We start from the raw sequence: 56,033 nt of genomic DNA on the forward strand, positions 1-56,033 counted from the left end.
GCAGCCGACCGGCGCAAACCATGGGAGAAGAAGACCAAGCCCGGAGGGACCTCCCGCCGACCCGCGTCCGCCGAGGGTGCCGGCACATCCGCCCCATCCCGCTCACCCGGCCCAGGGGCCAAAACCGAGCCGCTCCGGCCCCGGACGCCCACGCGGCTCCAGAAACCGGCGGCCCACCACCCGCTACGACATCGGCAAGCCCCTCAAACGCCCCGCGACTATCACCGAACGTGACGGAAGAGGTTAAGGAACAAGCTCACGCACCTCGCCCATCCGTGCGCACGTGCGACTCCCCGAGTCACCGACAAACGACGTCGCGGCTCGCGTACATAGCCACCCCGTCCGTGGCGGCGGCGCCCGGGTATTCGTGGAGGAGGTGCCCCAGCCCCATCGGTGCGGTCAGGCGCCGACGGGTCCCTCGTCGCACAACTCGGCCACGAGCCCGCGCGCACGGCCCTCGTCCGTCCCCGGGATGGAGAACACCACCCGGAAGTAGAGCGGGGCGACCACCCGGTCCAGCACCCGCTCCAGCGAGGGCGTGTGCTCGCCCCGCCGTTCGGCCGCTTCCAGGGCGGCACCGAAGCGGGAGCTCACCCGCTCCAGGCACTCCCGCAGCCCGGCCCGGCGGTCGTCGACGTCCGGCGCCACCTCGGCGCGGAAGAAGGCGACGCCGCCGGGCCGGGACAGATCGGCGAGGGTCCACACCGCCGCTCGTTCGAGGTCCGTGCGCAGCTCGCCGAGCAGCTCTGGCGGTGCCTCCTCCTTGCGACGCGCGGCCACGTCGGCCAGCAGCGCCGAGATCGTCCCCCAACGGCGGTAGACCGAGCTGGGGTTGACGCCGGCGCGGCGCGCCACGGCGGAGAGGGTCACCTTGTCGGCGCCGACCTCCTGCACCAGGTCGACAGTTGCGCGGTGCACGGCGGTACGTACGCGGGCGCTCCGGCCGCCGGGCCGACTGTCTTTGCTTTTGGCGGGCATGACCCCACCTTAAAGCAAAGAGTTGTGCTTTAGCGCCCGGACTGCCTAACCTCCTTAAGGCAAAGACCATTGCTTTTAGCGCTTTCCTTGGAGGACCCATGCCCCCGTACGAGGCCGCCCGCCGGCTCGGCGAACAGTTCCACGCCTCCCTCTCCGCCGGTGACTGGGACGGCATCCGCAGCCTGCTCACCGACGACGTCACCTGGACGCTGCCCGGCGACAACGCCGTCTCCGGTACGGTGCACGGCGCCGACGAGGTCGTGGCCCGGGCGAAGAAGATCGCCTCGTACGGCCTCGACTTCGCGCTGCTGCACATCCTGGTCAGCCGCGACAACGTGGCGCTGTCTTTGCACAACACCGCTCAGCGGGCCGACGCCACGCTGGAGGAGTACCTCGCCACCGTCTGCCGGCTGCGCGACGGCAGGATCGCCGCCATCGAGACCTACCTCTCCGACGTACCCGGCATGAACGCGTTCTTCGTCTGAGTGCCGCCGGCCGGCCGCGGCGACGGAAAGAAAATGCCTGTCGCCGCGGCCGGAAGGGCGCACGCTCCTCCCATGGTCGACATGGCGGAGTTCCGGGCGGCGGTCACCGCGTGGGCGGCCGGCGGTTCCGACGGCCCCGCGCGCGAGCCGGCCGCGCGGCTGCCCGTCCGCACGGCCGTCCTGGACGACGTCGCAACGTCCTGTTGGGAGGCCAGAGGTCTGTTGAGTGTCGCGCGGCCGGACTGAGTCGTCGTGCCGGGGACAAGAAGATGTCGTGGGCACCCACCGCGACCGTGCTTGGCTCGAGCGCGCGCCATCACCGAGGCGAGCAGACGCCCGGGGATGAGCGTGCTGCGACAGGTTTCGCCGACCGGCGCCATCCACTCGGCGAGATGCAGGATGGATTCTCGGCTCACCAGGGGACATGGTCGCCGTTCCGATCGAAAAACGCCAGGCCCTTGCTGTCAAGGTGTGTAAGCAAGACGTCTACCAGGAGCGGGGTGCTCTCTTCCACGGAGTAGGGGGCACCGTCGCCGCCGAGCGCCGTGCGGATCCAGCCCGGAGCCATGAGCAGCAGAGAGCGGTCGGCGTCGGTCTTCCGGGTGGCATAGCTGCGCATGAACATGTTCAAGGCTGCTTTGCTGCCGCGGTAGACCTCGCGCAGTCCGCTGGTGTTGTTGGTGATGCTGCCCTGCCCCGAGGACATGACGCCAATCAGGCCAGTGGGCGTCACCAGGTCGTCAAGCGCTTCGATGACGCGCAGGGGGCTGAGCGCGTTGGTCACCATGATGTCGATGAAGTCCTGGGTGGGGACGGCCCCTATGGGGGTCTGTTCGTTGTTGGTGGTGCCCGCGTTGACGAACAGGACGTCGAGTTGCACTCCGGTCAGACGCTCGTGCAGAGGTATGAGTTCCTCGGGCTTGGTGATGTCGAGGTGTTCGACGCGGACGCGTTCGGGGCGGCGGTCGGCCAAATCGTGCAGCGGGGTGCGGGCGCTGCCGCGAACGGTGCCGATGACCGACCATCCGCGCTCGGCGAGTTCGGCCGCCATGGCGCATCCGAGTCCTCGGGATGCTCCGACGACCAGGGCGGTCCGGGTGTACTCCTCAGTGGGGGACTGCGTCATGTCGCACGTTCTCCTTGTTGTGGGGCGGCTTGAGGTGAGGGACGCGGGGCCGGCCTCTGCTGCACTGGTCTTGGGTCAGGGTGCGAGGGGATCGACGCCGAAGAGGGCCGCGGCGTTGGCCGAGCGGACCTTGTGCCGGTCGGTGTCGGTGGCGAAGTGCTCGAAGAACGTGTCGATCTCTGCTCGGGTGGGCTGCTGGAAGGGATAGTCAGTGGAGAAGATCAGCCGGTCGACGGTCGTCACTGTCAGTGCGTGCTGCAGCAGGGCCGGGTTGAGCATCCCCGACATCGTCAGGAAGACGTTGGTGCGGATGTAGTCCGAGACCGACCGCCGGAGGCCGGCAAGGCGGGCGAGACTGTCGGCGCGGTCGAGCCAGAAGGGAAGCAGCTCACCCCAGTGGCCCAGCACGATCTGCAGGTCAGGGTGGCGATCGAAGGTGCCGCGCAGGATGAGACGCAGTGCCGCAGTCGCCGCCTCCACGTGCCAGCCCCAGCCGAATGTGGCCAACCCGAGTTCCGTCATGGGGTCAAAGCCCCGGTAGGCGGCGGCACGCAGCGCGGCAGAGGGGATCTGCGGGTGAATGAAGACCGGCTGACCGAGGCCGGCGGCAGCAGCGAAGAAGTCATCGTAGGCGGAATCGTCGAGGAACCGGTCGCCGGTGCGGCCATAGACCATGGTCCCCACATGGCCTTGCTGTGCGGCGCGTTCCAGCTCGGCGGCGACATGCCGCGGGGAGGGCAGCGGCAAGGTCGACAGAGAGGAGAAGCGCGTCGGGTGGGTACGGACCGCTTCGGCGGCGGTGTCATTGGCGAGGCGGCTGAGCACAACCGCCTCCTCGGCCGGCAGGGCCTGGGTTCCTGGCGGGGTGAGGGCGAGTACGGCCAGGTCGATTCCCTGGGTGTCCATGGTGGCGATCCGGCTGGCGCCCAGGTCTTCGAGTCGCTGGCCGGCGTCACCGCGCTCGTTGAAGAGGAGACTTTCATCTGGACGGGACGCGGCATTGAGCGCGGAGGTCAACTCCGGCAGCATCCAATGTTCTTCGATGGCGACGACGGGCATGGTCAGTACTCCTTCTGCATTCCGCACGCACACGCCTGTGCGCTGACTGAGAAGTCGGGGGAGCTGCCGGCGACAGAGCTTCGGCAGGTCTGACCCTCACATGCACAACGACACAGGAGACCTCCGATCGTGTCGTGCAGCTCCTCAGCGGGAATCACACGGTGCGTTACCTGTCAGATAATAGCTATCGCATGACAGGCAATATACTGCTGATGTGAACGAGAAGCAGAAGGCCCGACTGTTCGAGCTCGCCGACCTGATCCTGGCGGTCGGTCGACATCTTCATGCAGCCAAGGCGGACCCGGCAGAGGCGTGGACGCCGCTCGAAGCGGCGGTCATGCGCTTCATCGACCACAACCCGGGCGTCACGGCGACGCAGGCGGCCGAAGCCACCCGGCTGATCTCCAGCAACTTCAGCCGGGCGCTGCGCAAACTGGAACAGAAAGGCCTGGTGCGCCGCGAAGCCGACTCAGAAGACGCCAGGCGGGTGCGCCTGTATCCGACTCGGAAGGCTGCTGAAAACCTGCGGCATCTCGAGGACGTCTGGAGCAGCCTGCTGGCCGAGGCCCTCCCTGATGCCGCCGAGGCGGATGCGGCGATCGCCACACTCCGACGCGTCGAGTCGCAACTCATCGGCCGGATCCGCAGCGGCACGCGTCCCTAATGACCAAGCCCTGTCACAGCGCACGCGTACTGCGAGAAGGCAGTCGGCTGCTGATGCTCGATGGCACAGTCAGGCCTGATTGCTCAGGGCCTCACATCTCGATCCTGGCACGCCGCGACTTCACGGAAGCCGCCACGCACGCCGGACCCGAACCGGTCCATCACGACGCCCGATGGAAGGGGGCCGATCTTCAGCAACTGTCCCGCTCCGTCCACGAACTCGCCAAGGGCAGTGCGCTGCCGGCCGTCCATCTGCCGAGACCGCAAGAGCCCGGTGTGCCCTCCGCCGCGGGCTACGCGGAATCCCTGCACCGGGCGCTGTTCGGGCTGGAAACGGCGGTGCGTACAGGGACAACCCCGGCCACCGGACTCAGCGCGGAGCTGCACGACCAGCTCGGCACCGTGCCCGCGGATCCGTCCGCCCCGGAGCGGCGCGCCCAGGACGTCTTCACCCGCGTCACCCGAGCCGTGGAGGACCTGACCGCCGCGGTCGACAGGCAGCACATCCACGGCCGGCACCGAGCAGGCTGATCCGGCCCACAGTTCCGGCCCGTCCGTCGGGCCCGTACCTCAGACCTCCGAGCCGTCCTCGACCAGGCGTCGCAGCGACGGCAGCAGAGCGTCGAGATCCTGTCCGGTACGGAACGCGACAACGGTGGTACCGCCACCGGTGCCGTCCCGGGGGGGCAGGGGCCGGGAAGAGGCCGAGCACCTCACGCATCGCGTCGTCCATCTCCGCGACCGGTTCGGAGGACTCGCCCCGCAGCCACCGGCGCAGCACGTGGTTGTGGGCCGCGACAACATTCGCCGCCATGAGTTCGGCCCGCAACGACTCCGACTCCGCCGGGTCGCCCATCCAGTCCGCGATGAATTCCCGAAAGAGCCGCTGATAGCGGGCCACACTGGCGATCTCCCGGTCGCGGAGCGCAGAAACCTTGCTGGTGAGCGCGTACCGCCGCCGCGCGAGATCCACCTCATCGAGGTAATGCAGCAGCACCAGACGAACCGCGTCGGACACGGCGACCAGCGCCGTGCGGTTGCTGGAGGTCGCCAGCCGGTCCCTGATCAGCGCGAGCAAGCGGTCGTCCTCCTCGCCCACCAGCCGAAGTTCATCGACCGCGCGGCAGCCCACGGCATCGACCTCCAGCTCTCCGGCCACACCCACGGCGGCCAGATCTGGCCCTTCCACTACTTGGTCCGCCTCGATCAACCAGCCCTCGCCGGCCTCAGCCACCACGGCACCCGCACCCTCCTCTACACCAGCCGCGGCACCGGCTTCTGGGGCCCACCCTTCCGCGTCTTCGCCCCCAGCGAGATCACCCTGCTCGTACTCCGCTCCCCGCAGCAGTCCCCCTCGTCCCAGTAGTGCTTCGTTGGGTTCTGGTTCTGGCTCCGGTCAGTGGTCGGCCGCAGGTGATGCAGGTTCCTGTCCAGCACCGCAGGAGGTCCTGCAGGGCGTCGAGGGTCTGGTAGAGGGTGGGCCGGTGTGTGGGCTTTTGGGTCCAGGCGCCCAGGCGCCGGAGGGTGAGGAAGGCCTGGGCGGCGGTGACGAGGGTGACGTGGTGGTGCCGGTCGCGCCAGGTGCGGCCTTCGAAGTGGTCCAGGCCCAGGCCGTTGCTGCAGCGCCTGCATGTTCCCGTCCGGCGGCCGATCCGTCATCGGCTGGAGCGACTTGCGCCGCCCGTCCAGCATCAGACCCGCGGATGTTGTTCGGAAGGGTTGGTGACGCGGCTGGCGGGAGTGTGGCCGCCGGTCCCGGCGTGGGGTCGGTGGTAGTTGTACCAGTGAGTGCAGCCAGTCAGGGAAAGCAGCCTGGCGTTCGGCGTCTGAGCGCGTAGGCCCATCCGTAGTTTGTTCGCCCAGTGGCTCTGCCTTGACGCACTGACGCATGTAGAGACCGACCGCACAAAATCTGGGCCTGCCAGAGAATGTTCTGACAGGCCCAGGAAGCAGTAGCGGGGACAGGATTTGAACCTGCGACCTCTGGGTTATGAGCCCAGCGAGCTACCGAGCTGCTCCACCCCGCGTCGGTACTGCAATCCTATGCGGCACGCACCTCCACACCTAATCGGTGAGTCGGCGGCGCCGACCGACCTCATGCAGCGCTCGGAGCCGGGACGAAGCAACCTACCTGCGCGGTCAGGGCGTAATCGCCAAGGTGGCAACCCCGGTCAGCGACTTCACGCCGGTAGTAGCGCAAGCCGTCAGGTCCAACGCGGGGTACACCACTTCGCGCGTGGCGAGGCTGCCCTTCCCCAGGCCTCGGACGACCGGCCCGACGGCGGTGACCGTGGTGGTCCCGTTGGCAGCGTGCGTGACACCGCTGAGAGCGAGCCTGACCGTGCTCGACTCTCCGGTGTTCCACGTATACGTGGTCTCTTTGACGGCGGCCGGATCCACATCCAGGAGACAGCTGGCCTCATGTGTGAAGGATGCTGTCCATGTCCCGCGCCGGACGTGAGTGAGCACCGACGCGCAGTTGTAGTTCTCCTCGGCCTGGGAGGTGGTGGTCTGCGCTGTGAGCTTCATTGGCGGCTCATAGGTGATTTCCTGGCTCCCCGTGCAAAGGAGCGTAGCCGGCTTGGCTTGTGCCGACGGTGCCAGAAGCAGGGCTCCGGTGGCCATGCCGAGCAGTGTTGCGGTCCAGCGCGTGAGCGTGCGCATGAGCACGTCCTTGTCTCCTGTTGGCTGAAGCATCCGGTTCGCCGTGCTCAGCCAACCCAAGCGACGCCGATCGCCCCTATCAACACGGCGCCAGCACGGCTCACGACGAACCAGCCACGCTCAACAGCTCCACCCGTGCACCAGGCGCACCAGTTGCCTGGCAGTGGTCTCATGGGCCTGTCGGCACGTCGCCTCGAAGCGACTGGCTCCCTCTCACTCACACCAGTGAACCGCTGCGCTCAAACCTCCCGCGGCTCAGAGGCACCCGGCTGCGGTACAGCGGCACAAGCGTAGGCAGCGCGGCATCAGGCAGGTCCGAGCACTTGGCGAGCTTCCGTCACATCGAATGCATGGCATGTCGACCATCGCCAGTCCTCCCCTTATCCGCCTCAGCCCCACCGGCACATACGCCGACTGCCGGACTGCGGAACGCGATCCTGCACCCGGCCCCGGCCTCGGCCCCACAGGAGCTCGACGGCTCGCGCCGAAGCCTCGGCCGGACAGCTCGCCGACCATGTCCCGGCTGCACCGCTGGCTCCGGTGTCCAGGCGCTCGCCGAACACGGTGACGGCGTAGTTCGGCAAGTGGAGCGGCGGGGCGCGCACTTCGGCGTACACATCGAGCGGTCGCCGCGGGCTGCGGTGTGCTCGGTCCAAGCGCGTGTGCCGGCGCTGCCCGGCGGTGCCGTTAGGGCCTGTCCTGCGAATCACTGGTTCACCTGCCGTGGGGCAATGTTCCGCCGGACAGACCTCACCGTGGTACGCCCCGACCAGGACGACGAGCACTGGACCGTGCCGAGGCGGGGACGGGTACAGCGCGAGGCCCGTACCACTCCAGTGGTACGGGCCTCAGCAGACCTGCTGGTCAGTGCTTGTTCTGTCCTGCGCAGAAGAGCTTTTCCACGAAAGCCTCCCTGCCTTCCTTGCCGATCACGAACTCCAACGTCTGACCGCCGAGCTTGTTGACGGGGATCGTGTAGACCTCATCCAACTGAATGCACTTGGCCTTCGCCTCGTCGTCGGCGGCCGCCACGCCGGCGCCGCCGAGAACTCCCGTCGCCGCGAGAGTTGTTGCTGCCACGATGCTGCGTACGCGCATGTGCGTTCCTCCAGGTCACAAAAATGATCACTTTAAGAACGCAGCGGCTGACGAGAGGTTACGCACGCCCCAGCCCCACGCCTCGGGGATGAACCGTCGGACCGGGCCTGGTTCAAGCTCTTCTCGATGACCTCGAAGATGTCCGAGTCGGTCTCTCCGCCTGATCCACAAGGCCCCGCCGCGACACCGGAAACCGCAGCTCCACAACGACACGCAGGCGGACTCCGCCGGACGAGCGTGCGACTGGCTGAACGAACGGGCAGGGGTGTCGCGCGCGAAGACGTCACGGCCGGCAGGTCCACTCATCCCTCTCGGTCAGCCGAGTCCGGGGACGGTGGAGACGACCAGGTCGATGAGTTTGATGCCGAGGAAGGGCAGGACGAGCCCGCCGAGCCCGTAGAGCATGAGGTTGCGGCGCAGCAGGTCGTGTGCCGACGCAGGCGCGTAGCGGACACCGCGCAGGGCCAGGGGGATGAGCGCGATGATGATCAGGGCGTTGAAGATGATGGCCGAGGTGATCGCCGAGGTCGGGCTGTGCAGGCCCATGACGTTGAGGGTGTCCAGGCCCGGATAGGCGCCGGCGAACATGGCCGGGATGATCGCGAAGTACTTCGCGACGTCATTGGTGATGGAGAAGGTCGTCAGCGCGCCGCGGGTGATGAGCAACTGCTTGCCGATCTCGACGATCTCGATGAGTTTGGTGGGGTTGGAGTCCAGGTCGACCATGTTGCCGGCTTCCTTGGCGGCCGAGGTGCCGGTGTTCATCGCCACTCCCACGTCCGCCTGGGCGAGGGCCGGGGCGTCGTTGGTGCCGTCGCCGGTCATCGCGACCAGTTTCCCGCCCACCTGCTCCCGCTTGATCAGGGCCATCTTGTCCTCGGGAGTGGCCTCGGCCAGATAGTCGTCGACCCCTGCCTCCCCGGCGATGGCCCTGGCGGTCAGCGCGTTGTCGCCGGTGACCATGACCGTACGGACGCCCATGCGGCGGAGTTCGGCGAAGCGTTCGCGGATGCCGTCCTTGACCACGTCCTTGAGATGGATGATGCCGAGGAGACGCGGCCGCCGGCCGTCGTGCACGCCGACCAGGAGCGGGGTGCCGCCGGACGCGGCGATGGCATCGGCGAACAGCCGGACCTCGGCCGGTACCTGGCCGCCGTACCGCGCCACCCAGTCGGTCACCTGAGCCACCGCGCCCTTGCGGATGCGCAGCACCGCGCCGTTGTGCCGGCGCAGGTCGGCGCCGCTCATCCTCGTCCGCGCGCTGAACTCCACGTACCGGACGTCGCTCAGCTCCCCCGGCATGGGCTGCCGCAGGCCGTACTTGTCTTTCGCCAGGGCGACGACCGAGCGTCCTTCCGGTGTGGTGTCCGCCAGTGAGGAGAGCTGGGCGGCATCGGCGAGTTGCAGTTCGTCGACACCGGGAAGCGGGACGAAAGCGGTGGCCTCGCGATGTCCATGGGTGATGGTGCCGGTCTTGTCCAGCAGCAGGGTGTTCACGTCTCCTGCGGCCTCCACCGCCCGTCCGGACATGGCCAGGACGTTGCGCTGGACGAGGCGGTCCATGCCGGCGATCCCGATGGCCGACAGCAGGGCACCGATGGTGGTGGGGATGAGGGTGACCAGGAGGGCGACCAACACCGTGGTGGACTGCGCCGCGTCCGCGTACTCGGCCATCGGCTGCACGGTGGCGACGACCAGGACGAAGACGGCGGTGAGGGCGGCAAGCAGGATGTTCAGCGCGATCTCGTTGGGCGTCTTCTGCCGCGACGCGCCCTCGACCAGGGCGATCATCCGGTCCAGGAAGGAGTTCCCGGGGCGGGAGGTGATGCGTACGACGATCCGGTCGGACAGTACGGTGGTGCCGCCGGTGACGCCGGAGCGGTCGCCGCCCGACTCCCGGATGACCGGTGCGGATTCTCCGGTGACGGCGGACTCGTCCACGGCCGCGGCCCCGTCGACCACGTCGCCGTCGGCGGGGATCAGCTCGCCCGCTTCGACCAGGACGAAGTCGAAGGGCTGCAGATGGGTGGCGGACACCGCCTCGGTCGTGGCCCGGTCCAGGTCCGTGCCGACCCGCCAGTTGTCTCGCAGCCGCAGGGCGACGGTGTCCGTACGGGCCTTGCGCAGCGTTGCGGCCTGGGATTTGCCGCGGCCCTCGGCGACCGCCTCGGCGAGATTGGCGAAGATCACGGTGAGCCACAGCCAGCAGCTGATCACCCAGGTGAAGACGGCCGGGTGGAGGAGGGCGGAGAGTGTGGTGAGCGCGGCTCCGACGGCCACGACGAACAGTACGGGCTGCTTCACCAGAGCCCGGGGGTGCAGCTTGTGCACCGTGTCGGGAAGGGACCGCAACAGTTGCTTCGGGTCGAAGAAGCCGGCCGGCGCGGCCCGTCGTCGGGCGCCGCGCGCCCGGTGGGTCCGCGGGGCCCTGCCCGACGGACGCGTCGAACCAGCAGGCTCGGTGGGTACGGCCGGATCCGCAGCCGTCGAATCCTGCGGTGCCTGCTGAGGTGCGGCGGGAAGCATGAGGCGTGGCCCTTCTCGGAGTCGGCCGACCACTTCCGTGCTGAGCAGCAGGCCGGGCCGGCAGGGATGTGATGGCCGCCGGGCTGTGCCGGTACCGGGGCGTCGTACCGGCACAGCTGCGGGCGCACGCGGCGGTGTTGAGGGAAGCCCCCGCGTGCCCGCCCTCCGGAGGCGCGTACCCGGTTCGATGACGGGTGCGCCCGGACTGCTTCCGTCACAGGAAGGGACAGGAAGCGACGTGGCGTGCCGTTGGCATCCGCGACCTCCGGCGGCCACGAGGGAATCTAGCGCTCGTGCGAGCGACAAGTGCCCTGGAAAGCACTGTATTTGCGGGTCTCTTACGGCCGGTCGGCCAGCGGCGTCAACACCATGTCAAGACGGACCGTAGAAAGATCAAGGCAACGTCAACGGATGGCACTGAGGCTCGGAAGCGATCGCAGACTGAGCGGCGCGGGGCGGATGACCGCCCGGCCGCGTCCACGAGGGGGACGCGGCCGGGGGCGCCCGAAGCACTGTCCCCGTCGTATCACCTGCGAGGCGTCCCTCGGTGAAGCCGCGGCCGGCCACGCGCCCAGCAGCCACCGGCGGTTGTTCGGACCTGAACGGCCCACGGCCGATTGGATTCGCGACGTATTCGCGGAGCGGCAGGCCATCCGGCGCTACTGCAGCCGCTACTGCAGCCCGGAAGCCTTGAAGACCAGGTGCGCCGTCTCACTGTCGATGCGGCGTGTCAGTCGCGACAGGGCCCCCGCTCCGCACGTCAGCAGCCCGCGTTCGCTGGACGTGCGGGCGCCTTGCTCCAGCAGTCGCCAGATGTCGGGGTTGTGCATCAGCACCCTCGGATCCAGCTCGACCCGGGTGCCGTACAGATCGCGCAGCACGAGCCGCTGGCCCACGCCGGCCGGCCGGCGCACCGACACCAGGCAGTCGGTACGTACTCGGCGCGCACGCAACAGCCCGCCCGCGGCCAGCCAGCCATACCCGGCTGTGACGCGGGGCGGCAGCAGGACGACGAAGAGCAGCACCGCCGACCCGGCCCACAGCGCGGCGCGCAGTGGAGTGAGCCGGCCCGAAGCGCCGTCGAGCACCAGCAGGAGTGCCAGCAGCACAACGGCACACAGCCAGGCATCGCGTCGGTCGCCCGCCCACTGCCGGTCATGAGCGACGGCGACCGGCGACGGCGAGTGCTCGGCGTGCTCGGCGAAGGTGTCGCTGCGGTCTTTCATGCGGCCGAAGGTAGGACTCCCAGGGCCAGAACTGCACGGCCTTGACGGGGCGCTGATGTCCTTCCGACTCAACCTTGACGCCGGATGATCCTTCGGCGTCAGCCCTCAGTCAGCGTATGGCCGCCCGGCGTCAGCATCGCGTCAGGACATGTCGCGCGCCCCGGCGGAACGGGCATAGCCTCATCTGCGTGCCCCGGTGTGCCTCCCCGCCTCCGGGGCCTCTTGCTTCCCGCAGAGCTCTCGGCCCCACCTGAGCCGCCTCCGGGCCGGTGCCGTGTCCCCGCCCCTGCCCGGGGGGGTTTCCCCATCGGACGTGCGCCACTTCACCCGGGAGCCATCCAGCCATCAAGACCACATCAAGGCAGAGCCTCCGGATGCGAAGAACGCGCAAGGAAGGCACGGGAGGAGCCGTAAGCGGCCCCAACCTGATCGGACCTGCGCAAGCAAGGAGCTGACTTGCGCAAGTACGAAGGAGCACTGCGTATGTCTGCTGTCACGACTGGGCATGGGGCCGAGAGCTTTCCCGCAGCCGAGGAGCCGCCCGATACCCAGGACGGCGGTGAGCGCTTCCGGCTCACCACTGTCACGGGCCTGGCCGCACTGTCGCTGGACGCGATGGCGTCGGTGGCGTACGGGCCCGAGGCGATCGTGCTGGTACTGGCCGCGGCCGGCGGATACGGTCTGGGGTTCACCCTCCCGGTGACTCTGGCGATCGCCGCTCTGCTGGCGGTGCTGGTCGCCTCGTACCGGCAGGTGATCGCGGCCTTCCCGGACGGCGGCGGCTCGTACGCCGTCGCCAAGACGCATCTGGGGCGTCGGGCCGGCCTGGTGGCGGCGGCCTCCCTGGTGCTGGACTACGTCCTGAACGTGGCAGTCGCCGTGACAGCCGGAGTCGCCGCGCTCACCTCGGCCTTTCCCTCCCTCTACGGAGACCGGCTGTGGCTGTGCCTGGCCGTTCTCGTGCTGATCACCGGGGTGAATCTGCGCGGCATCGTCGACTCCGCACGTGCCTTCATCCTGCCGACTGCGGTATTCGTTCTCTCGATCTTCGCGGTCATAGCCGTCGGGCTGTTCCGCGACGCGCCCGTGAGCACCGAGGCCGCTGCCGGCCACGCGTCCGTTTTGGCGGACGATGCCACCACCGTCGGCGCGCTGCTCCTGCTGAAGGCATTCGCCTCGGGCTGCTCCGCGCTCACGGGCGTGGAGGCCATCGCCAATGCCGTGCCGTCCTTCCGTGCCCCGCGGGCGAAGCGTGCTCAGCATGCTGAGATCGCCCTCGGCGCGATCCTCGGCGTCATGCTCATCGGCCTCGCCGTACTGATCTCACGGTTCGGGCTGCAGCCGGTCGCGGGCGTGACCGTGCTCGCCCAGCTCGCCGACACCTCGCTCGGGCACACCTGGGCCTTCTACGTCGTCCAGTTCGCGACCATGATCCTGCTGGCGCTCTCCGCCAACACCTCCTTCGGCGGGCTGCCGGTCCTGCTGAAGCTGCTGGCCAGGGACAACTGTCTGCCGCATGTCTTCGCCCTGAAGGCGGACCGCCAGGTCCACCGGCACGGCGTACTCGCCCTCTCCCTCGTCTCGGCCGCGCTGCTGGTCTTCTCCGGCGGTGACACGAACACCCTGGTGCCGCTCTTCGCGATCGGGGTCTTCGTCGGCTTCACCCTCGCGCAGACCGGGATGGTGCGGCACTGGCGGCTGGAACGCGGCCCCCGGTGGCGGAGCAAGGCGGCGCTCAACGGGCTGGGCGCGCTGCTCACCGCTGTGAGCGCGGTCGTCGTGACCGCCACCAAATTCCACGAGGGTGCCTGGCTGATCGCCGTCGCGCTGCCACTGCTGGTCGCGGTGTTCGAGACGGTACGGCGGGCGTACGCGACGATCGGCGAGCGGATGGGACTGGGCCGGGTACCCGAGAGCCCGCACCGGGCCCGCTCCCTGGTGATCGTCCCGGTCTCGGCGCTGTCCCGGCTGACGAGCGAGGCGCTGACCGCGGCCGTGTCGCTGGCCGACGAGGTCAGGGCGGTGACCGTCTGCCACTCCGATCCCGAGGACCGCGCCGCCGGCGAGGCGCTGGAGCGGGACTGGGCCCTCTGGGATCCGGGGGTGCCGCTGGTCCGGCTGCCCTGTGCGCGTCGGAGCCTCGGCCGCCCGATCGCCGAATACATCCGCCGGGTCGCGGCCGACGAGCCGGGCACCCGCGTCACCGTACTCATCCCGGAGGTCGAACCGGCCCGCTTGTGGCAGCGCGTGCTGCAGAACCAGCGGGGCGCGGTGGTCGCCCACGCGGTGCGCCGTGACACGGACGCGGTGATCTGCCGCCTCCGTTTCCGCCTCTCGGCGTGATCTCCCGGCCTTCTCCGCCATCCGCATCGACCCGGACTTCTCCGCCACCCCGACGGTTTCCCTCACGGCGGTTTCCCTCACGACGGCTTCCTGCACGGCGGTTCCCCGCACGATCCGGCGGGCGTGTATGCCGATCGGGCGGCGGGCCCGTCCCGAGGTCGCCGACGTCGACGTCCCCGTCGGCGACCACATGTCCCTCGCACTCTCCGGACACTCTCCGGACGCGTCCTGCCGGCCGAGGACCGGCGCGTCCTCGGGGCCTTCGCGAACGACATCGATGTCCCGCGCTCCGACACTCCGGGACACTCCGGCGGCGACGCAACGGCAAGTCGTGGCCGCACCATTCCGGCTCGACGGACTTCGGCCTGCGATTCGCCGTCTCGCCCCGCCCCCCTGCCGGTCGGCGTCGAGCAGCAGGAATCCCGCCCCCGAACTCGAGCCCCAACGCACCATGCCCTCACCGGTGCCAACGCCACGCACCTGGATGGCGACCGCGTCCGCCCGGCAGCGCACCGCGTAGATTTCGGGGATGGACGTCCGTCAGTTGGAATACTTCCTCGCAGTTGTCGACAACGGCGGGGTGAACCGGGCCGCGGCCGCGCTGCGCGTCGCCCAGCCGTCGCTCTCACAGGCCCTCAGGAAGCTGGAGAAGGACCTGCGGACCGAGCTGTTCCACCGGGTGGGCAGGGGCCTGGTGCTGGCCCCCGCCGGCGAGGCCCTGGTGGGCCCGGCCCGGCAGATCCTGCGGGACGTGGACTCCGCGCGCCAGGCAGTGCGCGAGGTACGGGACGCCGAGCGCGGCCGGATCGACATCGCGGCGCTGTCGGACATCTCCACGGATCCGCTGTCGGTGTGGGTCGCCAACTTCCGGGTGAAGAACCCGAACGTCACCCTGCGCGTCGACGAGCGCGACCACACCTCCGATGTTCTTGAGCTGGTCAGGTCCGGTGCCTGCGAACTCGGCGTGACAATGCTGCCGGTGCCGCACGACGGGCTTGCGGACGAGTTCCTCGTATCGCAGCAGTTCGTGTTGCTCCTCCCGCCCGGCACGGAGTCCGAGCTGCCCGAGACCGTCCCGCTCGGGTCGATGGCGGGCATCCCGCTGGTGATGGGGGAACGCAACACCGCGACCCGGGACTACATCGAGGCCATGCTGCGCGAGAACGGGGTGGAACCGCGGGTGGCGGTCGAGGTGCCGCAGCGGGGGGCCGTGGTGCCCATGGTGCTCGCCGGCGCCGGCGCGGCGATCGTTTCCCTGCGGGTCGCGCTGGAGGCCGGCCAGCGGGGCGCGGTGGTACGCGAGATCGAGCCGCAGCTTCAGCGGCGGATCGGGATGGTGCATCGGTCCGGGAGGCTCACCACGGCGGCCTCGGCGTTCCTGCAGGGGACCAAGGACGATTTGGCGTCCTGGAACCGGTCCTTCGACCGCCGTATGGCGTCGGGGCTGAGCCGGATCGAGGCCGGGAGGCAGGTCATGGCGGCGATGGAGAAGCGCCAGCTCGACAGGTTCAGGGCGCGGTCGCCGATTTCCGCAGATGAGAGCTGGAGCAGCGACACTGACTGATAGGCAATCGCAGTCAATCTGGTCCGAGATTGGTCTTTGACGCTGTCGGTCGCGCCGGAGTTTGATGTGGCGCAGTTCATGACGCGGACAGCCCGTGATCAACTCCCGCTCACCGGAGGCACCGATGCCGGCACAGGTCTCATGCTCGATAGCCCGCGAGGTCGCAACGGTGACCCTCGACAACGCCGAGCGTCGGAACGCCGTCTCGGTCAGACTGCTTCGCGATCTCGAAGACGTCCTCGGGAACCTCGAAGCGGACCGCGGGGTGCGGGTCGTCGTGCTGACCGGGGCCGAGTCGAGTTTCTGCGTCGGCGCGGATCTCGCCGCTCCACCGGAGCTCCGGTCCCTCCAGGGCAAGTCGTTCGAGGAGGACACCGCGCGGTTGCGCGCGGCCAGCCACGTGGCTCAGCGGCTCCACCTCATGCCCCAGGTCACCGTGGCCGCGATCAACGGCGCCTGCGCCGGGGCGGGACTGTCGCTGGCGCTCGCCACCGACATCCGGATCGCCTCCGAGACCGCCGTCTTCAACACCGCATTTCTGAGTGCGGGGCTCCCCGGCGACTTCGGCGGAATCTGGTTCCTCACGCGGCTGCTCGGCGCCGCGCGCGCCCGTGAGCTGTTCTTGATGCCCGGGAAGTTCGATGCACACCGGGCCGCCGCGCTCGGACTGGTGACCGCGGTCTCCCCCGCCGCCGAGTTCGGCGAGCTGACCGATCGCATGACCGCTCGCCTGGCATCCGCCGCTCCGCTCGCGGTCCGGGCCATGAAGCAGAATCTGCTCGCCGCGCAGTCCATGCCGCTGGGCGATTATCTCGGGGGCGAGGTCGACCGCATGGTCCGCTGCTTCCACACCGAGGACGCCCGCGAGGCGGCGGCCGCGTTCCTGGAGCGCCGCGAGCCCGTATTCGCCGGCCGCTGACCCTTAGGCGTTCGTCGGCCACTGTCGCCTTCTCACCGGTCGTCCCCTTCTCACTTCGCCGGTCGCCGCCCCCTTGCTTCGCCTGCCGGTGAATCCCCTCATTCGCCGCGCGCCAGTCGCCGCGCGCCGACACCGTTTGGAAACCACCATGACTCCAACGGCACCCACCTCCTCCCCCGAGACATCGACCTCCAGACCCGCCGTGAACCCGCGGGCCTGGGTCATCACGCTCCTTCTGCTCGCCTTCATGGTGCTCAACTTCGCGGACAAGGCCGTGATCGGCTTCGCGGGCGGGCAGATCATCAAGGATCTGGGCATCACACCCCAGGAGTTCGGCCTGGTCCAGAGCGCCTTCTTCTGGCTGTTCGCCGCCGGAGCGGTGCTGGTCAGCGCCCTCACCAGCAGGATCAACATCCGATGGCTGGTGGCGGCACTCATGGTCATCTGGATCCTGACCATGGTCCCGCTGCTGTGGCAGGTCGGCTTCGCCGCGCTCCTGCTGTGCCGGGTCGTGCTCGGCTTCGCCGAGGGACCGGCGTACGCGCTGGCGACCCACATCGTGCATGCCTGGTTCCCGCCCGATAAGCGCGGGCTCCCGGCAAGCATCGTCACTTCCGGGGCATCGATCGGCCCGCTGATCGCGGCGCCGGTGCTGAGCTGGGTCGTCGCGACGTGGTCTTGGCATGCCGCCTTCGGGGTCCTGATCCTCGCCGGCGTCCTGTGGCTGGCGGCCTGGTTCACCCTGAGCAAGGACGCCCCGGAACGGCGCCCGGCCGAGTCCGTCACCGGCGACCCCGAGACTGCGACGCCGGAGCCGGCGCGGGCGCCACTCCGTGTCCTGCTCACCACCGGCACGGTGGCCGGCATCGGCTTCCTGACCTTCTTCGCCTACTGGTCGACCACGCTCAAGGTCTCCTGGCTGCCGCTCTACCTGAGCCAAGGACTCGGCTACGACCCGATCACCGCGGGCCGGCTCATCACCGTCCCGTACGCGGTCGCCGCGGCGGCGGCCATCGGCGCAGGACTGCTGTCCAACCGCCTCACCGCCCGAGGAGTGTCCAAACGTGTCACGCGCGGCTGGCTGGCCGACGGGCTGGTCGTCGCCTCCGGAGGGTCGATGTACCTGTTCACGACGGTCGACCGGGGGCTGCTCCAGATGGTCTTCGTGACGCTCGCCTTCTCGCTGAACTCGGCAGCCTACGCGGTCGCGTTCACGGCGGTCGGGGACGTGGTCCACCCGAAGCAGCGGGGCACGGTCCTCGGCTGCCTGGTCGCCTTCTACAGCCTGGGCGGTGTCCTCGCACCGCTGCTGCTCGGCCACTTCGTGGGCCGAGCCGCCGATGCGGCCACCGGGTACGGCCAGGGATTCGCCCTGACCGGGCTGCTGATGACGGTCGGTGGAGCGCTCGCGCTGCTCCTGGTACGGCCCGAGCGTGACCTGGCGAAGATCCGCGCACGAGTGGAGGTTGTGTCGTGAACACGCCCTTGGAAGGGGTCCGGGTCGTCGACTTCGGACAGTTCATCGCGGCCCCGGCCGCAACACAGATCCTGGCCGACCTGGGCGCCGATGTCATCAAGGTCGAGCCGGTCGCGGGTGAGGCCGCCCGGGTGATCGGGCTGTACGGCGAGGCGATCCTGCGTACGTACAACCGCGACAAGCGGGGTATCGCCCTCGACCTCAAGGACCCCCGTGGCCAGAAGATCGCGCACCAGCTGATCGAGGACGCCGACATCGTCGTCCAGAATCTGCGCCCCGGCGTGATGGAGCGCTTCGGACTCGGCGCCGCCGCGGTGCGGGCGGCGCACCCCGAGATCGTCTACGCGACGGTGAGCGGCTTCGGCCTGCACGGCCCGTCGCGGAACCGGGCCGGGCTGGACATCGCGGCCCAGGCCGAGAGCGGCATCATGACGGTCACCGGAGAGCCCGACGGCGAACCGCAGCGCGTCGGATTCCCCGTCGTCGACGCGGCAGCGGCGCACGTGCTGGCACAGGCCATCCTTGGCGCCTACGTCCGCAGGCTGCGCTTCGGGACGGGTGACGAGGTGGCGGTCTCGCTCCTGGAGGTCGCCGTCCATCTGCAGGGACCCAACTGGGGCGAATACCTGCTGACCGGGAATGCGCCGGTACGCAACGGCAACGGTCAGCCGACCGTCGCCCCGGCCGCCGACATCATGCCGACCACGGACGGCGCCATCGTGGTCTCCGCCTACTCCGCACCGCACTTCGAGAAGCTCTGCCGCCTGATCGAACGTCCCGATCTGCCGCTGGACGAGAGATTCGCCTCCAACCAGGCGCGAGTCGCCCACCGTGCCGAGCTGCTCGCCGAGTTGCGTGCCGCCTTCGCGGGCCTGACCACCGACGAGGCGATGGACCTGCTCACGCCGAACGGAGTGGTGGCCGGCCGGATCAGCGGCTACGACGAAGTCCGCAAGAACCCGGACGTAGTGGCGAGTGGTCTCTTCGTCGACGTGGCGGGCCCCGACGGTACGCAGCACACCACACTCGGCTCGCCTTGGCATCTGGCCGGCGTGCCCGCCGACCCCGGCAAGGGCGCCCCCGGACTCGGCCAGCACACCGCGGAGCTGCTCGGACAGCTCGGGTACACCGCGCAGGAGATGGCCGGCCTCGCCGCCGACTCCGTCATCCACCTCACCAACTGATCGGAACGGGCCAGGAGTAACCCATGCGCAGAGACATCTACACCGCCGACCACCAGGCATTCCGCGAGACCGTGCGGGACTTCATCGGCAAGGAGATCACGCCGCACGTCGCCGAGTGGGAGGCCGCGGGGATCGTGCCTCCCGAGTTGTTCAAGAAGACCGCCCGGATCGGCATCAACGGGCTCCAGATCCCCGAGGAGTTCGGCGGCGCCGGCATGGAGAGCTTCCGCTTCAACGCCGTCGTCCTGGAGGAGATCGGGTACGCCGCGGCAACGATCGGGGGCCTCCAGGTGCACCTGAGCACGGTGCTGCCGTACTTCCTCGAATTCGCGAACGAGGAGCAGAAGTCGCGCTGGTTCCCCGGCTTCGCGGACGGCTCCCTGGTCAGCTCCATCGCGATGACCGAGCCGGGAACCGGGTCCGACCTGGCCGGCATGGCCACCACGGCCGTGCGCGACGGTGACAGCTACGTCCTCAACGGGGCCAAGACGTTCATCACCGGCGGCATCAACGCCGACCTCGTCATCGTGGTCGCACGCACCTCCGACGGCGGCGACAATCGCCGCAAGGGCCTGTCGCTGCTCGTCGTCGAGTCCGGCATGCCCGGATTCAGCCGCGGCCGGAACCTCGACAAGATGGGGCTCAAGGCACAGGACACCGCGGAGCTGTACTTCGACGACGTCCGCGTGCCGGCCGCCAATCTGCTCGGCACCGAGGGCGATGCCTTCGCCATGCTCACCGCGAACCTGCCACAGGAGCGGCTGACGATCGCGACCGTCGCGCAGGCGACCGCAACGGCGGCGCTGCGGATGGCCATCGGCTACGTCAAGGAGCGAAAGGCATTCGGACAGCGCGTCGCGGACTTCCAGAACACGAAGTTCGTGCTCGCCGAGTGCGCCACCGAGCTCGAAGCCGGCCAGGCAATGGTCGACCGGGCCATCGCCGAACTCGACGCCGGCATACTCACCCCCGCCGATGCCGCGAAGGTCAAGCTGTTCTGCACCGAGATGCAGGCCCGGGTCATCGACAAGTGCCTCCAACTGCACGGCGGATACGGCTTCATGCGCGAGTACCCGATCGCCCGGCTCTACACCGACGCCCGTGTCTCCCGCATCTTCGGCGGCACCAGCGAGGTCATGAAGAGCGTCATCTCCAAGTCCCTGGAGCTCCGATGATCGACGAAGCCGTACGCACCATGAAGTTCGATAACTACCTCGCGCTGATCCGGGATTTCACCGACAACGAACTGATCGCCCGCGAACCTCAGATGGTCCGCGCAGGCGCCGTGCCCGACGACCTGGTCCGCCGCATGGCGGAGGTCGGACTGTTCGGGCTCACCCTGCCGACCCGGTACGGCGGACTCGGCTGGTCGGTCGAGCAACAGGTACGGCTCACAATGGAGTTCACCCGGGCTTCCGCCGTCTACCGGTCGCGCTTCTCCACCACTGTCGGGCTGGTCTCGCAGGCACTGCTGGAGCACGGAACCGAACAGCAGCGCGAGCGGTATCTGCCCGCGATGGCGGCAGGCGAGTGCGTCGCGTCGTTCGCGCTGACCGAGCCCGAAGCGGGCAGCGACGCCTCTGCGTTGTCCACCACCGCCCGCCGTACCGCTGACGGCTACGTCCTCGACGGACACAAGCGCTTCATCACCAACGGGGCCTGGGCGGACATGCTGTTGGTCTTCGCCCGCACCGACCCCGACGACAACGCCCTCTCGGCGTTCTTCGTCGACCGCACCGCCGACGGCGTGAGCGTCCGGCTGCCCGAGCAGATGAATGGCCACGCCGAGGGACCGGTGGCCGAGATCGAGCTCTCCGGCGTCCACGTCGGTCGCGAAGCCCTGCTCGGCGGCGTACCGGGGCAGGGGATGCGCCAGGCGCTGCGCGGGATCAATCACGCCCGTACGCACGTGGCGGCCACCGCGGTCGGGCAGGCGACCCGCATCCTCGCCGAGGCGACCGGCCACGCCGTCTCCCGAAAGCAGTTCGGACACCCGATCGCCGAATTCGGTGCCCTGGAATCGTTGCTGGGGCGCAGCTACGCCGAACTGGAAGCCGGGCGCGCGCTGGTAATCGACTGCGCCCGCGAGTTCGACGCCGGGTCTCCGCCGCGCGAGCGAATCTCGGCAGCCAAGCTGTACTGCACCGAGATGGCCTCCGCGGTCGCGGACCGCGCGGTACAGATCCTCGGCGGCGACGGCATCGTCGGCGACAACCCGGTGCCGCGGATGTGGCGTGACGTGCGGGCCCTGCGCATCTACGAGGGTACGTCGCAGATTCACGAACGGAATCTGGCGCGAGCCCTTCCCACGCTGCTCGATCGGGAACTCTCGGCCATCAAGCAGAACTACTAGCAGAACCAGCGGTGCGAGCTGCCGGCTGCCCTGACATCCATCCGGGCACCACACCCCATGTCACGTTGCACGACGGAAAAGAGCACATCATGAGAGACGCCGTCATCGTCGAAGCCGTGCGGACGCCGATCGGCCGACGAAAGGGGGCCCTCAGCAAGGTCCACCCGGTCAGCCTGTCCGCCTCGGTACTGCGTTCACTTGCCGAGCGCACCGGCATCGACACCGCCATGATCGACGACGTCATCTGGGGCTGCGTCGGTCAGGTCGGCGAGCAGTCGGCCAACATCGGGCGCAACGCCGTACTCGCCGCCGGCTGGCCGGAGGCCGTCCCGGGGACCACGGTGGACCGGCAGTGCGGCTCCAGCCAGCAGTCGATCCACTTCGCGGCGGCCACGGTCATCGCCGGTCACGCCGATGTCGTCGTCGCCGGCGGCGTCGAGTCGATGACCCGGGTCCCGATGGGGTCGGCCAGGGCCAACGGGCCGGGTCTTCCCTTCGGTGAGCTCGTCTCGGAGCGGTACGACGGCTACCAGTTCAACCAGGGCAAGGGCGCCGAGATCCTCGCCGCGCGCTACGACCTCAGCAGGACGTGGCTCGACGAGTACAGCGTGGGCTCACACGAGCGAGCCGCCGCGGCCATCGACAGCGGACGGTTCGTCAAGGAGGTCGCGCCCGTGGTGCTGCCCGACGGAGCGACGTTCGACGTCGACGAGGGCATTCGCCGAGGCACGAACGTCGACAAGCTGGCCGAACTGAAGCCCGCCTTCGCCGAGGACGGCCGCCTCACCGCGGGCAACTCCTCTCAGATCTCGGACGGCTCGGCCGCGGTCCTCATCACCACGAGCGAGCGGGCCAAGGGCCTCGGCCTGACGCCGCTCGCCCTCGGTGCCGACGGCATCAACATGGGCACCCGCTTCCTCTGTACGCAGGAGGCTCCGGTGCACAACGCGGTCAAGGAAGCGATCGTCGCCGGGTCCGAGCTGGACACCAACCTCATCTTCCGGACGCTCAGCAACACCGCTCGGGTGGCCCGCAACCCCGTCAGCGACAAGGTCGTCGAGATCCTCGACGCCGGCGGCACCTTCGAAGACGTCCGTGACCTCGTCGCGGGTGCCCGTGGACGGAAGGTCTACGAGGAGGGGGACCTCGAGGCAGGCATCTGGAGCGTCGGGATGGTGCAGGGCCTCATCCACGACGTTCCCTCCGCCGGTGAACTCGTCGGCCGTATCGTCAACGAGGCGATCGGCGTGCTCAGTTCGAGACTTGCCCTCGCCGCCGGGCCGGACGCCCCTCGCCGGCCGCAGTGACACCCTCACCGCCGATACGGACATCACCACTGACGCGGCCCCACTGCTCGGCGGCTACGGCTGCATCCGCGGCCCCCCTGGAACCCATGATGCGCGACGCCAAGATCACCCAGATCCAGCCCAGAGGGACACCAGCCAGGTCCAGCGCATCGTCATCTCCCGAACCTCCCATGACCCCCGTCCGAGCACTGCGAAGGGACGAAACCCGTGCGTCTGAAGATTGTTGTCTGTGTGAAACACGTGCCGGACGCCGCAGGTGACCGGCAGTTCGCCGAGGACCTGACCGCTGATCGTGAGTCGGTGGACGGCCTGCTCTCGGAGCTGGACGAGTACGCCGTCGAGCAAGCACTGCAGATCGGTGAGGACGCCGATGATGCGGAGATCACCGTTCTGACCGTCGGTCCGGACGACGCGAAGGACGCCGTACGCAAGGCGCTTTCGATGGGCGCGGACAAGGGCATTCACGTGGCGGACGACGATCTCCACGGCACGGACGCACTGGGGACCTCGGCGGTGTTGGCGAAGGCGATCGAGAAGGCCGGTTACGACCTGGTGGTGTGCGGCATGGCGTCGACGGACGGCGCAATGGGTGTGCTGTCGGCGATGCTGGCCGAGCGTCTCGGCGTCCCGCAGGTCACCCTGCTCTCGGAGGTCTCCGTCGCCGACGGCAAGGTCACCGGTCGTCGGGACGGAGATGCGGCGACGGAGGTGCTGGAAGCTGCTCTGCCGGCGGTCGTCTCGGTCACCGATCTGTCGGGGGAGGCCCGCTACCCGTCGTTCAAGGGGATCATGGCGGCGAAGAAGAAGCCGGTCACCTCTTGGGACCTGGAAGATCTGGACATCGAGACGGACGAGGTCGGTCTGGAGGGCGCCTGGACGAAGGTGCAGGAGGCCACGCCGCGTCCGGCCCGCGCAGCCGGGACCGTCGTCAAGGACGAGGGCGAGGGCGGCAAGCGGCTCGCTGATTTCCTCACCGGCCAGAAGTTCATCTGAGCCCGCCCGACCACCCCACCCTTCGTCTTTCGCAGGAGAACGACTCTCATGGCTGAAGTCCTCATCTACGTCGACCACGTGGACGGTGCCGTCCGCAAGCCGACTCTCGAACTGCTGACCCTGGCCCGCCGTATCGGTGACCCGGTTGCCGTCCACCTGGGCACGGGCGCGGAGGAGGCTGCCAAAACCCTCGCCGAGTACGGCGCGGTGAAGGTCCTCGCGGCGGATGTGCCGGAGTTCGCCGACTACCTCGTGGTGCCGAAGGTGGATGCGCTGCAGGCCGCCTACGACCGGATCTCCCCCGCCGCGGTGCTGCTGCCCTCCTCCGCCGAGGGCAAGGAGATCGCCGCCCGCCTGGCGATCCGTATCGGGTCGGGTCTGATCACCGACGCAGTCGACGTCGAGGCCGGTGACGAGGGTCCGGTGGCGACCCAGTCGGTGTTCGCCGCCGCCTACACGACCAAGTCCCGTGTCACCAAGGGCACTCCGGTGCTCGCGGTGAAGCCGAACTCGACCGCTCCCGAGGCCGCCACGGCTGCCGGGACCGTGGAACAGCTGTCCTTCTCCTTCGGTGAGGCGGCGAGGGGTACGAAGGTCATCTCCCGCACGGCACGTGCATCCAGCGGGCGTCCGGAGCTGACCGAGGCGGCGATCGTGGTCTCCGGTGGCCGTGGCGTCAACGGCAAGGAGAACTTCCCCGTCATCGAGGCCCTCGCCGACTCCCTCGGCGCGGCCGTGGGCGCCTCGCGCGCCGCGGTGGACGCGGGCTGGTACCCGCACACCAACCAGGTCGGCCAGACCGGCAAGTCCGTCTCCCCACAGCTCTACATCGCCGCGGGCATCTCCGGCGCGATCCAGCACCGCGCCGGCATGCAGACCTCGAAGACCATCGTGGCCATCAACAAGGACGAAGAGGCCCCCCTCTTCGACCTCGTCGACTACGGCGTCGTCGGCGACCTCTTCAACGTCGTCCCCGCCCTGACCGACGAGATCAAGACTCGCAAGGGCTGACCATCCTCAGCGGGCCGAGAGAGGGCAAGAAGGGACTCCGGTTCAACTGAGTGGTGCACCACGGCCTGCCTCCTTGCCACGAGACGGACGCGACGCCCCGGGATATGCGCATGCCGGCCGTTCAGACGTCGTGGAAGAGGTTGCGGAACGATGGCGAGATCCCCAACGAGAGGCTGATGGGCTGATCCCCGAGGCCAACAGGGGTGCCCTCGTGCACACAGCGCTCGCGCAGGCCCTGCAGCCGTCCGGCGGGCAGAGCACAGAGTCGGTGTACGGCCGCCGTATCGGAGGGTAAAGCGGAGGGGCGGCCGCGGACTGAGTAGTTGCGCAAACGCCCCAACTCAGTCCGCGGCCGCCCCCGGGATATCGGACGCCGGCTTCCAGCTCAGTCGTTCACGCAGGTGTTGCCGAAGGCCGGGTTGAGAAGGCCGATGACGTTGATGGTGTTGCCGCACGCGTTGACCGGCACGTGAACCGGGACCTGGATGGTGTTGCCGGAGATGACGCCGGGCGAGTTCAGTGCGGCGCCTTGAGCTCCGGAGTCGGCGGTGGCGGCGGCTGCTCCGCCGAGGACCGCTGCAGCGGCGAGGGCCGTGGCGGCGAGTGCAGTGCGTACGCGCATCGTGTGCTCCATTCGAGTGCGGAAGGTCGCCTGATGACTCCCCGCTGCGTTGATCAGAAGAAACGCCATACTCCGGAAGATCGGCCCAAACCATCCGATCAGGTCCTACTGGAGTGCGGCACCGCGAGGCGCACGACCCCGAACCCACCGCGCCGGATCAGCGCCCCCTGCCATGCGGCGTAGCCGATGAGACCGCCGGCGGTCATCCCGACCCACGAGGGCCGTCGCCTCCCGAAGTCCTCGGAGTCCGGGGTGCGCTGGACGATGCCTGCGTACGTTCTTCGTGAACGGACCGGGAGGGCCAGGGCCGGTGGCGCCATCGTGCTGATCGTCTTCCTGTGGATCGGCTACTTCTTCCTCGAAGGCGTCGACTTCGGCATCGGCGTCCTGACCAAGACCCTGGCGAGCGCATGGCGGGCACCCACGGGCGGGCGCCGGCGCAGGGGCGCCGGCCCGAGCAGCGGGTCCTGATCAACACCATCGGCCCGGTCCGGGACGGCAACGAGGTCTGTCGGCTGTCAGCGCCTTCCCCGACTGGTATGCCACCCTCCTCAGCGGGTTCTACCTGCCGTTCCTGCTCATCCTGGTCTGCCCTCAAGACGGTCGGCAGTATCCGGGAACGGGCCCGGCAGCAGGCCCGTTGTGCCGGGCTCGGGCGCGCTGCCCCTGGCACTGGCCTTCCTCGGCCGGACCCAGGCCAAACACGGCAACGGCCGGAGCCGGTGGCCACTTGGATTGCCTGTCTCCCGCTGGGCGCCGCTCTGGTGCTGAACACGCGCACACGGGAGGGCCGTGGGTGGGCGCCGCCCTTCAGGCGATGAGTCCCTCCGACGCCGCTCAGCGCTGCAGGTGTCGGCCGGTCTCCGAAGCGCTGCGTTCCAGCAGGTTCGGGTGCCGGGCCTCAGCCAGCCCCGGCAGGTGTTCTTGCTTGCCGGCTCCGGGCCCCCACCAGGTGTAACGGCCGGCCAGATGTATGACCGACGGGACGAGGACGGACCGCACGACGGTGGCGTCGAGTACGAGGGCGGCGGCGAGGGAGAACCCGAAGAGTTTGACCACGGTCAGTGGGGAGACGGCAAGCAGGGCGACGGTGAAGGTGAGCACGCCGGCCGCCAGGGTGATGAGCCTGCCGGTATGTTTCAGTCCTTCGCTCACCGCATGGTCGGGGTCCCCGGTCTTCCGGTACACCTCCCTCACCCGGGCGAGCAGGAACATCTCGTAGTCCATGCTGAGGGCGAACGCGAGGAACAGGACCAGGAGCGGGGTGGACATCTCCATCCGGCCGGTGGTGTTGAACGATCCCAGCAACCATTGCAGTTGTCCGTGCTGGAAGACAGCCACCATGATCCCGGCCACGGCGGTGAGGCTCAGGAAGGAGACGACGACGGTCTTCAACGGCACGAGCACACTCCTGGTGTAGGCGAACACCAGGAGCATCATGGACAAGGTGAGTACGGCCACGGCAGCCGGCAGACCGGTCCAGAGCGTCCGGAGGGTGTCGGTGAACACAGCTGACGGACCGCCGACCAGTCGGCCGGAGACCGGCGCGCGGACGGCCCGCACCTCACGCACCAGTTTCCGGGCGTCAGCGGAGTAGGGGCTGAAGCCTGGTTCGGGCAGCACCTCCAGCCAGGTGCCCGCAGACGTCGTGTACCGCATCCCGCGTCCGGCGGTGTGTCTCTCCCGGCCTACGTGTCTCTCCCGGCTTCCCGTCCGGTGAATTCCCACGGCGGAGCGCACCGCCCGCACGCCCTGGATCCCGGACAGGGCCCGTGCGTATCCGGTGACTTCCGCGGACCGCTGCCGCGGGTCGAGGCCGGGCAGCGCCACGGTGACCGTGGGCACGGCGCCCGCGAAGTCGTCACGTACGCGGTCCGCGGCCAGATGAGCAGGCGACGTGGGAGCCAGTGCCTGGTCGTCCGCCAGCTGGAATGAAGCGTGCCGGGCGGGCAGGGCCAGCAGCAGGATCAGCAGCAGGGCACCCGTACCCCAAAGGCCCGGACGGCGACGGATCGCCGCGGCCAGGCGCGCCCACATCGCACCGTGGGCGCGGGCGGGCCGGCGGTGCGATGTGGCGACCAGCCGGTCGCCGAGGACGCTCAGCAGCGCCGGCAGAACCAGCAGGCACGCTGCTGCCGCCAGTAGCGCGACACAGGAGCAGGCGATGGCCATGGACCGCAGAAAGTACAGCGGAAAGCACAGCAGCGCGGTCGCGCAGAGAGCGACGGTTACTGCCGAGAAGTACACGGTGTGCCCAGCAGTGGCAGCGGCCAGCCGGATCGCCTGCGGTCCGTCGTGACCGTTGCGGCGCTCTTCCTGGTAGCGGGTGACGTAGAACAAGCTGTAGTCGAGGGCGAGTCCGAAGCCCAGTGCGGTGGTGAAGTTGACGGACAGCAGGGAGATCTGGGTGACATGGGTCAGCAGACTGAGCACGCCCAGGGTGCCGAGGACGGCGACGAGCCCGACGGCCAGCGGCAGCAGGCCACCGATGAATGATCCGAACACGGCGGCCAGGAGCAGCAGGACAACGGGAGCGGTGATGAGTTCGGATCGCCGGGCGTCCCGTCGCACCTGTTCCATGGTCTCTGCTCCGGCGACAGCGGGCCCCGAGACCGCCAGCTCCAGGCTGCCGTAGTGGTTTCCGAGGTCGCGCACCAGAGTGCCGGCCGTCCGGACCCGCTCGTTCTCATCGCCCCACAGGGTGATGAGGACAAGCGCCGCGGTGCCGTCCTGGGAGCGCAGGGCCGGATCGTGCGTCGTCCACCAAGAGGTGACCGCGCGTACGGCCGGCTGCCGGTCCAGGTGTGCCGTCAGTGCCGTCCCGTCGGCCACGGAGGCCGTCCCCCCGAGGGCCGTGCCGGGGGCCGCGACGATGAGCAACTGGGGTGGCCCTGCCGGGGCGTGCGAGGCGATCCATCGGTCCGCGAGCGCGGACTCGCGGTGCGGGGACGTGGTCCCGTCCAGGTCGAGCCGGTCGGCCATGCTGGTTGCCGCCCACGCGGCCCACACCGTCAGCAGGGCCGCTACGGAGAGGACCAGACGGCGACGGCGGACTGCCCAGTCCGCCGCCCGGGCGGTCCACAGCGGACCGGGCGTACCACTGGTCGACACCGGTCGGCGAGGAATCGGAGCAGTCGTCGACATCAGCCCGCTGAGCTTGGGGAAATCAGTCTCTTGTCCGACGGGAAGACCCTGATCATGGAGTTCACCAGGTGGTCGGCCGCGTCTCTGCCGGGGGCGTCACTCAGGTTGGACAGCAGGCGGACCATGAAGCTCATGACGCGAGGTGACTTCACCGCGTTCTGGGTGACCAATGTGGTGAACGAGGGCCGGGCCATCAGGTCGGAGAAAACCCTTCCGAGCCGGTAATAGCGGCCCAGTCGGTCCGCGATTTCGCGCGGGTAGCCCGCCAGCACCCGGTCGCGGGAGGCAGCGTCGGGGCGGGTCAGTGCCTGGGCGACGAATTCGGCGGCCAGCTCCGCCGATTCCATGGCATAGGCGATGCCCTCCCCGTTGCAGGGGTTGATCATCCCGCCGGCGTCGCCGATGAGCAGCAGCCCCCGGCTCAGGTGCGGCAACCGGTTGAACCCCATGGGCAGTGCGGCGCTCCGCGTCGGGCCGTCGATGTTGTCCGGTCCTGCCAGTCCCCACTCCTGTGGTGTCCGCTCCAGCCAGGGGTCGAGCATCGCCCGCATATCGGTGGTACCGGTGCGCGAATCGTTGAGTACGCCCAGCCCTACATTGACCCGGCCGTCGCCCATGGGGAAGATCCAGCTGTATCCGGGCAGGATCCGGCCGTCCGATCTGCGCAGGTCCAGCCAGGACTCCAAGTAGGGGTCCAGGTGCTTTGCCTCGCTGCGGTAGTAGCGGCGGACAGCCGTACCCACCGGGCGCCTTTCCACGCGGGTGACGCCCATGGCCAACCCGAGCCGGCCGGCCACACCGTCGGCCGCGATCACGACGGGTGCGTGGAACTCGACCGGGCGCGGCTCCGGTTCGGCCTGCGCCGCGACTCCGATGATCCGCCCGGTCCGGTCGGTCAGCGGGCCGATGGCCTTGGTCCGGGTGTGCAGCCGGGCGCCCGCCTCCGCGGCGCGTTCGGCGAGGATCTGGTCGAAGTCGTGCCGGGTGCGGGTGAGTCCGTAGCCGGGGAAGCGCTGTCCTTCCGGCCAGTCGATTTCCAGTGTTCGGCCCCGGGACACGAACCGCAGTCCCCGGTTGCGGGTCCAGCCCGGCGCCGTGGTGTCGATGCCCATACGGACCAGATGGCGCACCGCGCGGGGGGTCAGGCCGTCCCCGCAGACCTTCTCGCGGGGGAAGGCCGACTTCTCGATCACGGCCACCTCAACGCCCTGCCGGGCCAAGTGGTAGGCGGCAGTGGCCCCCGCCGGTCCCGCACCGACGATCAGTACTTGGGCGTCGGTGCGGGCGGGTGGGGGCACGCCCGCGTCCTCTCCTGGCGACCGTCGGGCACTGGTCATAGGAGGCTCTCCTTTGCGGTACCGGCAGGCGCCGGGGCGAAGGCGCGGTGCAGGGCGACGATGCCGCCGGAGAGGTCACGCCAGGCCACCCGGGTCCAGCCCGCCTCAAGGAGGGTGGCGGCGAGGGATTCCTGGTCGTGCCAGGCGCGGATGGTGTCCGAGAGATAGGTGTAGGCGTCGGGGTTGCTGGACACCTTGTGGGCGATCCAGGGGAGCCCCCGCATCAGATAACGCAGGTACACGGCACGGAAGGGGCGCCACGTGGGATGGCTGAACTCGCACACCACCAGCCGCCCGCCGGGCCTGGTCACCCGGGCCATCTCCGTCAGGGCCGCCATCGGATCCACGATGTTGCGGAGGCCGAACATGATGGTCACCGCGTCGAAGGAGTCGTCCTCGAAGGGCAGGGCCAGTGCGTCGGCGACGCGGATGTCGACCGGCCGGGCGGCGCCGCGTGCGACCATGCCGGGCGAACGGTCGACACCGATCACCGTCGCACCGGAACGGGCCAGTTCGACGGTGGAGACGCCGGTACCGCAGGCCACGTCGAGACAGCGCTCACCGGGCCGCAGGGCCAGGGCGGTGCGCGCCGTCGCTCGCCACGTCCGGTCGCGGCCGGCGGAGAGCAAGGAGTTGGTGCGGTCGTACCGGGCGGCCGCCTCGTCGAACATGCGGGTGACGTCGTCCGGGTCCTTCTCCAGGGTCGCACGGCTCATCGCCGCTCCTTGATCGGGGCCTGCAGTACGGAGGGCTCAGAGATTTCCGCGGCGTTCCTGTTCACGCTCCACCGCCTCGAAGAGCGCTTTGAAATTCCCCTTGCCGAACCCCTGGCAGCCATGCCGCTCGATGAGCTCGATGAAGAAGGTCGGCCGATCGAACAACGGCCGAGTGAAGATCTGGAGCAGGTAACCGTCGTCGTCGCGGTCGACCAGGATCCCGCGGTCGCGGAGTTCTTCGATATCCACTCGCACGCTCCCGATGCGGGAGCGGAGTTCCGGGTCGTCGTAGTAGGTGTCCGGCGTCGGCAGGAAGTCCACTCCGGCCTCGCGCAGCGCATCGGTTGCGCTCACGATGTCGGGCGTTTCGAGGGCGATGTGCTGCACGCCCGGGCCGCGGTGATAGGAGAGGTACTCATCGATTTGCGAGCGCTTCATTCCGGGCGCCGGTTCATTCAGCGGCAGTTTGACTTTTCGGGTGCCGTCCGCGACCACTTTGCTCATCAGTGCCGAGTACTTGGTGGCGATGTCGTCGCCGATGAACTCGGCCATCATGGTGAAGCCCAGCGCTCGCCGGTAGAACTCCACCCATTCATCCATGCGGCCGAGCTCCACGCAGCCGACAGTATGGTCGACCCGATGGAACAGCCGACGTCCGAGGGGTGTGGGGCAGCCCCTGGGAGGTGGGCCGAATCCGGGCAGGAAGGCGCCCTCGTAGCGGTCGCGCTCGACGAGGGTGTGGCGGAGCGCGCCATACGTCGCGATGGCGGCCGTCCGTACGCTGCCGAATTCATCGGCGTCCTCCGTCGGCTCCTCGATCAGCTTCGCCCCGGCCGCCAGGGCGAACTCCAGCCCCTGGTCGAGATTGACGACGCGCAAGGCCACGTCACTGACGCCGTCACCGTGCTCGGCGGCCCACCGGACGGCGGGGCTGTCGGCTGCCACGCCGCCGGTGACCAGGAAACGGACGTCCCCGGAGGTGAGCAGATACTCGACGAGCCCGTTACCGGACGTCTCGTGGCCACGGAAGGCGGTGGCCTCCATCCCGAAGACGTTCACATAGAAGTGAGCGGCCTGCCGGGCGTTCCCTGTGCACAGCCGGATGTGATCGATGCCGACAATGTCCCAGGGGCGCGTTTCTCCACCGGTCGCCTGCCCCCGATACCCGGCCGCCGGCTCTGGAATTGCGCTGCTTTCAACCTTCATCCGTATTCCCTACGTTCAAGCGCAGAAGTGGCTCAGAGGTACGCCCGGAGATGTTGAGGTGAAGCTGTCCGACAACGAACGTAGAAGCCGCGGTGTTCACCAGCAAGGGAAGCGTCACCCACACAAGTGACCTTTTCCCTCTTACGAGCTAACCGGCCCCTATGGATCTTCCCCCTTGGCAATTCTTCAGAGAACGAGGCACTGCTCCGCAGGTTGCTGAAGCGACCGCCCTCCCCCGGGGACAGCCCGCCTCATCAACTTCATTCAAGGGGAACACATTGCCGCTCTCCGCTACCGTGCGTCCGAACGGAATCGCCGGGTCCCGCGACACAGTCCCACCCCTCGACATGGACCGTCTCTCCCTCATCCTGTTCGGCGCTGCGGCGTTCCAGTACCTGAATGCCGCCTGTGAGCTCGGCCTGTTGGAGCTTCTCCACGAACACGGGCCGCTCCCGGCCGAGGAGATCCGCGAACGTCTCGGGCTGGCCGAACGGGCCACGGACATCCTGCTGTTGGGCTGCACGGCCCTGGGGCTCACGGTCAAAGAAGGCGCGCGCTACCGGCGGGCGGAGCTGGTCGACGCCCTGGACCGGGAGGGCGCCTGGCAGAAGATCAAGGACACCGTCGCCTTCGAACAGCACATCGTGTACCAAGGCCAAGCCGACTTCACCGAGTCGCTGCGCACCAACACGAACGCGGGGCTGCGCCGCATCGTGGGGGACCACCCGGATCTCTACCACCGGTTCAGCGCTCACCCGTCGTTGGAAGCGGTCTTCTACCGCTACATGCGCTCCTGGTCCGAGCTGGCCAACGCTCACCTCGTCGAGGCGCTGGACCTGAGTCGGGCCGAGCGGCTGCTCGACTGCGGCGGCGGGGACGCGGTGAACAGCATCCTGCTCGCCGGGGCCAACCCCCAACTGCGGGCCACAGTAATGGAGATCCCCGCCTCCGCCCCGCTGACCGAGGCCAGGATCGCCGAGGCCGCGCTCGGCGACCGCGTCACGGTCACCCCCTGCGACATGTTCTCCGAGGACTTCCCGGGCGATATGGACGTCGTGCTCTTCGCACACCAACTGGTGATCTGGAAGCCGGAGGAGAACACCGCTCTGCTGCGCAAGGCCCATGCCGCGCTGCGTCCCGGTGGCCGCGTGGTCATCTTCAATTCCATGTCGCACGACAACGGGGACGGTCCGCTGGTCGCCGCCCTGGACAGCGTGTATTTCGCCGCCCTGCCGGCCGAGGGAGGCATGATCTACCCCTGGCGGCTCCACGAGAAGTGCCTCAGCGACGCGGGATTCGGCCCGGCCCAGCGGATCCCGGTACCCGGCTGGACTCCACACGGCATCATCGTGGCAGCGAAGGAAGGCTGATGCGCCTGGTGTCGGTGGCCTCCGCGTTCACGCCCCACGGCGCGGTTGCCGCCCTTCTCCGGCTCGCCCGGATCAAGTTCCTCTTCCAGAGCATGATGGTCACCGGCTTCGGGGTGACCATCGCCGTCCACACCACCGGAGATGTCTCGCTCCGCTGGTACGCCCTGACGCTCGCGTTCGCCTGGGCCACCCACCTGATGACGCACTTCTGCAACGACTACTTCGACCTGGAGGCGGACCGCGCGAATCAGTCGCCCACCGCCTGGACCGGCGGCAGCAGGGTCCTGGTGGAGGGGCTGCTCAGCCCGACAGTCGGCCTGTCCGCAGCTTTCGTCGCGCTGTTCACCGGCTTCGCCGTGATCACCGTGATGCCCGATCCGGCGAGCCGCACACTGGCCCTGGCACTGACCACGCTCGCCTGGTTCTACACGGCACCGCCGCTGCGTCTGAACTACCACGCACTGGGCGAGGTGACCTGTGCGACCGTGCTGTACGGCATGGGGCCGCTTCTCGCCGCCCGCCTGCAGGGCGGCGGGCAGCCGCCACTGCTGTGGTGGTGCGTCGCCCTCGTGTGCGCCCTGCAGGTGCTGCGCTGTCTGATCATGAACCTCGCAGACATCGACGGAGACCGGCGGGCCGGCAAGGCCACCCTGGCCACGGTGCTGGGCCCGCGTCGGCTGCGCGGTTGCTACACCCTGGGCCAATGCGCGGTGTACGCATCCGTGGCGGCACTGGCGTGGACAGGCGTACTGCCCCCGGCAGTGGCCGCGGTCCAGCTCGTTGCCGCACCGGCGGGCGGCTTTGTGATCCGCAGCCTGTTCACGGACGCCATGCGGGACCCGCGCAGGGCGAACCTGGTCACCTTCTGGGCCTCGGTGCAGCTGCCGCTGACCACGTGCACGACCATGCTCGCGCTGCTCGCCGACATGGCCCTGGCAGACCGCCCCATCCCTCCGGCCTGGTACGCCGTGGCTGCGGGGACGGCGGCCGCCTTCGTGTGGTGGCTGGCGCGTACCGCCATCACCACAGCGCGCCGCAGCACACCTCACGTACCGGGGGCGCTGCCCCTGCGCCACACCTAGGAGGCCAGGACCGCCATGGCGGCCCCTTCAACGCGCCGTATGCCCGCCGAGCCGGAGATCTGCGGCCTCGCGTGCGGGCGCACGGCGCCGGCACTACGGGCGGCGATCGGCCGTCTCCCACCGAGCCTCGCGAAGATGAGTGCCTACCACTTCGGATGGACCGACACGGAGCCGGGGCCGGCCGACGAGCAACCTGCCATGAGTGGCAAGACGATTCGCGCCGCACTGGCCGTTCTCGCGGCGGAAGCGCTCGGCGCTCCCTTCCGGTGCGCCGCGCCCGCTGCTGTCGCCGTGGAGCTGGTGCACAACTTCACCCTGATCCACGACGACATCCTCGACGGCGATGACACCCGCCGCCACCGGCCCACGCTGTGGCGCCGCTTCGGGACCGGACCTGCCCTGCTGACCGGCGACGCGCTGCACATCCTGGCCATGGACACACTGCTTCGCACCGGTGGTCCACGCGGCGCGGCCGCGGCCGCTCTGCTCAATCGCGCGCTCGTCGCCACGATGCGCGGTCAGACCATGGACCTGGGCTTCACCGAGCGGCCGTGGGCCGGGGAGGGAGCGGTCACCGTCCGCGAGTACCGGGCAGCCGCAGCCGGCAAGACCGGTGCGCTGCTGGCCTGCGCAGCGGCCCTCGGTGGGCTACTGGCGGGCGGACCGCCGCGGGACATCGCCCGATTCGCAGCGTTCGGGCGGCGCCTGGGCATCGCCTTCCAGTGTGCCGACGATGTCCTCGGCCTGTGGGGCGAGCCGGGGCGAACAGGGAAGCCGGTCGGCGGCGATCTGCTCATGGCCCGCAAGACGCTGCCACTGGTCGCAGCCCTCGGCACCGACAGCCCCGATGCCGGACGCCTGGCGGCTTTGCTGCAGCGCCCGGCAGGCGTCGGCCCCGGCGGACTCGCTCAGGCCCTTGCGCTGACCGAGACGGCCGGTGGCCGGCAGGCGGCCGGGCTTGAGGCGCGTCGGCAGATGAGAACCGCACTGCGAACGCTGTCCGCCATCCCGATGCCCCCTCATGTGTGGCAGAAATTCCGCGAGTTGTCGGCCTTCATCACCGAACGGGAGCACTGATGGCGCGCTGCGGCTGGTGGCGACGTACGGGAGCGGACCTGCCCTGGGGTGACCCGCTGCGCTCGCACCAGGCCTTGATGGAGGGCAATCTCTGGCGGTTCACCGACCCACGGCACGGCAGGGTGCTCCTGGTCGCCTCCGGAGTCAACCACCACCCGGAACGGCCCTGGGGGGTGGTCGTACTCGCCACGAGTCCGGGCGGCCTGGTGCGTACGGTGAGTGCCGACGGCGCTTGGGACGCCCCTGACGGGCACCGGCTCCGGGTACCGGGCGCGTTGTCCTTCGCGGACGGCGGGCTCCAGGTGGAGGCGGGGGACAGTCGGGTGACGGCAGTGATTCCGACTGAGCCCGCCCGGCGCACCGTCGTCCCGGGCGCGAGCGTGTTCTCTCTGGTGCCGGGGCTCAACCACTACTGGCACCCGTATCTGCTCAGTGGGCGGGCCGAGGGAATGGCCAGTGTGAACGGCCAGGACTGGGACCTGACGGGCTGTGAGGTCTACGCCGAGAAGTCCTGGGGCCGCGGCTTCCCCGCGCTCTGGTGGTGGGGGCAGGCACATGGCTTTGACCGCCCCGGCGTCGCGGTCGCGTTCGCCGGCGGGCTACTGGGACGCGGACGGCTGAGCAGCCGGGTCAGCGGTCTGGTGGTCGAGCTGGATGGCCGACGGCTCAGCATGTTCCCGCCCCGCGCGGTCGTCAGAGGCGGCGTGGAGAAGGGGGTCTGGCGTATCACGGCCGCTGACCCTCACTACCGGGTCGCGCTGGAGGGGCGCCTCGCAGACTCTCCAGGGCTGCGGCTTCCTGTCCCCTCCCTCACCCCGCACCGCTTCGGCCACTCGGTCCAGCACCTGGCAGGCACACTCCGGCTGAACGTGGTGCATCGGGGGAAGCGCGCCTTCACGGGAACCTCGTCGCTGGCGAGCCTGGAGACAGGGCCCGCCCCGGTGCATCCCGCAAGCGTCGGCTCCGCGGACCGATGACGCGCAAGGCCCCACTTCCAGCAGCGCGGAAGCCTGCCGGGCGATCCCTCGCGTCGCCCCGGCAAAATCCCTGAGCCACCGGCTGGTGTCTCCGAGCGCTGGAACGTGACGGGGCATCGTGTCGAGGGCAAAGCCCCTGTGAAAGTCGTCTCCGCAGGTCGGGACCTCCATCGCGGCCTAAACCGCAGGGCGGCGAAGTCAGCTGGGAACTGAACCACCGCGACCGGACCCGATCACCGAGTCCGAGGCCCGTCAGCGCGCGGGGCGGAGGCCGAGGTGAGGTTCCAAGGCGAGGTAGAAGCCCGCCTGCGCGTGCTGTGCGGTGGTGGGCAGGGGGAGCATGTGGCTGGTTCCGTGGCCGCCGAGTCCGCGGGTGGGACGGCCGTCCAAGGGCTGTCGCAGTTTCTCGTGGAGGATGTCGACGGCGTCCTCCCGGACGTCGCGCAGGTCCTCCACGCCGGTCACGATGTTGAGGAAGGACTCGTGGAGACGCAGCCCGGTCTGGTCGCGGTGGCTGAGGCTCTGGGCCTTGCGGAAGTAGGCGTCCCGCCCGTCGTGGATGCGGTAGAAGGCGCTGACCAGAATAAGGAGCCGTTCATAGGCGTGCCGGTATGCCGTCCGGTAGAAGCGCTGAGCCGCGGCCTCGTCCACTTCGCCGCGCAATACGCTGCCGATGGCTGCGGCGCACAGCAGGCCGCTGTACATCCCCAGGTGGACACCGGTGGACAGCAGTGGGTCGAGGAAGCAGGCAGCATCCCCGACCAGGTAGTACCCGTCACCGCAGAACTCCCGGCTCACATAGGAGTAGTCGCTTTCGACCTTGAGCGGCGACGCCAGGCGGCCGCGGGCGAGCATGCGTCCCAACAGCGGGCAGTCGCCGAGCGCCGCGTGGTAGACGGCGTCGATCGTCTTCAGCCGCTCCTTGGCCCGCTGGAAGGAGCGTTTGTCGGTGACCAGGCCGACGCTGAGCGTGCCGTCGTGCAGCGGGATGGCCCAGAACCAACCGTGTTCGGGCAGTGAGAAGACCCCGATGGCCCCCTCCGGAGCCTGCTCCAAAGGGTCCGTCCCGCGCCAGTAGCCCCAAGTGGCAACGTTTCGGAACGCATCGTGGAACGTTCTGGTGCGCAACTGCCGCGCGCTGAGAATCCCGGCTCGCCCCGAGGCGTCGACGAACTGGTCGAAGGCGATCTCCCCGCGGCGCCCGTCTCTCCCGGCCCAGGCTGCTGCGGTCGCCCGGCCGGCGGGCAGCGCGACCTCCTTCACACTGGTCTCTTCCCGCACATCCACGCCTTGCTCACGAGCGTGCCGTAGCAGCAGATGGTCGAACTGTGCGCGGATGACCTGGAAGCTGTAAGTGGCCGGCCGGCCCGGTTCGTCGAATCCCAACGACCATTCCTGGCCGCTCCAGCCGTAGAAGGCCCCGGTCTTGCGGACGAATCCGTGGCGTTCGACCACGTGCCGGGCGTCCATGAGGTCCAGGATCGGCAGCAGGGAGGGCAGGAGGGACTCGCCGATGTGGTACCTGGGGAAGCGGTCGCGCTCCATGAGCGCCACCTCGAAGCCTTGCCGTGCCAGCAGTGTTGCCGCGGTCGTCCCCGCCGGGCCGCCGCCCGCGATCAGGACCTGGGTGTGGTTCTCGGTCCGGTTCTGCTCTGGCATGTTTCGCTCCGGATGTCGGCCGAGTTGTCGTCGTCGCCGGTACCGTCGGGCGCTCTCCTGCCGCGCCATTCACTCTCTGTGACAATATGGTCACCATGTCAAGTAAAGGGCAGCAGGCCGGGGCGAGTAAAGGGCGCTCGGAACCGGGCCGGAAGGGCTCCGCGCCTGCCGATGCGAGCGGACCGGGACGCGCCGGGCGGGGTGGCGGGCGGCTGACGGTGGGGGCCGAGGAGGAGTACCTGCTGGTCGATCCGGTTTCCCGGGCGTTGAGTCCGGCGGCGGAGAAGGTGGTGGCCGAGGCAGGCAGTGAGCTCGGCGATCGCGTCACCACGGAGGTCACCCGCTATCAGGTCGAGGTACGCACCGATCCCCACACCCGCCTAGCCGACTTCGCCGACCAGGTCCGGTCGATGCGAAGGACGGTGGCCCGAGCCGCCGCACGCCACGGGCTGAGCGTCATCTCCACCGGTACGCCGGTCCTGGCCCACCCGATGCCGCCGCCACTGACCGAGGGGCGGCGCTACGCGAAGAGCGCCGCGAGGTTCGGTGCCCTGGATGACGAGCAGAGCGTCTGTGCCAGCCACTTCCATGTCGGTGTGCCCGACGTGGAGACGGCGCTGCACGTCAGCAATCATCTGCGGCCCTGGCTTCCCGCCCTGATCGCGCTGGCCGCCAATTCGCCGTACTGGCACGGGCGCGACACCGGCCATGCGAGCTGGCGAACGGTGACCTGGGCCCGCTGGCCGGCCGCCGGCCCTCCGCCGTACTTCGCATCCCTCGCCCACTTCGAGGACCTGATCGCCGACCTGACCGCGACCGGCGCCGTCATGGACCGCGGCGGGCTGTACTGGGACATCAGGCCCTCGCATCACCTGCCCACGCTGGAGGTCAGGGTCGCCGACGCCGTTTGCACCGCGCAGGACACCCTCGTCCTCGCCGCTGTCGTCAGGGCGCTGGTGGCGACGGCCCTGGCCGATATCGAGGCGGGGACGCCGCCCTTCCGGCCGCAACCGGAAATGCTGCGTTCGGCATGCTGGCGCGCCGCACACGACGGGCTGGCCGGCAGCGGCGTCGACCTGCACACCAGGCGCCTCGTCCCCGCCGCCCTTCTCATCGAGCACCTGCTGACGCGGCTGGCACCGGCATTGCAACGCCACGGCGACCTGGACTCGGTCCGTACCGGCTGGGCACGTCTGCGGGCCGACGGCAACGGGTCGGACCGCCAACGCGCCGCGTACCGCACCCGCCGCAGCCTCACCGACGTGATCGACCATCTGGTCAACGCGCAGCAGCAGTGACACCGGCCGTCGCGGGGTCGTGAAGCACTCGGGAATCGCGGAAGAGGTCGTGAAGCACTCGATCGCGGAAGCCGAATTCTGGCCTGCGCCTCGATCGTCGCCCGGTCCTTGTCAACCCATCGGCGGCTCCAAGGCCCTGCGTCACCGCGAGGACGACCGGCTCACCAAGCGGTCAGCAGCAGGTGGTTCACGAGCAACGCGAGCAGGGCCTGGGCCGTGAGCCATGCGCGCGGCTTGGTGAGGAAGGCGCAGGCCGGCAGCAGCCACATGACGAACGGCAGCCAGATGCGTTCCGTCTCCGCCTTGCTCATGCCGGACAGGTCCGCGGCGAGGAGAGCGAGCAGGGCGACGGACACGAGCAGGGCGAGACGTGCCTCGGCGGAGGGTCCGCCGGCCGTTCCCGGCGGGGTGAGGAGGCGGTCGCGCTGCCGGACGAGCGTGCCGGCGGCGCGCCGCAGCCCTGCCACCGTCGCGAGGCCCACGAGGAACACCGTGCAGGCGAGGTTGGCCCACACCCAATAGCCGTACGGCCGGATGCCGCCCGCTCCTTGGTAGTAGCGCTCGACCAGCAGGTGGTACGCCTCCCACCAGTTGAAGCCGGCGAGTGTGAACGCCGCCGGCACGACGGCGAGGCCGAGCAGCAGGTAGGGCAGCACCCGGAGCGTCGTGGTGAGGTTCCGCTGCCGTCCGATCAGCAGCACACCGGCCACGACCAGCGCGAACAGCGTGAGCCCGTACGAGAGGTAGCAGGTCAGGCCGAGCAGCAGCCCCGCGCCGAAGGCGGCGGTCCGCCACCGGCGCGTGGCCTGGCGCGTCACCGCGAGCGCCGACAGGGCGACGGTCCAGGCGGCGACGGCGGCGAAGTACCCGTCGGCCGACGCCCCCATCCACACCGCGGCCGACGTCAGCGCCAGGAACGGTGCAGCCCGCCGCGCCAGGCCCTCCCCGGCCAGTGCCCGCACGGTCACGAGCACGGCCACGCACGCCGTGGCGCCGACGGTGATGCACCAGGCGCCGGCCCACCCGCCGCCGCCCAGGCCGATCCGGTCGAGGAGGACGAAGGTGAGCGGCGCGGCCGGTGGGTGCCCGGCGATGTGTGCGGGCCAGTGGTCGGGTGAGTGCAGCAGGATGTGGTGGGTGAAGTCCCGCAGGGTGCTGGGGATGTCGTGGAAGCGGTCGATGACCTGGAGGTATTCGTACTTGGTCGTCAGTCGCCGGGCGATGCCGCGGTGCCAGCCGTCGACGAGCGCGAGGGACCACGTCCAGGCCGTGGCGGTGCCCCAGGCGGTGAGGAGCAGGGCACGCCAGGGCAGGCGGGCGGCCAGTGCGGGGCCGTACGCCACGACGGCGACGGCCACGACGAGTGCGGCCGGAGTGCCCGGGCCCAGGTGCGGCAGCCAGTTGGAGTACAGCGGAGGCCACCCGACGCGGAGGGTGCCGTAGGTGCGCTCGATGGCGATGCCGGCCAGCGCGGCAGCGACGACGAACAGCACCGCGGCCACGGCGGCGTACAGGTCGCGGAGGAGATCGCGGTTCACACGGGAACGTTAGGCCGGATGGCAGCCGCCGAGGCCCTGACAGGCGCGGACGTCAGCGTTTCGTCATCGGTTGCGGGGCCTGTCGCGGGTTCTCCGGCCGTACGGTCGGCGCATGGCACGATCCACCTCCTTCGCGCCTCACTGGCGCAGTCCGCTGCGCGGTCCCTGGTTCACCTCGGTGCTCGGTGTGGTGCTGCTCGCCGGGATCACGGTGCTGTTCGTGACCGGGCTCCTGTCGTACGCGGCGTACAACCCGGACCTGTCGCCGGTGAACGACAAGACCCCGGACAAGGGCCTGCTCGGCTTCTACCTCTTCTCCTGGCCGACCGGCCCGCACTGGCTGTACCGGCTCACCCAGGGTGTCCACGTCACGCTCGGCATCACGCTCGTTCCCGTCCTGCTGGCGAAGCTGTGGTCGGTCGTGCCCAGGCTGTTCCAGCTGCCACCCGCACGGTCGGTCGCCCACGCGCTGGAGCGCATCTCCCTGCTCCTGCTGGTCGGGGGCGCGCTGTTCGAGTTCACGACGGGCGTGCTCAATGTCCAGCTGGACTACCTGTTCCCCGGCTCCTTCTACCCGCTGCACTTCTACGGTGCGTGGGTGTTCTTCGCCGCGTTCGTCGCACACGCCGTGCTGAAGATGCCCGCGGCCGTACGGAACCTGCGAGGTCTCCGCGCGGACGAGGGGCCGCCCCGGGAGCGCGCCGGGCAGCTGACGTCCCCGCGTCCCGATCCCCCCACCGTCTCGCGCCGGGGCGCGTTGTGGCTGGTCGGGGGAGGTTCATTGCTCCTGTTCGGTACCACGGCGGGGCGCAGCTTCGACGGTCCGCTGCGGCAGACCGCCGTGCTCGCGCCGCACGGCGGAGCGGAGCCGGGCGAGGGCCCCGGCGGCTTCCAGATCAACAAGACGGCCGCGTACGCGGGGGTCGGCGCCCGGGAGACGAGCGGGGAGGCGTGGCGGCTGGTCGTCACGGGGCGTACCGGGACCGTCCGGCTGAGCCGGGCCGAGCTGCTGGCCCTGGATCTGCACAGCTCGGCGCTGCCCATCGCCTGTGTGGAGGGCTGGTCGACCGCCGACCAGTGGTGGCGGGGGGTACGGCTGCGGGATGTCGCACGGCTCGTCGGGTACGAGGCGGACGCGGCGCCGGACGTACTGGTGGAGTCGCTTCAGCTGCACGGCGCCTTCCGCCGGGCCGCGCTGCGCGCCAACCAGGTGCGCGACCCGCGCTCGCTGCTCGCCCTGGAGGTCAACGGCGAGCCCCTCACCCTGGACCACGGTTACCCGGCGCGGGTGATCGTGCCCGCCGCGCCCGGAGTGCTGAACACCAAGTGGGTGGCCCGGATGACGTTCGGAGAACTGTGATGAGAAACGGCCTGGACCTCGGACGCCTGCCGCGGCGGCTCCGGGGCGGCGGACGCCCGCGGATCCGGCTCGGCAGTCCGCTCCAACTGCTGCTCCTGGCCTGTTCGTTCGCGCTCGCCGGGTACGCGGGGGTGCGGCTGCTCGCGGACGACTGGTTCCAGGTGGCGCTGTGGTTCGCCGGCGCGGCCCTGGTGCACGACCTGGTACTGCTGCCGCTGTACGTCGCCGCGGACCACGCGGTCGTACGCGTGCTGGGCGCGCTCGGACACCGGCAGGGCACCATGTACGTACGGGTACCGGCCGCCTTCTCGGCGCTGCTGCTGCTCGTGTGGTTCCCACTGATCAGCGGGCAGGTGGCGGAACGCTACCGGTCGGCCGCCGGGCTGCCGGGCGACGGCTTCCTGGCGCGCTGGTTGCTGGTGTCGGCCGTACTGTTCGGTGGCTCGGCGTTGCTGCTGGTGCTACGGCTGCGCAGCGCGACGAAAGCACGCCCACCGGCCGCCCACTGATCGACGGTACGCCAGCCGTGCGTGCTGGCGTACCGGAGCAGCGCCGGGGTGCCGAGGCGGGCCCAGGGGAACGGGACACCCGCGGTGCCCCGGCCCCCGCCGGCGCCGGTGAGGTCGGCGGTGCGCACGATGCGGACGCTGGCGAGCTCGTCCACGTCCACCGGAACCGTTTCGGCGATCAGCAGGCCGCCCGGGAGGAGAAGCCGGGCCAGCCGTCCGAGCAGGGCCTGCGGGTCGCCTCCGATGCCGAGGTTTCCGTCGAGCAGCAGGGCGGTGCCCCACCGGCCCTCGCCGGGCAGCGGTTCGAAGACGGAGCGCCGCAGCGCCTGCCCACCGCGCCGGGTGGTGTGTGCGACGGCGGCGTCGCTGACATCGATGCCGAGCGCCGCGCGCCCCGAGGCGGCGAGCTCCACGACGAGCCTCCCCGGCCCGCACCCCACATCGAGTACGGCACCCTCGCAGCGGGCCAGGACCCCCCGGTCGACGGCGTCGGCGCGCGCGCACCACCGCTCCACCTCCAACGGCAGCAGCCAGCCGTCGGTACGGCGGAGGAAGAGCGGACCGTGGCCGGCGCGCAGGGCGTCGGCGTAGGGGTCGGCCGACCAGGGGGCCACGGTGGGGCGCCCGGCGGTGTGCTGCGCTATCGCTTCGTGTGCGGTGTTCATCAGCCGGCGACCGCCTGGAGCCGGGCCAGTTCCGCGGCGAAGCGGCCGTGTGGCGCCGACGCCGCGACCGTCTGCGCGTCGGCCGCCGTGTCGACGTCGCGCAGCAACGGCAGATCGCGGACGCGCAGCCCGGCGGCGACGAGCCGCTCGCGCTGCACGGCGCCGGTGTCCGGCGTCGACATGGGGACGCCACGCAGGAGACCGGGATCGGGGGACGCCAGGCCCAGTGCCCAGAAGCCGCCGTCCTCGGCCGCACCGAAGCAAGCGTCGTAACCGGCGAAGTCGACGGTCAGCAGGTCCGGTGTCACCTGCGGTGTGTCCATGCCGATGAGCAGGGCCGGTCCGTCGCAGCCCGCGAAGGCTGCGGCCAGCCGCTGGTCGAGGCCGCCCGCGCACTGCGGTACGAGGTCGAAGCCGGGCGGCAGCCAGGGCCCTGGACTCCCGTCGAGCACCAGCACGCGGCGCTCGGCGGGTGCCGCGGCCACGGTACACAGCGTGTCCGCAAGCGCCGCCTCGGCGAGCGCCGCCGCCTCAGCGGGCGTGAACGGCGGCGTCAGCCGCGTCTTCACACGTCCCGGCCGGGGCTCCTTGGCAATGACGAGCAGGGTGGTCATCGAGTGGTGCCTCCTTGCACGGATGCCGCGGTCGTCACCGGCACGGCCGGTGCTTCGGCGAGGACGCGACGCATGTCACGGACGGCCTGCCAGGTGCCGCGCCAGGTGCCGGTGACCTTCGATTCGCCACTGCGCGGCAGGTACGGCACGTCGTGCTCGGCGACGCGCCAGCCGGTGTCGGCGGCGCGGACCACCATCTGGAGCGGGTAGCCGCTGCGCCGGTCGGTGAGGCCGAGGGCGAGGAGCTGCGCACGACGGGCGGCGCGCAGCGGCCCCAGGTCGTGCAGGCGGAGCCCGGTACGGCGGCGCAGCATGCGCGCGAGCGCGAGGTTTCCGGCCCGCGCGTGCAGGGGCCAGGCGCCCCGGCCCTGCGGCCTTCGCCGGCCCAGCACCAGGTCGGCTTCGCCCGCCTGCACCTCCTGGACGAAGGGGACGAGCAACGCCGGGTCGAGCGAGGCGTCGCAGTCGCAGAAGCACACGATGTCGGCGGTGGCGGCGGTCAGCCCGGCGTGGCAGGCGGCACCGAATCCGCGCCGCGGTTCGTCGACGACGGTGGCGCCGAGTTCCCGGGCGAGCTCCGCCGATCCGTCGGTGGAGCCGTTGTCCACGACGAGGGCCCGCCAGCCGGGCGGGATACGGTCGAGCACCCAGGGCAGGGCCTCGGCCTCGTTCAGGCAGGGCAGGACGACATCGACGTCCGGCCGGGTGGGAGAGATCTTCACGGCTTTCACCCTACGAGCGCGAATAGTGCATATCGGGCTCCGGCTCCTTACGAAACGCGGACATCGAGGGTGACGGACACCTGGCGGCCAGCAGCGACGGCACACGGGTGCGAGGCTGTCCGTATGGAACAGCTGCCGTACGCGACGCCGGCCGGGCCGACAGGCGAGGGGCCCGGGGACACCCGCGTCCTCGTCGTCGACGACGACCCCACGGTCGCCGAGGTCGTCGTCGGCTATCTCGACCGGGCCGGGTACGTCGTGGACCGCGCCGAGGACGGGCCCACCGCGCTCACCCGTGCCGCGACGCACTGGCCGGACCTGGTGGTACTGGACCTGATGCTGCCCGGCATGGACGGGCTGGAGGTGTGCCGCCGGATGCGCGGACGCGGCCCGGTGCCGGTCATCATGCTCACCGCACGCGGCGATGAGGACGACCGCATCATGGGGCTGGAGGTGGGCGCCGACGACTACGTCACCAAACCGTTCAGCCCGCGGGAACTGGTGCTGCGGGTGGAGTCGATCCTGCGCCGTACGCGGCCCCGTACCGAAACACACTCCCGCGCGGAAACGCGTCCCCTGAGCGCGGCCGGGCTCACCCTCGACCCCGCCGCGCACCGCGCCACCAAGAACGGCACCGGCATCGCCCTCACCCTCCGCGAGTTCGACCTGCTCTCGTTCTTCCTTCGCAACCCCGGCCGCGCCTGCAGCCGCGAGGACCTGATGCGGGACGTGTGGGGCTGGGAATTCGGCGACCTGTCGACCGTCACCGTCCACGTCCGCCGGCTGCGCGGCAAGATCGAGGACGACCCGGCCCGGCCCCGGCTGATCCAGACCGTGTGGGGCGTGGGTTACCGCTTCGATCCGGGGGCCGGGGCCCCGGACAGTGAGACCCCGGACGGTGGGACCCCAGACGGTGGGCCCCCGGGCGATGGCGATGCCCGCGACGGTGGCGATGCCCGCTGGAGCGGCGACGCGGCCACGGACGCGGACGCGGACGGCGAGGAGTAACCGTGCACGACACCCTTCTCATCGCCCTGTTCGCCTTCCTCGGCGCCGGCGCGGCCGGACTCCTGGGTGCGGGGGCGCTGTGGCTGCTGCGCCGCCGCTCGCTCACCGCCTCGCTCACCGTGGTGGCCGCGGTGACCGTGACCGCGATGCTCGCCGGGACTCTCGCGGTCGCGTGGGCGATGTTCCTGTCCCCGCACGACCTGACCGTCGTCACCACGGTCGTCGCGATGGCCACCGTGGTGTCGCTGGCCACCGCGCTGCTGCTGGGCCGCTGGGTCGTCGCCCGCAGCCGGGACCTCCAGCTCGCCGCCCGCTCCTTCGGGGACGGCGGTGACTTCGCGGCTCCCACCGGCCCGGTGACCGCCGAACTGGCCGCCCTGAGCGAGGAGTTGGCCAACACCAGCGCCAAGCTCGCCGAATCCCGCGACCGTGAGCGCGCCCTGGAGACCTCGCGGCGCGAACTCGTCGCCTGGATCTCGCACGACCTGCGTACCCCGCTCGCGGGCCTGCGCGCCATGACCGAGGCGCTGGAGGACGGGGTGGCCGCCGACCCGGACCGCTACCTGCGGCAGATCCGCGCCGAGGTCGAGCGCCTCAACGACATGGTGAGCGACCTCTTCGAACTCTCCCGCATTCACGCGGGCTCCCTCACCCTCTCCCTCTCCCGCGTCTCCCTGTACGACCTCGTCGGCGACGCCCTCGCCGGAGCCGACCCGCTCGCCCGTGAACACGGGGTGAAGCTCGTCGGCGACCGGGTCGAACCGGTACCCGTCGAGGTGGACGGCAAGGAGATGAGCCGTGTGCTGGGGAACCTCCTCCTCAACGCGATCCGGCGCACCCCAGCCGACGGCACGGTCGCGATCGCCACCGAACGGTGCGCCGACGGCGTGACCGTGTCGGTCACCGACGGCTGCGGCGGCATTCCCGAGGAGGACCTGCCCCGGGTCTTCGACACCGGCTGGCGCGGCACTCACGCGCGTACCCCGCCCGCCGGCGCGGGCCTCGGCCTCGCCATCGTCCGCGGCATCGTCGAGGCCCACCGGGGCCGTGCGGCCGTGTCCAACATCTCCGGCGGCTGCCGCTTCGAGGTGACGCTGCCCGCGGCCGACGCCTGAGCCGTTCGACTCCTGGATTCGACTCCTGGAGGGGGGCCGCTGAACGGCCGGGGCCTTCTCGGCGGGCAGGGCCGTCTCCGCGCGGGGCCTATTCCGCCAACGGTGCGGCGCTCAGCCCTCCCGCAGTTCGGCCCGCGCGAACTCCCGCATGCCCTCCGCGAATCCCACCTGAGCCTTCCAGCCCAGTGCGGTCCGCAGCCGGGACGAGTCCGCCGTGATGTGGCGGACGTCCCCCAGGCGGTACTCTCCCGTGACCACCGGCTCGGGGCCGCGACACGCAGCGGCCAGCTCCCGGGCCATCTCGCCGACCGTGTGCGGCTCGCCGCTGCCGGTGTTGTACGCCGTGAGGGCGCCCACGGGGGCATCGGTCTCCATCGCCGCCACGTTGGCCGCCGCCACATCCCGCACGTGCACGAAATCCCGTCGCTGGCGGCCGTCCTCGAAGACCCGCGGTGCCTCACCACGGGCCAGCGCCGAGCGGAAGAAGGAGGCCACGCCCGCGTACGGGGTGTCGCGGGGCATCCGGGGGCCGTACACGTTGTGGTACCGCAACGACACCGCCGTCCCGTCCGTGGCACGGGCCCATGCGGCGGCCAGGTGCTCCTGGGCGAGTTTGGTCGTCGCGTACACGTTGCGGGGATCGACCGGGGCGTCCTCTCCCACCAGTTCGGAGTTCAGCTCCGCGCCGCACGCCGGGCACGTGGGCTCGAACCGTCCGGCGGCCAGATCGGCGGCCGCCCGCGGCCCCGGCCGCACCGCCCCGTGCCGGGCGCAGGAGTACCGCCCTTCTCCGTACACCACCATCGACCCCGCCAGCACGAGCCGCCGCACGCCCGCGTCCGCCATGGCGGTGAGCAGGACGGCGGTGCCGAGGTCATTGCGCGAGACGTACTCACCGGCGTCCGCGAAGCCGTTGCCGAGTCCGACCATCGCCGCCTGATGGCACACGGCGTCGACCCCGCGCAGCGCACGCGCGACCGCTTCCCGGTCCCGCACGTCCGCGCCCGGGTCCTCGCGCACGTCGAACACGACGGGCTCGTGTCCGTGCGCCATCAGCGCATCGACGACATGAGACCCGATGAACCCGGCACCGCCGGTGACCAGTACTCGCATACCGCCACGCTAGGCCGAGTCCCCTGCCGCGGTGCAGGGCCACGCCCGCCCCGTCATCGATCCGTAAGACCATGCACCGGCCCGCACGCGGGGCGGTGTGGCACCTCGAATCATTGCGGGCCCCTCCTTGCGGGCTATTTTGGGCCGGTGGACCTGAAACACCTCACCGGATTCGTCGCCGTCGCCGAAGAGCTGCACTTCGGGCGGGCCGCCGAGCGTCTGCACATCGCGCAGTCACCGCTAAGCCAGCAGATCAAATTCCTCGAACGCGACCTTGGGGTCAAACTGTTCGACCGCACCACTCGCAGCGTGCGGCTCACCCCGGCGGGCCAGGCCCTCGTGGAACCGGCCAGGCGACTGCTCGCGGACGCCTCCGCCGTGCGCCGTACCGTCCGCGCCACCCATCTGGGCGAGGCCGGCCGGGTCACGGTCGGCTTCGCCGGGGCCAGCAGCTACTCGGCGCTGCCCCTGCTCACGCGCGCGGTCACCTCGCAACTCCCCGGTATCGAGTTGGTCCTGGAAGGGCAGACGTACTCCGGCGAGGCGCTGCGCCGGGTCGCCGACGGCAGCCTCGACATCGGATTCGTCGCGCTGCCGGTGCGACGCGGCATCACCGCACGCGTCGTACGCATGGAGCGCCTCGTGCTCGCCCTGCCGGACAGTCATCCGCTCGCCGACCGCACCGAGGTGCACGTGAGCGAACTCGCCAACGAGCCCATCGTCACGTTTCCGCGCTCGCGGGAGTCGGCGGTGCGCGAGGCGATGGTGCAGGCATGCCACGACGCCGGGTTCGTACCCCGGATCACGCAGGAGGCCCCGGACTCGTACAACATGCTCGCTCTCGTCGGCGCGGGCGTCGGGGCAGCCGTCGTCGTCGAGTCGGCCTGCAGTATTCACTTGGAGCATGTGGTGTTCCGGCCACTCGTCGGGGACAACGTGCCGGTGTTGCCGATCGCCCTGGGGTGGCGCACCGGCAACTCCTCGGCAGCGTTGCAGGCGGTGCTGCGTGTGGCGGAGGAGGTACTGCCGACGCCGCCGTCCGCGCCGTACACGGACACGGACACCGACACGGGAACGATTAAGGACAGGTGATCACAGGCGATTGTGCGCGATCGCGTTTCAATCAACCCCATTATTGGTCTTGGACAGCACCTAATATCGCGAGGCAGAGTGATCCATGTCTCGCGAAGGGGCGAGGGTCGATCACCGTAGTCGCCCTGCCTTCCGTAGCGGGATCTGCCGCTACGAGAGGACGCTCGTCATGCAGCACGAGGTGCAAGCCCGCGACGCCCGCCGCGCCGGTGTCACCGCCTTCGTCGGCACCACCATCGAGTGGTTCGACTTCTACATCTACGGATCCGCCTCCGCGCTGGTTCTCGGCAAGGTCTTCTTCGCCGGTGCCTCGCCGGCCGTCGGTACCCTCGCCGCCTTCGCCACCTTCTGGGTCGGCTTTCTCGCCCGCCCCCTCGGCGGCCTGATCTTCGGGCACCTCGGCGACACGTACGGCCGGAAGAAAGCCCTGGTCACGACGCTCACCATGATGGGCGGCGCCACCTTCTGCGTGGGCCTGCTGCCCGGCTACGACCAGATCGGCACCGCCGCCCCCGTCCTGCTCATCCTGCTGCGCATGATCCAGGGCGTTGCGATGGGCGGTGAATGGGGCGGTGCCGTGCTCATCGCCACCGAGTACGCCCCGCCCGGCCGAAAGCTGCTCTACGGCGCCTTCGCACAGCAGGGCTCCCCGGTCGGGAACCTCCTCGCCACAGTCGCCTTCCTGGGCATTGCCCAACTCCCGGACAGCGCCTTCGAGTCGTGGGGGTGGCGCGTACCGTTCCTGTTCTCTGCCGTGCTCGTCGCCGTCGGTCTCTTCATCCGGCTCAAGCTCGCCGAGACGCCCGAGATGCAGGAGGCCCTCGCCCGCAACAAGCCGGTCAAGCTGCCCATCAAGGACGTGCTCACCCGGTTCCCACTGCTCGTCTTCCTCGGCGTCATCGCCGGTACGGCCGGCGTGGCCATCACCTATGTGAAGACGACCTTCGCGCTGTCCTGGGCCACAGCGGACCTCGACTTCGACCGGTCCTCCTTTCTCACCGTCATCTCCATCGCCCTCGTCGTGCAGGTGATCGTGCAGCCGTTCGGTGCCGTCCTCGCGAGCAAGTGGCCGGTGCGGAAAGCCGTGTTGTGGATGCTGCTGCCCGAGTTCGTCGTGCTGCCGCTGATGTTCGTACTCATCGGCACCGGCAACTTCTGGCTCACCGTCCTCGGCATGGGGCTCGCCACCTTCCCGCACGCCATGTACTACGCGGCGCTCGCCGGCATCCTCGCCCGTGTCTTCCCCGTCGAGGTCCGCTACACCGGGATGTCGCTGTCGTACCAACTGTGCACGACGCTGTTCGCGGGGACCGCCCCCATCGTCTCGCAGTACCTGCTCACCGCCTTCGACTCGATCTGGCCGGTCGTCGCCCTCGGCCTCGGCTACACCGCGCTCACCCTCGCCGGTGTCCTGCCGTTGCTCGCCCGTACCGGCGACGCCGCCCCCGCCTCGGGGCGCAACTCCCGTACCGCACAGCCCGCTTGATCAGCCCCCTTGGTCACCCCGCTTGTCAGTCCGCTTGATGAGGAGCATCTGTGTCCGCCATGAACTACGCAGACCGCGACCCCGCCCTGCGTCCGCTGCTCGACCGTGTCCTGGCCGCCGATGACCGTGCCCGCGTCGAACCGCTGCTGGCCGAGCTGGGAGAGCTGGCCGCCGGCGAACTCGACCGGCAGGCCGCCCTCGCCGACGCCAACCCGCCCCGGTTGGTCCAGTACGCCCCCGACGGCACACGCATCGACGAAATCACCTTCCACCCCGCTCACGACAAGGCAGCCGCGATCGCCTACGAGCGCTTCGGGCTCGCGGCGATGTCGCACCGCCCCGGCGTCCTCGGCTGGCCCACGAAGGTCCCGCACACCGTCAAGTACGCCCTGTCCTACCTCTACGTGCAGTCCGAGTTCGGCATGGCCTGCCCGCTGTCCATGACCGACTCGGCCGCTCGAATCCTGCGCCTGTTCGACGCCGAGCGGTATGCCGACGAGATCGCCGCCCTGTCGTCCACCGACCCCGCGCTGCGGAAGACCGGCGCGATGTTCATGACGGAGAAGCAGGGTGGCACCGACGTGGGCCGCACCGAGACCGTCGCCACCGACCACTGCACGCACTGGACGCTGACCGGCAAGAAGTGGTTCGCGTCCAACCCGAGCGCCGATGTGATCCTCACCCTCGCCCGCGTCCCCGGCCAGGGCGAGGGCACCCGCGGCCTCGGCATGTTCCTCGTACCGCGGCTGCGCCCCGACGGCACCCGCAACGCCCTCCGCATCGACCGTCTCAAGGACAAGCTGGGCTCGCGTTCCATCGCCAGCGGCGAGGTGACCCTCGACGGCGCGTACGCGACCCCGGTCGGCGAACTCACCCGCGGATTCCGGCAGATGGCGGAGATGCTCAACGTCTCCCGGCTGTCCAACGCCATGCGCGCCACCGCCCTGATGCGCCGCGCCGTGCGCGAGTCCATCGACCACACCCGCGACCGGCAGGTCTTCGGCAAGCCGCTCTTCGACCAACCGCTGATGCGGGCCACCTTGCTGCCGACGATCCTCGACACGGAAGCCGCCCTGCACCTCGTCCTGGAGGCCGCCGCCCGGCTCACCGCCACCGACGCCGGGGACGAGGGCGCCCGCGCGCTGGTCCGCGTCCTGACCCCCCTCGCCAAGTACACCGTGTGCAAGCGGGCCCGCAGCGTCACCGGCGAGGCCATGGAAATCCGCGGCGGCAACGGCTACATCGAGGACTGGGTCAATCCCCGCCTCGTGCGCGACGCGCACCTCGGTTCCATCTGGGAGGGCTCCTCCAACGTCATCGCACTCGACGTACTGCGCTGCATGCGCCGCGAGAACGCCCACACCGCCCTCGCCGACACCTACGGCGACCGCCCCGCCACACGGGACCGCTGGGAGCGCCTGCGCGAGAAGGGCGACAGCCTCCTCCACCTCCCGCTGGACGAACAGGAAATGCTCATCGGCCGGTACGCCGACGAGCTGACCCGTGCCGTCATGGAGACCCTCCTCCACGACCAGGCCGACCACGAGACACGCACCACCGATGACGGCCGCGCCCTCCTCGTCGCCCGCGCCTACAGCGCCCTGCTCGACGACCCGGCCGCGCTGCCCCGCCCCGCCCTGGACCACTTCGCCGCGCTGGCGGACGGCGGGCCCGTCCCGCTCACCGAGCTGAAGGATGCCGCCCATGCATGAGCACCCCGCTCCGCTCGCGGGCATGAAGGTCGTCGACCTCTCCAAGATCCTCGCGGGCCCCTACGTCACCATGTCGCTGGCCGACCTCGGCGCGGACGTCATCAAGGTCGAGCACCCCGACGGTGGCGACCCCACCCGGTCCTGGGGCCCGCCCTTCAACGGACCCGACGCCACGTACTACCTGGCCGCCAACCGCAACAAACGCTCGGTGACCCTCGACCTCAAGTCGGCGGCCGGCCAGGAGGCCGTACACCGGATGCTCGCCGACGCCGACGTGCTGGTGGAGAACTTCCGCCCTGGCAGTTCGCTGGCCCGCCTCTTCGACCACCGGGCACTCAGCGCGCAGTACCCGCGCCTCGTCATCCTGCACATCTCCGCCTTCGGTGACACCGGACCGCTGCGCGACGAACCCGGATACGACATGGTGGCGCAGGCCTCGGCCGGCCTGATGTCCCTCACCGGTGAGCCGGACGGCCCGCCGGTGAAGGCGGGCTACGCGATGGGCGACCTCGGTGCCGCCCTCTTCGGTCTCATCGGCGTCACCTCGGCGCTCGTGGAGCGCGAGCGCACCGGCGCGGGCCAGTACGTCACGACATCCCTGTACGAGTCCCAGCTCGCCCTGCACATCAACTGGGCCACCGGATACTTCGCGACCGGTGAGCGCCCCGCCCGCCTCGGCTCGGGCCATCCCAGCCTCGTCCCCTACCAGGCGTACCCGGCCGCCGACGGCCACTTCGTGATCGCGGTCGGCAACGACACTCTCTTCCGCCGGCTGGTCGACGCGCTCGGGCACCCGGAGTGGGCGGACGACGCGCGCTTCGCCACCAACCGCGACCGTGTGGCACACCGCACGGCCCTCAACGCCAAGCTGGAGCCGGTCCTCGTCGACAAACCGGTCGCCCACTGGTGCGGCCTCCTCAAACCGCTGGGCGTCCCCGTCGCGCCCATCCGCACCCTCGACGAGGTGTACGACTGCCCGCAGACCGCCGCTCTGGACATGGTGCAAAAGGTCGACCACCCGGACGTGGGCCCTCTGGAACAGGTCGCATTCCCCGTCAGCTTCCGCGGCACCCGCCCGCCGGTACGCACCGCCCCACCCCTCCTCGGCCAGCACAGCCACGACATCCTCACCGAACTCGGCTACGGCGAGGAACACATCGCCCGCCTCCTCGGCACATCCACGCACCCCGAGCAGCCCGACCGGCCCGAGCGGCCCGAGCAACCGCACCGGTCCTAACGATCCTGAGGGCACCAGGCCGTCGCCCCCTGCCGCGCGGATCAGTGGTTGAGCGTGGAGAGCGCCTGGGTGTACTGCTCGTCGGTGACGGGCTCCAGCCAGGTGGTGCCGTCGCCGGCACCGTCGCCGACGACCATGGCGAGGTGGGCCATGAGCGTGGTGTCGGTGGCGCCGTGCCAGTGTTCCTCGCCGGCCGGGCACTGCACGATCTCGCCTGCGCTCACGCGTACGACCTCGCCGTCGCGAGTGCCGACCAGGCCGATGCCGTCGGTGATGTAGAGAGTCTGGCCGTTGGCGTGCCGGTGCCAGTTGGTGCGGGCGCCCGGGGTGAAGCGGACCAGGGCGGCGGCCAGGCGGGCGGGCTCGGCCGGGGCCTCGATCATGTTGAGGTAGACGTCGCCGGTGAACCGCTCGGCCGGCGCCTTGGCCGTGGGGGTCGAGGTGATGTGCTCCATGGTGGTCTCCTTGTCACGCGGAGGTGCTGGGGGTGGTACTGGGGGGAACTGGCGGCTGGGGATGTCCGCTACTCGCCGGCTATTGGGCGACGTAGCCGCCGTCGACGGGGAGTGCGACGCCGATGACGAAGCCGGCGCCGGGGCTGCACAGCCACAGGACCGCCTGGGCGATTTCCTCTGCGGTCCCGAGGCGGTTGATGGGCTGATTGGCTTCGGCCTCGGCGCGGTCGAGCTCCCCTTTGGCGATCATGTCGCTGACCATGGGGGTGTCGATGGTGCCGGGGCACACCGCGTTGATGCGGATGCCGCGCGGGGCGTATTCGAGTGCCGCACTGCCGGTCAGGCCGATCACACCGTGCTTGGCGGCGTGGTACGAGGCACGGCCGGGAATGCCGACCAGGCCGCCGAGGGAGGAGCAGTTGACGATGGCGCCACTCCCCCGGTCCCGCATGTGCCGCAGTTCGTGCTTCATGCTGGCCCAAATACCGCGCAGGTTAACGGCGTTGACCTTGTCGAAGACAGAAGCCTCCTCGTCGGCGGCGTCGGACGGCGGGATCTGGATTCCGGCGTTGTTGTAGGCCATGTCCAGGCGGCCGAAGACCTCCACCGTGCGGTCGACGGCCGCGGCGATCTGCTCCTCGTCGGTGACCTCACAGGCGAGGGCGAGCGCTTGATGCCCCTCGTCGGTGAGCTGCTTCGCTGCCGCGCCCACCGCGTCCTCGTCGATGTCGGTGAGGGTCACGGCGGCACCTGCATGTGCGAAGGCACGGGCGGTGGCGAGACCCATCCCGGAGCCGGCGCCGGTGACGAAGGCAACCTGGCCGGTGAAGTCGTACGTCGGGTTCATGCGGTCTTTCTCCCAACAAGAGCGGTGCGAGCGGTCGACAAGAGCGGTGCGAGCGGTACGGGATTCAGTGCTGAGCCGGTGCCGGTACGGCTTCGTCGCCCCGGGTGTGAGCCGCGGTGGTGCGCTGGGCAACGACTCGCGTTGCGTGGGACGTGCCGAGTGCGGCGAGGGCGACGAGCGGCAGCAGGGTGAGAGCGGCGGAGACGGCGCCGACGAGCGCGGGCCCCGTCAGCCCCAGGGACCCCGACCCCGGACCCGGCCCCGCAAGACGGCCATACAGGCATACGGGCATACGGGCATACGGGCACATGGATTCACGGCCTGAGCAGCGCCTTGATCGCGCGGCGCTCGTCCATCGCCCGGTAGCCCTCGGCGACCTCTTCCAGTGGCAGGGTGAGGTCGAAGACCTTGCCCGGGTCGATCCGGCCGGACAGGACGCGGTCGATGAGGTCGGGCAGGTAGCGGCGTACGGGGGCGGGGCCGCCGCGCAGGCCGACGTGGGCGAAGAACAGCTCCTGGCCGTCGACCGTCACCTCGTGGGGGACGCCGACGAACCCGACGTTGCCGCCGGGCCGCGCCGACTGCAGCGCCTGCTGCATGGCCTGCGCGGTGCCGACGCACTCCAGCACCGCGTCCGCTCCGATGCCGCCGGTGAGGTCCTTGACGCGGGCGACGCCGACCTCGCCGCGCTCTGTGACGATGTCGGTGGCGCCGAAGTCCAGGGCAAGCTTCTGACGGGATGCATGGCGGCTCATCGCGATGATCCGCTCCGCGCCCAGTTCCTTGGCCGCGATCACACCGCACAGACCGACCGCACCGTCACCGACGACCACGGCGGTGGAGCCGGGCTTGACCTCCGCTGCCAGGGCGGCGTACCAGCCCGTACCCATCACGTCGGAGACCGCGAGCAGGCCCGGCAGGTACTCGTCGGCCGGGTGTCCGTCGGTGGCGACGAGGGAGCCCTGGGCGTTGGGGATGCGGACGTAGTCGGCCTGGCAGGTGCTCATGAACTCACGGTTCAGACAGCTGGACTGCCAGCCGTTGCGGCAGTTCGCGCAGGTGTTGTCCGAGGTGGCGAAGGAGCCGACCACGAACT

At 70.0% G+C, this 56,033-nt stretch carries 49 protein-coding genes, 1 tRNA gene and 5 pseudogenes (1 of these 55 running past the window's edge); 28 read left to right on the forward strand and 27 right to left on the reverse strand.

Annotation, left to right across the window (positions count from 1 at the left end):
• Window positions 1-399: 399 nt before the first annotated feature.
• A complete protein-coding gene (locus tag ACZ6WH_RS34505; protein ID WP_469733485.1) occupies window positions 400-978 on the reverse strand; it encodes a TetR/AcrR family transcriptional regulator in 579 nt (192 codons plus the stop codon).
• A gap of 98 nt (window positions 979-1,076) precedes the next feature.
• On the opposite strand from ACZ6WH_RS34505, the gene ACZ6WH_RS34510 reads away from it, so the two are divergent.
• Entirely contained in the window at window positions 1,077-1,463 is a 387-nt protein-coding gene (locus ACZ6WH_RS34510) for a nuclear transport factor 2 family protein (protein ID WP_469733487.1), read from the forward strand.
• A 72-nt stretch (window positions 1,464-1,535) separates the two neighbouring features.
• A complete protein-coding gene (locus tag ACZ6WH_RS34515) occupies window positions 1,536-1,709 on the forward strand; it encodes a hypothetical protein (RefSeq protein ID WP_469733489.1) in 174 nt (57 codons plus the stop codon).
• Window positions 1,710-1,875: 166 nt separating this feature from the next.
• On the opposite strand, the gene ACZ6WH_RS34520 is transcribed toward ACZ6WH_RS34515, so the two are convergent.
• Window positions 1,876-2,589: an SDR family NAD(P)-dependent oxidoreductase gene (locus tag ACZ6WH_RS34520; protein WP_469733491.1), complete on the reverse strand. Its 714-nt coding sequence runs from the start codon at window positions 2,587-2,589 to the stop codon at window positions 1,876-1,878.
• Window positions 2,590-2,664: 75 nt separating this feature from the next.
• Entirely contained in the window at window positions 2,665-3,648 is a 984-nt protein-coding gene (locus tag ACZ6WH_RS34525; protein ID WP_469733493.1) for an amidohydrolase family protein, read from the reverse strand.
• A gap of 214 nt (window positions 3,649-3,862) precedes the next feature.
• On the opposite strand from ACZ6WH_RS34525, the gene ACZ6WH_RS34530 reads away from it, so the two are divergent.
• Window positions 3,863-4,312, forward strand: a complete 450-nt coding sequence (locus ACZ6WH_RS34530; RefSeq protein ID WP_469733495.1) for a MarR family winged helix-turn-helix transcriptional regulator — start codon at window positions 3,863-3,865, stop codon at window positions 4,310-4,312.
• 275 nt (window positions 4,313-4,587) lie between these two features.
• Window positions 4,588-4,842 carry a hypothetical protein gene (locus ACZ6WH_RS34535; RefSeq protein WP_469733497.1) on the forward strand — a complete coding sequence of 85 codons (255 nt, stop codon included), beginning with the start codon at window positions 4,588-4,590 and terminating at the stop codon, window positions 4,840-4,842.
• On the opposite strand, the gene ACZ6WH_RS34540 is transcribed toward ACZ6WH_RS34535, so the two are convergent.
• On the reverse strand, window positions 4,769-5,500 hold the full coding sequence (locus ACZ6WH_RS34540) for an acyl-CoA-like ligand-binding transcription factor (protein ID WP_469733787.1): 732 nt from the start codon (window positions 5,498-5,500) through the stop codon (window positions 4,769-4,771). The genes ACZ6WH_RS34535 and ACZ6WH_RS34540 overlap by 74 nt on opposite strands.
• Here ACZ6WH_RS34540 and ACZ6WH_RS34545 point away from each other — a divergent pair.
• Window positions 5,393-5,677: pseudogene (locus ACZ6WH_RS34545) on the forward strand (metallophosphoesterase); the annotation flags it as partial. The gene ACZ6WH_RS34540 and the pseudogene ACZ6WH_RS34545 overlap by 108 nt on opposite strands.
• Window positions 5,678-5,707: 30 nt before the next feature.
• On the opposite strand, the pseudogene ACZ6WH_RS34550 reads toward ACZ6WH_RS34545, so the two are convergent.
• From ACZ6WH_RS34550 to ACZ6WH_RS34585, 8 genes and pseudogenes are all read right to left on the reverse strand, one after another.
• A pseudogene (locus ACZ6WH_RS34550) lies at window positions 5,708-5,939 on the reverse strand (hypothetical protein); the annotation flags it as partial.
• 63 nt (window positions 5,940-6,002) lie between these two features.
• Window positions 6,003-6,150 (reverse strand): annotated as a pseudogene (locus ACZ6WH_RS34555) (IS481 family transposase); the annotation flags it as partial.
• 114 nt (window positions 6,151-6,264) lie between these two features.
• Window positions 6,265-6,338, reverse strand: a tRNA-Met gene (locus ACZ6WH_RS34560).
• 112 nt (window positions 6,339-6,450) lie between these two features.
• Entirely contained in the window at window positions 6,451-6,975 is a 525-nt protein-coding gene (locus tag ACZ6WH_RS34565; RefSeq protein WP_469733499.1) for a hypothetical protein, read from the reverse strand.
• Between the two features lie 542 nt (window positions 6,976-7,517).
• A pseudogene (locus tag ACZ6WH_RS34570) lies at window positions 7,518-7,618 on the reverse strand (GNAT family N-acetyltransferase); the annotation flags it as partial.
• Between the two features lie 221 nt (window positions 7,619-7,839).
• On the reverse strand, window positions 7,840-8,073 hold the full coding sequence (locus ACZ6WH_RS34575) for a hypothetical protein (RefSeq protein WP_469733501.1): 234 nt from the start codon (window positions 8,071-8,073) through the stop codon (window positions 7,840-7,842).
• 315 nt (window positions 8,074-8,388) lie between these two features.
• Window positions 8,389-10,599: a potassium-transporting ATPase subunit KdpB gene (kdpB, locus tag ACZ6WH_RS34580; RefSeq protein WP_469733503.1), complete on the reverse strand. Its 2,211-nt coding sequence runs from the start codon at window positions 10,597-10,599 to the stop codon at window positions 8,389-8,391.
• A 671-nt stretch (window positions 10,600-11,270) separates the two neighbouring features.
• The gene (locus ACZ6WH_RS34585) at window positions 11,271-11,825 is read right to left on the reverse strand and encodes a hypothetical protein (protein ID WP_469733505.1); all 555 of its coding nucleotides are present in this window, start codon (window positions 11,823-11,825) and stop codon (window positions 11,271-11,273) included.
• A 483-nt stretch (window positions 11,826-12,308) separates the two neighbouring features.
• Here ACZ6WH_RS34585 and ACZ6WH_RS34590 point away from each other — a divergent pair, with 483 nt between their 5' ends.
• From ACZ6WH_RS34590 to ACZ6WH_RS34635, 10 genes are all read left to right on the forward strand, one after another.
• Entirely contained in the window at window positions 12,309-14,168 is a 1,860-nt protein-coding gene (locus tag ACZ6WH_RS34590) for an APC family permease (RefSeq protein ID WP_469733507.1), read from the forward strand.
• Window positions 14,169-14,697: 529 nt separating this feature from the next.
• Window positions 14,698-15,732 carry a LysR family transcriptional regulator gene (locus ACZ6WH_RS34595; protein ID WP_469733509.1) on the forward strand — a complete coding sequence of 345 codons (1,035 nt, stop codon included), beginning with the start codon at window positions 14,698-14,700 and terminating at the stop codon, window positions 15,730-15,732.
• A gap of 124 nt (window positions 15,733-15,856) precedes the next feature.
• Window positions 15,857-16,651 carry an enoyl-CoA hydratase/isomerase family protein gene (locus tag ACZ6WH_RS34600; RefSeq protein ID WP_469733511.1) on the forward strand — a complete coding sequence of 265 codons (795 nt, stop codon included), beginning with the start codon at window positions 15,857-15,859 and terminating at the stop codon, window positions 16,649-16,651.
• Window positions 16,652-16,799: 148 nt separating this feature from the next.
• A complete protein-coding gene (locus ACZ6WH_RS34605; RefSeq protein WP_469733513.1) occupies window positions 16,800-18,128 on the forward strand; it encodes an MFS transporter in 1,329 nt (442 codons plus the stop codon).
• Window positions 18,125-19,312: a CaiB/BaiF CoA transferase family protein gene (locus ACZ6WH_RS34610; RefSeq protein WP_469733515.1), complete on the forward strand. Its 1,188-nt coding sequence runs from the start codon at window positions 18,125-18,127 to the stop codon at window positions 19,310-19,312. The genes ACZ6WH_RS34605 and ACZ6WH_RS34610 overlap by 4 nt, the downstream gene beginning before the upstream one ends.
• Before the next feature lie 23 nt (window positions 19,313-19,335).
• Window positions 19,336-20,487: an acyl-CoA dehydrogenase family protein gene (locus ACZ6WH_RS34615; protein WP_469733517.1), complete on the forward strand. Its 1,152-nt coding sequence runs from the start codon at window positions 19,336-19,338 to the stop codon at window positions 20,485-20,487.
• A complete protein-coding gene (locus ACZ6WH_RS34620; protein ID WP_469733519.1) occupies window positions 20,484-21,665 on the forward strand; it encodes an acyl-CoA dehydrogenase family protein in 1,182 nt (393 codons plus the stop codon). The genes ACZ6WH_RS34615 and ACZ6WH_RS34620 overlap by 4 nt, the downstream gene beginning before the upstream one ends.
• An 89-nt stretch (window positions 21,666-21,754) precedes the next feature.
• Window positions 21,755-22,972: an acetyl-CoA C-acyltransferase gene (locus tag ACZ6WH_RS34625; protein WP_469733521.1), complete on the forward strand. Its 1,218-nt coding sequence runs from the start codon at window positions 21,755-21,757 to the stop codon at window positions 22,970-22,972.
• Window positions 22,973-23,179: 207 nt separating this feature from the next.
• The gene (locus ACZ6WH_RS34630) at window positions 23,180-23,965 is read left to right on the forward strand and encodes an electron transfer flavoprotein subunit beta/FixA family protein (RefSeq protein ID WP_469733523.1); all 786 of its coding nucleotides are present in this window, start codon (window positions 23,180-23,182) and stop codon (window positions 23,963-23,965) included.
• Between the two features lie 48 nt (window positions 23,966-24,013).
• Window positions 24,014-24,976: an electron transfer flavoprotein subunit alpha/FixB family protein gene (locus tag ACZ6WH_RS34635; protein ID WP_469733525.1), complete on the forward strand. Its 963-nt coding sequence runs from the start codon at window positions 24,014-24,016 to the stop codon at window positions 24,974-24,976.
• Between the two features lie 385 nt (window positions 24,977-25,361).
• Here the strand turns inward: ACZ6WH_RS34635 and ACZ6WH_RS34640 are convergent, their stop codons facing one another.
• Together ACZ6WH_RS34640 and ACZ6WH_RS34645 are read right to left on the reverse strand one after the other, a co-directional pair.
• The gene (locus ACZ6WH_RS34640; RefSeq protein ID WP_469733527.1) at window positions 25,362-25,598 is read right to left on the reverse strand and encodes a chaplin; all 237 of its coding nucleotides are present in this window, start codon (window positions 25,596-25,598) and stop codon (window positions 25,362-25,364) included.
• 98 nt (window positions 25,599-25,696) lie between these two features.
• The gene (locus tag ACZ6WH_RS34645; RefSeq protein WP_469733790.1) at window positions 25,697-25,918 is read right to left on the reverse strand and encodes a hypothetical protein; all 222 of its coding nucleotides are present in this window, start codon (window positions 25,916-25,918) and stop codon (window positions 25,697-25,699) included.
• On the opposite strand from ACZ6WH_RS34645, the pseudogene ACZ6WH_RS34650 reads away from it, so the two are divergent.
• A pseudogene (locus tag ACZ6WH_RS34650) lies at window positions 25,863-26,190 on the forward strand (cytochrome d ubiquinol oxidase subunit II); the annotation flags it as partial. The gene ACZ6WH_RS34645 and the pseudogene ACZ6WH_RS34650 overlap by 56 nt on opposite strands.
• 245 nt (window positions 26,191-26,435) lie before the next feature.
• On the opposite strand, the gene ACZ6WH_RS34655 reads toward ACZ6WH_RS34650, so the two are convergent.
• From ACZ6WH_RS34655 to hppD, 4 genes are read right to left on the reverse strand one after another with little or no spacing between them, the layout of a single operon-like run.
• A complete protein-coding gene (locus tag ACZ6WH_RS34655) occupies window positions 26,436-28,709 on the reverse strand; it encodes an MMPL family transporter (protein ID WP_469733529.1) in 2,274 nt (757 codons plus the stop codon).
• Window positions 28,710-28,741: 32 nt separating this feature from the next.
• Window positions 28,742-30,079 carry a geranylgeranyl reductase family protein gene (locus ACZ6WH_RS34660; RefSeq protein ID WP_469733531.1) on the reverse strand — a complete coding sequence of 446 codons (1,338 nt, stop codon included), beginning with the start codon at window positions 30,077-30,079 and terminating at the stop codon, window positions 28,742-28,744.
• A complete protein-coding gene (locus ACZ6WH_RS34665; RefSeq protein ID WP_469733533.1) occupies window positions 30,076-30,795 on the reverse strand; it encodes a demethylmenaquinone methyltransferase in 720 nt (239 codons plus the stop codon). The genes ACZ6WH_RS34660 and ACZ6WH_RS34665 overlap by 4 nt, the downstream gene beginning before the upstream one ends.
• A 36-nt stretch (window positions 30,796-30,831) precedes the next feature.
• Window positions 30,832-32,001, reverse strand: a complete 1,170-nt coding sequence (gene hppD / locus ACZ6WH_RS34670) for a 4-hydroxyphenylpyruvate dioxygenase (RefSeq protein ID WP_469733535.1) — start codon at window positions 31,999-32,001, stop codon at window positions 30,832-30,834.
• 347 nt (window positions 32,002-32,348) lie between these two features.
• Between hppD and ACZ6WH_RS34675 the strand changes: the two genes are divergently transcribed.
• From ACZ6WH_RS34675 to ACZ6WH_RS34690, 4 genes are read left to right on the forward strand one after another with little or no spacing between them, the layout of a single operon-like run.
• Complete coding sequence (locus tag ACZ6WH_RS34675) at window positions 32,349-33,371, forward strand: methyltransferase (RefSeq protein WP_469733537.1); 1,023 nt, start codon at window positions 32,349-32,351, stop codon at window positions 33,369-33,371.
• On the forward strand, window positions 33,371-34,453 hold the full coding sequence (locus ACZ6WH_RS34680) for a prenyltransferase (RefSeq protein ID WP_469733539.1): 1,083 nt from the start codon (window positions 33,371-33,373) through the stop codon (window positions 34,451-34,453). Before ACZ6WH_RS34675 ends, ACZ6WH_RS34680 begins: the two co-directional genes overlap by 1 nt.
• Before the next feature lie 39 nt (window positions 34,454-34,492).
• The gene (locus ACZ6WH_RS34685) at window positions 34,493-35,530 is read left to right on the forward strand and encodes a polyprenyl synthetase family protein (RefSeq protein ID WP_469733541.1); all 1,038 of its coding nucleotides are present in this window, start codon (window positions 34,493-34,495) and stop codon (window positions 35,528-35,530) included.
• On the forward strand, window positions 35,530-36,507 hold the full coding sequence (locus ACZ6WH_RS34690) for a tocopherol cyclase family protein (RefSeq protein WP_469733543.1): 978 nt from the start codon (window positions 35,530-35,532) through the stop codon (window positions 36,505-36,507). Before ACZ6WH_RS34685 ends, ACZ6WH_RS34690 begins: the two co-directional genes overlap by 1 nt.
• A 252-nt stretch (window positions 36,508-36,759) precedes the next feature.
• On the opposite strand, the gene ACZ6WH_RS34695 is transcribed toward ACZ6WH_RS34690, so the two are convergent.
• A complete protein-coding gene (locus ACZ6WH_RS34695) occupies window positions 36,760-38,166 on the reverse strand; it encodes an NAD(P)/FAD-dependent oxidoreductase (protein WP_469733545.1) in 1,407 nt (468 codons plus the stop codon).
• A gap of 218 nt (window positions 38,167-38,384) precedes the next feature.
• Between ACZ6WH_RS34695 and ACZ6WH_RS34700 the strand changes: the two genes are divergently transcribed.
• Entirely contained in the window at window positions 38,385-39,464 is a 1,080-nt protein-coding gene (locus ACZ6WH_RS34700; protein ID WP_469733547.1) for a carboxylate-amine ligase, read from the forward strand.
• Between the two features lie 161 nt (window positions 39,465-39,625).
• Here the strand turns inward: ACZ6WH_RS34700 and ACZ6WH_RS34705 are convergent, their stop codons facing one another.
• A complete protein-coding gene (locus tag ACZ6WH_RS34705; RefSeq protein ID WP_469733549.1) occupies window positions 39,626-41,002 on the reverse strand; it encodes a hypothetical protein in 1,377 nt (458 codons plus the stop codon).
• A gap of 112 nt (window positions 41,003-41,114) precedes the next feature.
• Between ACZ6WH_RS34705 and ACZ6WH_RS34710 the strand changes: the two genes are divergently transcribed.
• Complete coding sequence (locus ACZ6WH_RS34710) at window positions 41,115-42,362, forward strand: molybdopterin-dependent oxidoreductase (RefSeq protein WP_469733551.1); 1,248 nt, start codon at window positions 41,115-41,117, stop codon at window positions 42,360-42,362.
• A 364-nt stretch (window positions 42,363-42,726) separates the two neighbouring features.
• Here the strand turns inward: ACZ6WH_RS34710 and ACZ6WH_RS34715 are convergent, their stop codons facing one another.
• Genes ACZ6WH_RS34715 through ACZ6WH_RS34725 form a run of 3 tightly spaced genes read right to left on the reverse strand, consistent with a single transcriptional unit; the run spans window position 42,727 to window position 44,881 of the window.
• Complete coding sequence (locus tag ACZ6WH_RS34715; protein ID WP_469733553.1) at window positions 42,727-43,536, reverse strand: methyltransferase domain-containing protein; 810 nt, start codon at window positions 43,534-43,536, stop codon at window positions 42,727-42,729.
• Window positions 43,536-44,150, reverse strand: coding sequence for a TIGR04282 family arsenosugar biosynthesis glycosyltransferase (locus ACZ6WH_RS34720; protein WP_469733555.1), 615 nt, complete (start codon window positions 44,148-44,150; stop codon window positions 43,536-43,538). Before ACZ6WH_RS34720 ends, ACZ6WH_RS34715 begins: the two co-directional genes overlap by 1 nt.
• Complete coding sequence (locus ACZ6WH_RS34725) at window positions 44,147-44,881, reverse strand: glycosyltransferase family 2 protein (protein WP_469733557.1); 735 nt, start codon at window positions 44,879-44,881, stop codon at window positions 44,147-44,149. Before ACZ6WH_RS34725 ends, ACZ6WH_RS34720 begins: the two co-directional genes overlap by 4 nt.
• Before the next feature lie 114 nt (window positions 44,882-44,995).
• Here ACZ6WH_RS34725 and ACZ6WH_RS34730 point away from each other — a divergent pair, with 114 nt between their 5' ends.
• Together ACZ6WH_RS34730 and ACZ6WH_RS34735 are read left to right on the forward strand one after the other, a co-directional pair.
• Window positions 44,996-45,880 carry a response regulator transcription factor gene (locus ACZ6WH_RS34730; RefSeq protein WP_469733559.1) on the forward strand — a complete coding sequence of 295 codons (885 nt, stop codon included), beginning with the start codon at window positions 44,996-44,998 and terminating at the stop codon, window positions 45,878-45,880.
• A 2-nt stretch (window positions 45,881-45,882) separates the two neighbouring features.
• Window positions 45,883-46,995, forward strand: a complete 1,113-nt coding sequence (locus tag ACZ6WH_RS34735) for a sensor histidine kinase (RefSeq protein WP_469733561.1) — start codon at window positions 45,883-45,885, stop codon at window positions 46,993-46,995.
• Between the two features lie 111 nt (window positions 46,996-47,106).
• Here ACZ6WH_RS34735 and ACZ6WH_RS34740 read toward each other — a convergent pair whose 3' ends face one another.
• Window positions 47,107-48,108 carry an NAD-dependent epimerase/dehydratase family protein gene (locus tag ACZ6WH_RS34740; RefSeq protein ID WP_469733563.1) on the reverse strand — a complete coding sequence of 334 codons (1,002 nt, stop codon included), beginning with the start codon at window positions 48,106-48,108 and terminating at the stop codon, window positions 47,107-47,109.
• Window positions 48,109-48,255: 147 nt separating this feature from the next.
• Between ACZ6WH_RS34740 and ACZ6WH_RS34745 the strand changes: the two genes are divergently transcribed.
• From ACZ6WH_RS34745 to ACZ6WH_RS34760, 4 genes are all read left to right on the forward strand, one after another.
• Window positions 48,256-49,200 (forward strand): LysR substrate-binding domain-containing protein, encoded by a 945-nt coding sequence (locus ACZ6WH_RS34745; protein ID WP_469733565.1) that lies wholly within the window; start codon window positions 48,256-48,258, stop codon window positions 49,198-49,200.
• A 169-nt stretch (window positions 49,201-49,369) separates the two neighbouring features.
• Window positions 49,370-50,686 (forward strand): MFS transporter, encoded by a 1,317-nt coding sequence (locus tag ACZ6WH_RS34750; protein ID WP_469733567.1) that lies wholly within the window; start codon window positions 49,370-49,372, stop codon window positions 50,684-50,686.
• A 59-nt stretch (window positions 50,687-50,745) separates the two neighbouring features.
• The gene (locus tag ACZ6WH_RS34755) at window positions 50,746-52,398 is read left to right on the forward strand and encodes an acyl-CoA dehydrogenase family protein (RefSeq protein ID WP_469733569.1); all 1,653 of its coding nucleotides are present in this window, start codon (window positions 50,746-50,748) and stop codon (window positions 52,396-52,398) included.
• A complete protein-coding gene (locus ACZ6WH_RS34760; protein ID WP_469733571.1) occupies window positions 52,391-53,635 on the forward strand; it encodes a CaiB/BaiF CoA transferase family protein in 1,245 nt (414 codons plus the stop codon). The genes ACZ6WH_RS34755 and ACZ6WH_RS34760 overlap by 8 nt, the downstream gene beginning before the upstream one ends.
• Window positions 53,636-53,676: 41 nt before the next feature.
• On the opposite strand, the gene ACZ6WH_RS34765 is transcribed toward ACZ6WH_RS34760, so the two are convergent.
• The 3 genes from ACZ6WH_RS34765 to ACZ6WH_RS34775 all read right to left on the reverse strand — a co-directional run.
• Window positions 53,677-54,090, reverse strand: a complete 414-nt coding sequence (locus ACZ6WH_RS34765; RefSeq protein WP_469733573.1) for a (R)-mandelonitrile lyase — start codon at window positions 54,088-54,090, stop codon at window positions 53,677-53,679.
• Window positions 54,091-54,169: 79 nt separating this feature from the next.
• Complete coding sequence (locus ACZ6WH_RS34770) at window positions 54,170-54,937, reverse strand: glucose 1-dehydrogenase (protein WP_469733575.1); 768 nt, start codon at window positions 54,935-54,937, stop codon at window positions 54,170-54,172.
• 314 nt (window positions 54,938-55,251) lie between these two features.
• Window positions 55,252-56,033 carry the 3' portion of a zinc-dependent alcohol dehydrogenase family protein gene (locus ACZ6WH_RS34775; protein WP_469733577.1) on the reverse strand. It continues 235 nt past the right edge of the window, so 782 of the gene's 1,017 nt are visible here — the last part of the coding sequence; the start codon falls outside the window, past its right edge — the gene reads right to left on this strand; its stop codon occupies window positions 55,252-55,254.

It is taken from the genome of Streptomyces sp. NPDC050806 (assembly GCF_055586425.1).

Bases quoted from the DNA above. Each gene is read 5' to 3' on its own strand.
- ACZ6WH_RS34750 (WP_469733567.1), top strand. From the start codon at position 49,370: ATGCAGCACGAGGTGCAAGCCCGCGACGCCCGCCGCGCCGGTGTCACC.
- ACZ6WH_RS34755 (WP_469733569.1), top strand. From the start codon at position 50,746: ATGAACTACGCAGACCGCGACCCCGCCCTGCGTCCGCTGCTCGACCGT.
- ACZ6WH_RS34680 (WP_469733539.1), top strand. From the start codon at position 33,371: ATGCGCCTGGTGTCGGTGGCCTCCGCGTTCACGCCCCACGGCGCGGTT.
- ACZ6WH_RS34760 (WP_469733571.1), top strand. From the start codon at position 52,391: ATGCATGAGCACCCCGCTCCGCTCGCGGGCATGAAGGTCGTCGACCTC.
- ACZ6WH_RS34625 (WP_469733521.1), top strand. From the start codon at position 21,755: ATGAGAGACGCCGTCATCGTCGAAGCCGTGCGGACGCCGATCGGCCGA.
- ACZ6WH_RS34640 (WP_469733527.1), bottom strand. From the start codon at position 25,598: ATGCGCGTACGCACTGCACTCGCCGCCACGGCCCTCGCCGCTGCAGCG.
- ACZ6WH_RS34505 (WP_469733485.1), bottom strand. From the start codon at position 978: ATGCCCGCCAAAAGCAAAGACAGTCGGCCCGGCGGCCGGAGCGCCCGC.
- ACZ6WH_RS34620 (WP_469733519.1), top strand. From the start codon at position 20,484: ATGATCGACGAAGCCGTACGCACCATGAAGTTCGATAACTACCTCGCG.
- ACZ6WH_RS34520 (WP_469733491.1), bottom strand. From the start codon at position 2,589: ATGACGCAGTCCCCCACTGAGGAGTACACCCGGACCGCCCTGGTCGTC.
- ACZ6WH_RS34635 (WP_469733525.1), top strand. From the start codon at position 24,014: ATGGCTGAAGTCCTCATCTACGTCGACCACGTGGACGGTGCCGTCCGC.
- ACZ6WH_RS34690 (WP_469733543.1), top strand. From the start codon at position 35,530: ATGGCGCGCTGCGGCTGGTGGCGACGTACGGGAGCGGACCTGCCCTGG.
- ACZ6WH_RS34595 (WP_469733509.1), top strand. From the start codon at position 14,698: ATGGACGTCCGTCAGTTGGAATACTTCCTCGCAGTTGTCGACAACGGC.
- ACZ6WH_RS34685 (WP_469733541.1), top strand. From the start codon at position 34,493: ATGCCCGCCGAGCCGGAGATCTGCGGCCTCGCGTGCGGGCGCACGGCG.
- ACZ6WH_RS34525 (WP_469733493.1), bottom strand. From the start codon at position 3,648: ATGCCCGTCGTCGCCATCGAAGAACATTGGATGCTGCCGGAGTTGACC.
- hppD (WP_469733535.1), bottom strand. From the start codon at position 32,001: ATGAAGGTTGAAAGCAGCGCAATTCCAGAGCCGGCGGCCGGGTATCGG.
- ACZ6WH_RS34600 (WP_469733511.1), top strand. From the start codon at position 15,857: ATGCCGGCACAGGTCTCATGCTCGATAGCCCGCGAGGTCGCAACGGTG.
- ACZ6WH_RS34675 (WP_469733537.1), top strand. From the start codon at position 32,349: ATGGACCGTCTCTCCCTCATCCTGTTCGGCGCTGCGGCGTTCCAGTAC.
- ACZ6WH_RS34720 (WP_469733555.1), bottom strand. From the start codon at position 44,150: ATGACCACCCTGCTCGTCATTGCCAAGGAGCCCCGGCCGGGACGTGTG.
- ACZ6WH_RS34585 (WP_469733505.1), bottom strand. From the start codon at position 11,825: ATGAAAGACCGCAGCGACACCTTCGCCGAGCACGCCGAGCACTCGCCG.
- ACZ6WH_RS34665 (WP_469733533.1), bottom strand. From the start codon at position 30,795: ATGAGCCGTGCGACCCTGGAGAAGGACCCGGACGACGTCACCCGCATG.
- ACZ6WH_RS34645 (WP_469733790.1), bottom strand. From the start codon at position 25,918: ATGGCGCCACCGGCCCTGGCCCTCCCGGTCCGTTCACGAAGAACGTAC.
- ACZ6WH_RS34515 (WP_469733489.1), top strand. From the start codon at position 1,536: ATGGTCGACATGGCGGAGTTCCGGGCGGCGGTCACCGCGTGGGCGGCC.
- ACZ6WH_RS34715 (WP_469733553.1), bottom strand. From the start codon at position 43,536: ATGAACACCGCACACGAAGCGATAGCGCAGCACACCGCCGGGCGCCCC.
- ACZ6WH_RS34765 (WP_469733573.1), bottom strand. From the start codon at position 54,090: ATGGAGCACATCACCTCGACCCCCACGGCCAAGGCGCCGGCCGAGCGG.
- ACZ6WH_RS34615 (WP_469733517.1), top strand. From the start codon at position 19,336: ATGCGCAGAGACATCTACACCGCCGACCACCAGGCATTCCGCGAGACC.
- ACZ6WH_RS34695 (WP_469733545.1), bottom strand. From the start codon at position 38,166: ATGCCAGAGCAGAACCGGACCGAGAACCACACCCAGGTCCTGATCGCG.
- ACZ6WH_RS34590 (WP_469733507.1), top strand. From the start codon at position 12,309: ATGTCTGCTGTCACGACTGGGCATGGGGCCGAGAGCTTTCCCGCAGCC.
- ACZ6WH_RS34575 (WP_469733501.1), bottom strand. From the start codon at position 8,073: ATGCGCGTACGCAGCATCGTGGCAGCAACAACTCTCGCGGCGACGGGA.
- ACZ6WH_RS34660 (WP_469733531.1), bottom strand. From the start codon at position 30,079: ATGACCAGTGCCCGACGGTCGCCAGGAGAGGACGCGGGCGTGCCCCCA.
- ACZ6WH_RS34740 (WP_469733563.1), bottom strand. From the start codon at position 48,108: ATGCGAGTACTGGTCACCGGCGGTGCCGGGTTCATCGGGTCTCATGTC.
- ACZ6WH_RS34730 (WP_469733559.1), top strand. From the start codon at position 44,996: ATGGAACAGCTGCCGTACGCGACGCCGGCCGGGCCGACAGGCGAGGGG.
- kdpB (WP_469733503.1), bottom strand. From the start codon at position 10,599: ATGCTTCCCGCCGCACCTCAGCAGGCACCGCAGGATTCGACGGCTGCG.
- ACZ6WH_RS34710 (WP_469733551.1), top strand. From the start codon at position 41,115: ATGGCACGATCCACCTCCTTCGCGCCTCACTGGCGCAGTCCGCTGCGC.
- ACZ6WH_RS34770 (WP_469733575.1), bottom strand. From the start codon at position 54,937: ATGAACCCGACGTACGACTTCACCGGCCAGGTTGCCTTCGTCACCGGC.
- ACZ6WH_RS34605 (WP_469733513.1), top strand. From the start codon at position 16,800: ATGACTCCAACGGCACCCACCTCCTCCCCCGAGACATCGACCTCCAGA.
- ACZ6WH_RS34510 (WP_469733487.1), top strand. From the start codon at position 1,077: ATGCCCCCGTACGAGGCCGCCCGCCGGCTCGGCGAACAGTTCCACGCC.
- ACZ6WH_RS34565 (WP_469733499.1), bottom strand. From the start codon at position 6,975: ATGCGCACGCTCACGCGCTGGACCGCAACACTGCTCGGCATGGCCACC.